Below are 57671 nucleotides of genomic sequence, written 5' to 3' on the forward strand. Positions count from 1 at the left end.
GAATGCGACCGTGTTCCAACCTTCGATCGGACGACATTTTTCCTGACCTACGTAATGCGCCCAACCGCCACCGTTAACGCCTTGGCAACCGCACAACATCACGAGATTTAAGATTGAACGGTAAATCGTGTCTGAGTTAAACCAGTGATTAATACCAGCCCCCATGATGATCATGGAACGCCCTTCTGTATCGATCGCATTTTGCGCGAACTCTCTCGCAATTTGAATGACTGTCGCTTGTTTCACGCCAGTGATCTTTTGTTGCCAAGCCGGTGTATATTTCGAATCTGCGTCGTCATAAGATTGTGCTTCTAGTTCATGGTTAAAACGCTTGATACCATATTGACTCGCCATCAAATCATAGACCGTTGTCACTTTAACGCTTGAGCCATCTGCGAGTTGGATCGTTTGTGTCGGAATCGGACGTTCGAAGATGCCATCACCGTCACTGTCAAAATACGGAAACTGCATTGTTTCAAGTGCATAGGTTGAATCCACCATCGTCATAGCTGGATCAATCGGTGTGCCATCATCCGTTTCCAATTTCAAGTTCCATTGTTTGCCTTCTTCCCAACGTTGCCCCATCGTGCCGTTCGGTACTACATAACTTTGGCTGAGTTGATCTAAAATGACAGGTTTCCATTCATTATTTTCACTGTCCATACCTAAATCGCTCGCACGTAAAAAACGACCTGCTTTATAGCCATTGTCATCTTCATCTAACATGATGATAAATGGCATGTCGGTATATTGTTTGGCATATTTAATGAAGGTTTCGTTCGGTTCGTCTTGATAATATTCTTGTAAAATGACATGCGTCATCGCTTGAGCAACCGCTGCATCAGTACCAGGATGTGGTGCAATCCAGTTGTCTGCGAATTTCACATTTTCCGCATAGTCCGGCGCAACAGAAACGACTTTCGTTCCTTTATAACGGACCTCAGTCATAAAGTGGGCATCTGGTGTACGTGTGAGCGGTACGTTCGAACCCCACATAATAATGTAAGAGGCGTTATACCAGTCACTGGATTCAGGTACGTCGGTTTGTTCACCCCAAATCTGCGGTGATGCAGGTGGTAAATCGGCATACCAGTCGTAGAAACTCAACATTTCCCCACCGAGTAAGTTGATGAATCGTGCACCTGCTGCATAACTGATCATTGACATTGCTGGGATTGGTGTAAATCCAGCGATACGGTCTGGACCTTCTTTTTTAATCGTATATAAAATTTGTGCTGCGATAATGTCTGTGACATCGCGCCAATTCGATCTGACGTGGCCCCCCATGCCGCGTGCTTCTTTGTATTTTTTCGCTTTCGTTTCATCTTCAACAATAGACGCCCAGGCTGCGATACGGTTACCGTTATTTTCTACGAGTGCTTCGCGCCATAAATCGAGTAAAACCCCTCTGATATAAGGATATTTCACACGTAACGGACTATATTCATACCATGAGAATGACGCCCCACGCGGACATCCTCTAGGTTCAAACTCTGGCATATCTGGGCCACAGCTCGGATAATCGGTCTGTTGGTTTTCCCAGGTAATAACCCCATTTTTCACAAATACTTTCCAAGAACATGAGCCAGTACAGTTCACGCCATGTGTCGTACGGACCACTTTGTCATGGCTCCAGCGTTCACGATACATTTTCTCCCATTCTCGACTCTTACTATCTAATACTGACCAGTTTCCATTAAATTTTTCAGTCGGTTTGAAAAAGTTCAATCCAAATTTTCCCATCTATATGTCCTCCCATTAAAAGGCTAAACGGCGATTGACGTTTGTAATTGCGTACTCCGTGTTGTCTTAATTTCATTGTATGTTTTTTCACAAGTAAGAGGTATTAGGGAATTACCTAATTGGATAGGGAGAACCCCTGATTTTTATAATAAAAACCTAGAAATCATGTTTTAGTGGGTAAAATGAGGACTTTGATCGCAAAGCTGCGGAGGCTAAAAATATCAAATTGGTATATTTTGAGGAATAAAAAACACTCTTCTAAGTGTAAAACACGTAAAAGAGTGATAAAGGGATGACACTATGCTGTTTTTTTCATTTTATGTACAATAAGGAGCACTGCAATGACTATGATATAACTGATGATAGCAAAAATGGATGTATCTACACCGTAGCCACCGCCTGTAAACAAAGGATGATTTGTATCCATAATATATTGAACAAAACCGTAGTTCTCTTTTTCAGTAGTGATATGGATAAGGTCACTCATATTCCAAAACATATGTATGATGCAGCTGGCCCAAATGGAATGATACAAATAAGCAGTGACACCAAACATGATGCCTACCGTTGTTCCAGCTATAATTAATAAGAAAAATTCTGTAGCCGAAGAGATGCCATTTAAGATATGTACGAGTCCAAATAAAAAGGATGGTACAACAATGGCTACAACAATGTTGGCCTTGTCTTCGATGTATTTAAGTAGAACCCCTCTGAACATCGTTTCTTCAACAATCGGCGCGATGATACCACCTATAAATACAATTTCAATAAACATTTTGAAATATTCAACACCATTGTCTAAATCAGTCATCACAAATTCACCTGGCACGAATAGGACCGTGCTACCAATCACAATGATAGGTGCTAAGATAGCTAAGCCGAGTGGTAATAGATAAATTCGGAAATGATTAACTCGAAAATAGGCTAAATCCTTTTTCAAACCTTTATTCACAAATAGCTTAATGAGTAGTAAAGCAACAACTCCATAGGTTAAGCCATGTAGAATGTACTCTAAACCACCCATATGAATGAAGTTCCATAACTGTCCTAACACCTGAGATAAAATGACAAGTACTAATAATACAAAAAATACACCAATTATTTTTAATACATTGATTAAAGCTTTCATTTTTTGACTCCTCCAAAATGATTTAAGGAGACTTATGTATTAGTTAAAAATAGAAGAAAGTGTGCCAGCTAGAATTAACGCTAAGATGATTACGACCCACCATTTTTGTGAAGTAAATTCCCAGAAGTTCATTTCATGAGATACTTTTACCGTTTCATCATTTTTAGATTTTAGTTCTTTGCCAGTAATTAATTGGTCTAAACTGACATGAAACAATTCACTTAATTTCACCAGCGTTTGTACATCTGGTTCAAGCGTTCCTTGTTCCCATTTAGAGATAGTCTGTCTCGTAGTATTGAGTTGTTCTGCTAATCCTTCTTGAGTGAAGTCCATCTCTTTTTTATACTTTCTAATATTCTCTGATAGTTTCATAGATAAGTCCACCTCCCTTTCAACGTATCAAATCGTCATGTCACTTGCTGCATGTATTTCGGTGCACGGTGTCACTAAATACGTGCATGCTTGTTTAACGATGTCGCTCAAAAGCTGTCATTTCGATTTGCATCATGTTATTTATGTCATATGTTATGTGAGCTAGTAGGTACGCACGATGCCTTCAGACAAACCGAAGTCTACCCCGTACAATATATCGAATTACGATTGCATACTAGTATATTGGTGAATTTTAGAAAGTGTATATTCAATGTTTACCTCACTTTCATAAGCAAATGACAGACGAATTGTGTTCGATTCACCCCCGTATATATAGGACCCCTCAAAAAAAGCCGTTACTTTATCGTAGCGGCTTGTTCCTTATCATTATCCATCTTTTGAATGTTCTTCAATAAGTTGATTTGTAATTAATTTTGAAAGTGCTTTGGAGCCTTCGTATTCAAGGTGAATACCATCGTATGCAAAGTATTTCGGATGGCCTTCTGACGCTTTGTACCAATCTACCACATGAACGTTTTGATGTTGTTTTGCTGCGGCGTGCATGAGTTGGTTCACGTGTTGCTCGTAATCTCGTGGCACTCGTACCGTCACGAGATAAATATTTGCCTGATCTACATGTTGCAATAATTCTTCTAATTGATCTTTGGTAAAGTCACCATTTGTACCGAGTTCTAATACGATATCATCATCTGAAGTATTATAGTCTTGGTATTGTCCTTCAATTAGGTCGCTTGCCTCAATCAATTGTCGTCCTACCTTACCATCAATCGTCGCATTAGACACCTTATCTTGGAATACAGCGCCGATATCAACCATGACAGAGTCACCGATTAACAGCGGACTTAAATCATCTGGTTGTACTTTATCCTCTTCATCCTCATCTTTTGTTGAAGCAGTTTCTTCTTCATTCTCTTTATGATCTTTCGTCGCATGTTTCGTTTCATTATTTGTAAAAGTGGACTGATGTTGAACCTGGTGTGCAGCTCCTTTTTCATCAAAATATCCACTAAACAGCATAATCGTTGGTGCTAATAAGAGTAATGCAAGTAATAATCGCAATGTTTTCTTATACTTAAGTGGATTTAACGAGAATGATTTCAAGCCATTTTTTCTAATTGGTTTTTCAATAAAGCGATATGAAAACTCAGTCATCACTATCATTAACGCTATATCTATGAAATAAGCATAGAACGGGATTTGTCCATTAACGAAATGACTATGTGTGAAGACTATAACTGGATAATGCCATAGATATAAACTGTATGACCGTTTACCTATGTATACAAACAAACGATTCCCGAGTAGTTTCGCAAAATAACCCGATGGATGGACAGCACTGGCAATTATAAATAATGTTAAGAATGAAATAACATAAAATCCGCCTTTATAAAGCCAACCATCTTCGTTACTGATTGTGAAAAAGAGTACGACAAGCGCTACTAATCCTGCGAGACATAGCACATCAATGAAGCCTTTTAACGATGGTGCAACATTTTTCCGCAAACGAAACGGAGGCCAAATCAACGATAAGAGCGCCCCTAATAACAACGTTTGTAATCTCGTATCAGTGCCGAAATAGACACGTGAATTATCCCCTTGAAAATCAGAGAGTAAGATCATGAGTTCAAGAGATAATAGTGATACCCCAAGCAAAGTTATAAATGTGATTTTTTTATCAGTAAATTTTAAGAAAATCAGTAAAATAATAGGATAAAATAAATAGAATTGTTCTTCTATCGCAAGTGACCATAAGTGTTTGAGAGGGGCGATATCGAATTGGTTAAAGTAATCTACATCTTGAAAAATATACCACCAGTTCGATACATAGACAACTGCCGCAAGCACATCCTTTTTGATGTCTAAGATAATACTAGGTTCAAACACGATGGTGTAAGTGAGCACGATAGCCAATAAAAAGAAGATAGCCAGAATCAGTCGCTTAATTCTGCCGCCCCAAAATGAAAGTAAATCAATCGTCCCTTCCCTATCAAATTCAGAAATTAATAGTGAAGTAATCAAGTAACCCGAAATAACAAAAAATGTATCTACACCTAAAAAGCCACCCGGCAACCATTGTGCGTTTAAATGGAAAATGATAATCGCTAATACCGCGACTGCCCTAAAACCATCCAACCCTGGTAAATACCGATGGCTATACAATCGTTTAGATCTACTCAAGTTTTCATGAGTCATAGAGAAACCATCTTTCTTTTTTATTTTTCTACTGTACGCAAAAACCAAGAGCCAAATCATTCTATTGTTTAAAAAATGAGTTCAACTTATTAACTATCCATCCAAGTAGGATCAAACTTTTACAAAATATTACTCTCAAGTTAAAAATATAACAATTGTGTTACATAAACAATACTATCAAATTATAAATGTTACGCCAACATTACTAGACGTTTTTCTCAAAAATATTTTGTTTTTACAAAGATTTACAGAATTGTAAATAAGAATATATATTTAATTTATAGAAAAACTATTTTAAACATGTAATACTATAAACGTAATATTAATTAATATAGAAAGGGAGTAACATATGAAAGCATTTTTTAATAAAGCAAATCGGTTTTCCATCAAAAAATTAACAATTGGTACAGCCTCAGTGGTAATCGGCAGTGTGTTATTTTTAGGATTTTCAGGAGAGGTTCAAGCCTCAGAACAATCAGATGAGGTCACAAGTGAACATTCAGATCAAGGGACAGATGATCTCAATGAAGACACTGACTCAACTGATGCAGTAGACGAAACATCTCGTGAAAATGGAGAAACACAACCAAACGAAGCAGAAAACGAAGCCATTCCCCAATCCGAAGCAAACACAGATACACCACAAGCTGAGGACACTGAAGCACATGAAGAAGTAGAAGAAGTTCCTTCAGAAGGCGAAGATGCGGACAACGTAACGACTGGACAAGAAGACACACAAGACGATAGTGAGACTGACGCACCTCAAGATAATCAAAACGAAGCAGATGAAAGTGATGAGGCAGCCGCTTCAGCTTCAAATGAATCTAAACAAGACGATACAGAAGAAGCACCAGCAGCTGAGAAAAAAGACGCAAGCTCAAACGAGGACGACCCTCAACTCAATGAAACTACCGCTACCGATGTCCACGAACAACAAATAGACCCACTACGTCAAAAGGAAATCGAAGAGCTTGAGCACGAAGAATCCGAAGTCACTGTTGATGACGAAGATGCAGATAACGAAGAAGCTCAACTTCAAAAAGAAATTGAAGAGCTCGAACACGAAGAATCCGAAGTTACTGTTGATGACGACGACGAAGATGATGAAGAAGCCCAACGTCAAAAAGAAATCGAAGAACTTGAACACGAAGAGTCTGAAGTTACTGTCGATGACGATGATGATGACGACGAAGAGACGCAACGTCAAAAAGAAATCGAAGAGCTCAAACATGAAGAATCTGAAGTTAATGTCGATGACGACGATGCAGATAACGAAGAAGATGATGCAGACGACGAAGAGGCCCAACGTCAAAAAGAAATTGAAGAGCTCGAACATGAAGAGTCTGAAGTCACTGTCGATGACGATGATGCAGAAACAGGCGAAAACAATGATTTTGAAACTGATACGAAAGATGCTATCCTTAGTGCTAATCATACCAATTTAAAAGCACATCAAGATGAATTAAATACTTACTTAGCAGAAAATCACATCAGTGAAAAGACGATCCAATATATTAATGAAAACTGGGATAATATGAACGATAAAGCAATCTATCAAGCCATTCTTAAAGATTTCAATGATAAAACGAACAAATATAAAACATTTGCAACGACTCCTACTACCAGTCGCTCACGTGCAACGGATGCGATATCTAGAGAGGCAGCCCCTGAGAAAACCATGGACTATACAGTCGAAGAAGGCGACTTTTTAGGTGGCATTGCGGATAAATTTGAAACGTCGACTGAACATTTACAAGAACTCAATGACATCCCGAATCCTGACGTCATTCATACTGGGCAAGTGTTGAAAGTGCCAGATCACTCAAACGCTGAACCCCCCTGAGCCTCCAGCACCTGAAGCACCTCAAGTCAAAGATTATACCGTAGAGTCAGGAGATACTTTGAGCGGTATTGCTGGAAAATTTGATACTTCTACAGAGCACTTACAAGAGTTGAACCATTTACCTAATCCGGATCAGCTCGATGTAGGTCAAGTACTCAAAGTCCCTGATACTGGCGCAGCTGAGCCTGTAACGCAACCGCCTCAACCTGAACCTGGTAACGATGCGCAACTCGTTACGATGGACCAATTACAACGATTTGGTTGGAATGCTGAAGATCTCAACGAACATTTCTTAAATGACTTAAATCATGCACTTCATCGATATCAAATCAATACACCTCCGCGCATCCAACACTTTATGGCTCAAGTGGGAGAAGAATCCTCGTTAGGTCAATTCAGAACAGAGCTTGTTGATGGCACAGGCTATGAAGGGGTGGAAGAAATTGGTAATACACAACCTGGTGATGGACCGAAATATAAAGGTGGCGGCTACATTCAACTTACTGGAAGAAGTAACTATACTGCTTTTTCTCAATCTATGGGTGATCCAGAAATTCTAAATCAAGGTACCAATTATGTAGCGGAAAACTATCCATGGTCTAGTGCAGCATGGTTTTGGGACAGTCGAAACATCAATAGCACTGTAGATAATGGTGGCAGTGTCGCTGATGTAACGCAAATTGTAAACGGTGGGCAAAATGGTTATGATGAACGTTTACGACTATACGAAAAAGCAAAAACGATTTTTGTATAACAGCTCTACGTTTTAAAAAAACACAAAAGTACCCCATTTACATCCCCCGAAAGAGAGGTTGGAACTTGATTAAGTTCCAACCTCTTTTTTTATATTCTGCTCTATTTGCCGCATGATTTTTTACATATTTAATTTTTTATATTGCATAGCAATCTTTTTATGATATAATTGAAAATAATTATCAATTACGATACAACTGAATAGGAGGATTTTTTATACATGAAGAAAGTATTGGGCTTTATTTTGTGTCTCGTGTTAATTTTAGCAGCATGTAGTAACAACAGTAACGACAAGGAAAAATCTGAGGATACGAAAGAAAGTAAATCAGAAATGAAAACTTTCAAACAAGCGGATGGTAGTGAAATCGAAATTCCTAAAGATCCAAAACGTATCGTCGTATTACACCCAACTTACATTGGTGCACTCGTGAAGTTTGGTCATAAACCTGTTGCTATCGTCGATTTCGTTAAACAAAATAAAACGTTAGATGAAGCAACTAAAGATATTAAACGTATCGGCCAAGGGGATATCGAACAAGTCACAGAAGCAAAACCGGATCTCATCATTACAACAAAAGAAGATAAAAATGCGAACAAACTTAAAAAAATTGCACCTACTGTTCTCATGGATGCGATGAAATCGGATTATAAACAATCAACAAAAACACTCGGTGAAATCGTTAACGAAAAAGATAAAGCTGAGCAATGGATTCACGATTGGGAGAATAAACTAGCGAAAGATAAAGACGAACTCGGCGATAAAGTTAAAGGCAAAACGATTTCTGTCATCCAAGAAACACCAAAAGGTATCACAGCATTCGGCACAAACCATGGTCGTGGTACGGAAATCGTCTACGATGGTTATGGTATGAAACAACCCGATCGTCTAGCTGAAGAAACGAAAAATGCGTATATGGTCACACCTTCTGAAGAACAATTAGCTGAATATACAGGAGATTACATTATTCTCGGTACTACAGGTCCAAAACCTGAATTCACACAAAAAGAAAACTGGAACAATCTAGAGGCAGTGAAAAATAACCATGTCATCGATATGGACTTATCAAATACACAATATAATGACCCACTTTCTTTAGAAAAACAAAGAGACATTGTCTTCAAACAATTAAAAGAAATGAATTAAATCCATTAAAAAACAGGCTGGGGGTGACTTCCCAGCCTGTTTCGTTTGTCCTATCGTATGAGGTGCCTTATTTATTAGCGTCATGTACGTAATCGATCGCATTCATCCATAGCACATGACCGAGTAATTCTGATAAACGTTCTTCTGGTGGCATTTGTTCAACTGGAGGTGTCAATTTAAGTTTAGGAAGTACAAATTCGTGGAAAATCACGTGAATCGCAATTCCGAATAAAGAACCTCTCAATTTAGTCACTGCAGAAGATTTTTCAGCTAGTAATGCATAAGCGAAAGCATTCGCAATTGAAAAGCCATAGTGCACACCCATAGTTGTGACAGGAATTTCATTATTGTTATACGTAACTGTTAAATTTTGAATGTCTTCTGGCACTCCAAATTTTTTCAACATTGTTAATGGTGGTGGTTCTTCGTTTCTTTCAGGTGTTCTTGGTGGTACAAGGCTTTCCCAACCCATTTTTACTGCACCGCCTAAAAAACCACCGAATAGACCAGTAACAATAATACGTTTAGTTGTTTTATTCATACTTTCCACCTCTTTTTCTTATAATATTGTTATACCCGGAATTAGGCATTTCAATACTTAAATTTTAATTTTTATCATTTTTGCAAAGTTAAAATAACTCCGCTTCTCAGTCACGTTTATGGAGCCCCCTTTTATATCTATCAGTGCCCGCAATCCACGTCATATTAAAACAAAATCCCACAATACGAATAAAAATTTAAAATAATGTTCAATATTATCTTAAAAAATATATTGATAATTCTTCTCAATAAGTATATATTTAAGAAAATATCACGCATCATCATACAGAAAAGAGGAATTTTCATGATTGAAAGTACATTTGTTTTAGGGATGACTGGACCAACCGGCCTCATCATTATCAGTATCATCGCACTCATTCTCTTCGGCCCGAAAAAGTTACCTCAATTTGGACGCGCGATTGGCTCAACGTTACGTGAATTCAAATCAGCGACCGAACACATCACTGACGACGATGAAGAATCACTAGACACACCCAGTACAAAATCATCCAAACAACGACGCGACAAGTAATTTAACCCTGCTTAATCATTTCTGTGAGTTACGCTCACGTCTCATTAAGATCGGTGTAGCGTTCGTCATTGCGCTGCTCGCCGTCTATATTTCATCGCATTGGTGGATGGATACGTTTATACACGCCATTACACAACACGACATCGACTTACACGCCTTCAGTTTTACAGAAATGATCCAAATTTATCTCATGATCATTTTATTCTGCACGTTATGTGTGGTCTCACCCGTACTCTTTTACCAACTGTGGGCATTTATCGAACCTGGATTGAAAGCAGTCGAACGTCAATTTGTTTATAAGTATAGTTTTTTATCTGTGTTATTATTTCTGACTGGCATCGTCCTCGCTTACGTCGTGATTTTTCCACTCATCATTCGATTTTCACTGAATCTTTCACAACTCATGTCAATTCAGCCTGTCATTGGATTCAAACAATATTTGACCGAGCTGTTGCGTTGGCTCTTATTTTTTGGCATCATCTTCCAATTGCCTATTCTATTTATAGGTCTCACCAAGATCGATTTGATCGATGCGCAAATGTTAAAGCCTTACCGAAAATATGTCTACTTCATTTGTTTTGTCGTCGCAAGTCTCATCGCACCGCCCGATCTTTTTCTCAATATATTATTGTCACTCCCGCTCATCTTATTATTTGAACTCAGCATGTTCGTCATTCGTTTTACCAAACCTAACACGTGAAAAAGAAATCCTTACATATCGGATACAAAAAGAGGTAGGATACACCCTTGGATGTGTACTACACCCCAATAGTTAGAATTTTAGTCCAACTTTTGGGGTGCACATCAATGTCCTACCTCTTTATATTTTTATGAATTAAATCATGTCAATCCATCACTGTTTGTCATTTTTTACGTCTAAACAGGTAAACCCCACCTACTAAAATAAGGAAGAGTGCCTGTGCAGCGATGGTTTCTACCGTTGGATAAAATCCAATCCAGCTGAGTGTCGGCACGTGTTCTAGACCATGGCGTGGCACAATATTAAGTAATTGTAGTTTTTGGACACTCATGCCCAACATTTTGAAGGCCATGACGAAGAGAATCACTGTCAACACTCTGAAGATATAATAAATCGGTATTAATTTAACGATAAAGCGATACAATAATGCAAAAATAGCAAGTATCACGAGCGCATAAGCAATCCCTAACGCAAACTGTGTCCCTTTAATCTCACCGATCATACCCATGTAAAAGACGATGACTTCAACGCCTTCTCTGAGTACAGTAATTAAGCCAATCGTACCTAGTAAGAGTAAATTACGATTTTTAATCGCATTATCATACATTTGTTGAATCATGTCATTCCAGCATTGTGCTGAAGAATGACGGTGCATCCATAAACCGACGACAAACATTAAGAACACTGCGACAAGGCCTAACGCTGCTTCCATCCCTTCACGGAGCACGCCACTATCGCCTAATAAGCGTATAAAGAGAAATGCGAGCGCTAAACTAATCACTAAACCAGTGACAGCACCACCAAGGACACTCGCTGTACCTTTACGATAGTCCATTTGTCGCGTCATCGTTGTTAACGTCATCACAATGAGTAGCACTTCTAATCCTTCACGAAGGAAAATGAGCGCCACATCCCATGACGTATAACCTTGTTTACCAACTGTTTCAGCGATTTCTTTATTAATTGTAGTTAAACCGTTTTTCACTTTAGCTTTGTTGTCTTCATTCAAGATACTTTGATAATACGGAATTCGGTTTTCAATTTTATTATACAGTCCAATGTTTTTCGTTTGGATTTGACCTTCGACATACGGCCAAATACTGATAAACTGACCGAGCGCTTCGTCAGCATCATCTGGCTTATTGTTATCGATGCCACGTAGTGCTTTATCGAGTTGCGTATTTAAATCTGAGGCATGATACTTGCCGTTATTGGATTGTGACGGAGATTGATCGGCTTGATCGATCGCACCTTTAAAGTTCGTCCAAGCTGACTCGACTTTCTTCGTATTTAACGGTTCCTTTTCAACCGCAACTCTTAACTGCATTAACGCTACTTCGATTTGTCCATATTGGCCCATATCTTTATTTCTGATGACCGTTTCATGACGCGTCCAAGTAGATTTTAACTTACTGTTGATTTGTTTCAACTGAGCTTGATCTTTATCTTCAATCGCTTGTTGAATCGGTCCACTCTGTTGATCGATTAAATGCTGTAACGTTTTAATTTCTTCCGTGTGATCTGATTGATTCAAACTATCCTCATACGCAATCAATGCTTTCGTGAGTTCTGAAAGTTGCGCTGTTTGGTCTGCGGGTTTCGCTTGATCATCTAATTTATCCAGTGCGGATGTCACGCGTTTTCCTTCTTTAGAATCTTTGACCTGCAGAGCATCAACCTGTGATTTAATCTTATCGATGTCTTGTTTCGTCTCTTTAGAAGCTTGGTCAGCATCTTGTAAGGTAGATTTTGCGTCAGTGATTGAGACATACACCTCACTAAAGTCAGCTTCTGCAGCTTGAAGTTGCGGTGCTCGAACCATAAACAATACGAGTGCGACCATGACGATTTTAATCAAATAATGTTTCACCTAGATAACCTCCCTTCTTAACCCCGGGAAGCATCAGGAATAATCCAGAACCACGATGAGTGATGTATTCATTCAACTTATCTTTCGAGCCTAAACTATTTTGAATATCGATAAATTGTTGCGGACTTTTCTGGAAAGAAATGAATAACAGCCCGGTATCATAGTTCCCCGTCGCATCATCTGTGCCTCGCATATAGTTATACGCACGGCGAAGAATTTCCGTCTTCGCTTCTCTCGCTAAACGGGCATGTGCATCTGTAGGTATGACATATTCTCCACTCGCATCTTTCGCAGATAAATCTAGTGTGTCATATTCGTCTTTTTTACCTAGAGGCGCGCCTGAAGCACGATGTCGTCCAAACGTCGCTTCTTGTTCTTCCAAGGCTGTACGATCCCACGTTTCAATATGGATCTGAATCTTTCTCAAGACACAATATGTACCATATGTCGCCCATCCGTCATCTAAAAATACATAGTCTTTATAGCCTTCAGTATCTCTTGGATTCTGTGTCCCATCTTTAAACGCCATCAAATTTCGAGGTGTCTCGTTCCCTTTTCCTGAGATAAATCCAGTTTCCGACCATTTAATTTGCACGAGATCTAAATACGGTCGTATGAGGTTATGAATGGCGTGGAATGCGACTTGTGGATCGTTGGCACACGCCTGAATAAAAATGTCTCCGCCTGTAATTGCTTTGTCCAATTGGTCGTTAGGAAAATGAGGTAGATCTTTAAATGAGTGCGGTATTTTAGATTTTAACCCCACCTTTTTTAAAAATGTCTTACTCACCCCGAACGTAATCGTTAACTTGCTGGCATCTAGACCAATCGATTCCCCAGTATCAACAGGTGGCAATAAGGTATTGCTTGAAGTTTTCCCTATCGTGTCACCTTGCATCATTTTAATCGTGCTTTGCGTCCACGCTTTGAACATGTCTTTAATCTTCGCTTTGTCATGTTGCTTTAATTCTAGTACCGCTAAGTTGATATTTTTCTGATGCGGTGTCGTGATACCCGGTTGTACTTTGCCATAGAATTGATAAGCCTCATTCGCTTCATCTTCAGGTGTTTCAAACATCGATTTGAACGTAAAGAGGCTCCCAACACCTGTCGCGCCGATCGCAACACCAGCGCCACCGATGCCTAACATTTTCAAAAATGAACGTCTTGAATAAGTCGTATCATGTTTGTTGTTATCTTGGGTCATTCTGTAACCACAGCCATCTGACTTAATGGTTCACCAAGTTCGTTGACTGCGTTTGCAAGTTCTTTCTTCTGGTCGTCATTTAATTCTGTATAGTCGATGTAACCACCGTCTTTTTTATATTGATCTAACAGTTCATTCACTTTATCAAATTTTTCTTTGATATTTTGGCTTAAATCTTTATCTTTTTTATCTAACGTTGGTTTAAATAGCTCGTAAATTTTTTCTGCACCTTCGATGTTAGCTTTAAAGTCATATAAGTCCGTATGAGAATAAATTTCTTCTTCACCTGTGATTTTAGATGTAGAAACTTCATTTAATAAGTCCACTGAACCTTGAACCATTAATTTAGGTGTAATGTCTAACGTATCTGTCTTCGCACGTAGTTCTTTGACATCTTTAAGAAGTTGGTCAGCGTCTTGTTTTGTCGTGTCTGTAATCTTTTGATCTTCATAGAGATCTTTCTCTATCTTATGATAACCGCTCCATTCGTCTTCTTTATTTTCCTCTTTCATATCGGCAAGACGTGCATCAATCTTAGGATCTAAATCGCCAAATGCTTCAGCAACAGGCTCTGAACGTTCATAGTACATACGCACATTTGGATATAGTTTTTTTGCTTCTTCCATGTCATCATTTTTAATGGCTGTGACAAATTGCTCAGTTCCCGTTAAGAATTTGTCTAATTCATTATCCGTAAATGCTTTGTATTCTTTCGTCGCTTTTTCTAATTCGGCTTTATTTTCACTATTACTTTTCGTCGCAGTTTCTTCTTTATTTTCTTCTTTCGGATTCTCTTCTTTGTTGGTGTTCCCACAAGCTGCTACTAAAAGTGACGATGATAATAAAAGCGTTGCTAATTTCTTCATAATGTTCACTCCATAAGTAAGATTTATAACTATCGAATAAGGCCCTGTTCACTATTAATGACGTGTTAACTTATGTGAAATCAGCAATTTCATGTTTTAATGTTGCTCAATATCATCTTATTATGTGCCAATACGTTCATAATATTAAACAGTATTGCTCTACTGATAATCATTTTCAATCATTATATGCCTATGGTTGAAGCCTGTCAATATGCTTTTAAGTGGCAAAGTGGTGGGAAACGAGCGAATTTGAGATATGTCATTCAATTGTTAAAAATGGGGTACTATTTGCACACATTTAATGCTATATTTTTATTAATTAACATCAACGATATGGATTTAAAAAGAGGAAAATGGCATTCGACGGAGAGGAAGAAACGAGATGAAAAAATGTATATTTTGTAATGAGATTCATGCAGAACACATATTAATGGAGACCTTTCATTTTCAAGTCGTTCTTGATATCGATCCCATCCAACAAGGTCATTTACTCATTATGACAAAAAATCACCTACGTCATATCGCCGAACTCTCTGAAGAACAGCTGTTAGAGCTCGGTCAATTAGAACAGCGCTTAATTGGCATTATTGAGCATAACTTTGATGTGCTCGGCGTAACTATCGCTCAGAATAACGGAAATGCGATGGATCCGGCTGCGCATTTTCATGTTCATGTCATCCCGCGTTATACAGAAGATGGTTTCTGGAATGAAGTGACACCTCAGCCCCACCCCTTAGACATAGAGAAACTGAAAAACTTGATGGAGTTGTTTTGAAGTTTAGCTATGAGTTTAATGATTACAATAATAATAGGAAGAAACTGAGATTTTATTTAATTACATTCACAAACTAAACCAGGACCTTACAGTGTGTAAAATATGAATTTCAGATGTTAATATGTCACATAAAATTTTATTTTGTTATTTTATAATTTAAATATATGATTATGTACATCTAGGTGGTATAATGATGAAAGTCGCCTATATTTCTCTACGGCGAAAATTAGCGGTAGAGAGGAGGTGCAGACATGATAGATATACTTAGTAATATCGCAATCACTGCTATTAGTGGTTGTATTGTCACATGGTTCGCATATTGGCTTAGCAACCGTGACAAGAAACAATAGGCGAATAAGCCACACTAAAAAACCCCTCACTACTGGAGATAGTGAGGGGTTTGGTGCAAAAATGTAGATATACTTATGTTTCATATTATAACGCATTGTAGACTACAATGCAAACTAATTTTGCCAATAGTAGCACAATTTAAATATAAAGTAGTCATAAGTGGTTTAGGTATGTGTAAGCTTATAGATATTATAATGATCCAGTTTGGAAGTTCTTTTGTAATTATATTTTTCACCTTGTCTATATTTTAGATTACAAGAGGCGGGAAAGCATCACTAGAATCAATCGGAAAAATATTTCTATAAATATTATTTTAATTTTGATAGAACTACGTACTAAATCTATTAAATCATGTTATATTTTAAATAGAAATCAAATCATTTAAACACCTTGTGTGAACGAATTATTTTTCCAAATACGAAATGAAGCCAACCTAACAATGAAGAACGGACATATTCATAAAAATCGATTTAAAGGAGTTTATATGAAAAAATCATTTAAAATCATGGGTTCCGTACTTATCATTTTGATTATCATAATTGTTTTAGTGGGGATCAACTTGTATATGTATCAAAAACATGAAGAAGAAAAAATACGACATGCAGTCCATCACGTCTTCAAACAAAAAGGTTGGGAAGATAAGGTGAAAAGTGAAAAGAATATCTTCACGTATATTACTGACTATAATGACTTAGAAGTTACTTTTAAAGATGAACCTTATAACGCCTACACGTATTACTTTGATGAAAATGGGAAAGTGACAGGCGCTGGTATTTTAAAAGACGAATACAATAAAAAACCGAAACATTATAAAAAATCATATGACATCGATTAAAAAACAATTTGAGACGTTAAGCATGCATCACTTAACGTCTCGCCTTTTTAAAATTCTATTTTTTGGTATAGTCGTGCACATAACCGTGTTTAATCGTTTGATGCACCTGTACCTCATCATCAACAATCACAAGATCAGCATCTTTGCCTATCGCGATACTCCCTTTTCGATCATCCATTTTGAGTACTTTAGCTTGGTTAAGACTTGTTACAGGCCATAGTTCAGCTAAAGATTTCCCGGTAAATCTCATTAAATTCTGAAGTCCTTCATTCATTTTCAATATACTTCCAGCAAGGGAACCTGTTTCTAGATGGGCTTCGTGATCTTTGACAATCACTTTTTGTCCCCCGAGTTCATATTCACCTTCTGGCATACCTTTTGCGCGCATGGCATCTGTAATCAAATAGAAGTGATCTGGTCCTTTGTGTTGATAGGCTATGTTAATTGAAGTGGGGTGAGAATGCACTCCGTCTACAATCAGTTCCGTGTTTAATCGTTCATTTTCCCAAGCTGCGCCAAATAGACCCGGATTTCTATGATGGAAGCCGACGCCTGCATTATATAGATGCGTGACATGTTGTACACCTGCACGCGCTGCTTCATTCGCTTTATCAAAGTCTACTTCTGTATGTCCCATTGAAAAAATAACTTCATCTTTCAAGGACTTAATCACTTCTAAAGCCCCTTCCACTTCGGGAGCAATTGTCACAATTTTAATCAAACCGTCAGCTGCCTGTTGATACTGATTCAATAAGGCTACCGTTGGGCGTTGAATATAGGCTGGATTTTGCGCGCCGATTTTATTTTCTGAAATAAATGGTCCTTCTAAATGGACGCCTACGATCTCTGTAGCCTGTCCTGCTTCCTGATGTTGATCATAGTGACTAATATTTTGCAGGGCACGTTCTATCGCATCTTGTGACTGAGTCATCGTTGTAGCCAAAAATGATGTTGTTCCTTCTGACAATAATTGTTCAGCCAGATGTTTCAAACCATCATAAGATGCATCCATCGCATCTTCTCCATAGCCCCCGTGAATGTGGATATCGATAAATCCCGGGAGTATATGTCGTCCCTTTGCATCTAACGTCGGAAGATCACCTGTATAGGGTCCAGGTTCTATCGCACGAATCTGCCCATCATCGACAATGATGTAACCCGCTTCTATATGCGTTTCTTCTGTATATATGACACCATTATTAATTACATAAGTCATAGGATACCTTCTTTACTTATTATTGTATCGCTTATTCATCGTCTTCATCTGTGGAACTGAGTAATGCATTAATATGCACGACTCCTTCTTGTGCTTTTGCGACATAATCGGGTTGTTCTCCTAACATTTGACCATTGATGTAACTCACAATCATCGGTAAATTCATACCTGCATATACATCATACGTAGCGCCTGTCATGAGTTGTTTTGAAATGACGTTTGCTGGTGTGCCTCCTAAGAGATCAGCAAAGATCGTCACGTCATCATCTGGTTCAATGTGTGCCTTCAGTTGACGTTCAAAATCTTCTGGCCCTTCTTCAGGTAATAAAGAAACGGTGTAGATTTGGTCTTGAGGTCCAAGTATCATTTCTATACTGTTTTTCATACCTTCACATAATGTGCCGTGACTTACGAGAATTAATTTTTCCATTTGGTGTGACACCTCTCCTATTCTATATTTGTAATGACACCAAGTGCGGATAATATCACTGATACAATAATTACGATGAAGATCGCTCGAGTAGAGTTCATACTTTTACGTCCTAGTAACCAATAAATACCGAAAACGATTGCTAATGGGAGTATTCTAGGTAAAATCAAATCAGCACTGTCTTGAATCTTAACTGATAAGTCCCCAATTTGCGGTTCCCATGCAAATTTTACACGTATCATCGTGGCAACAAGGGCTCCTACCATGAAGACCCCGAGCAGTGTAGCTGCATTCGTTAATGATTCTAATCGATGTTGCATCGTCGTAACGAGGGAGACCCCTTCTTTATATGCAAACTTCAATTGTTTCCAACGAAAGACGAGTATGGCTAAGATGGCTACAAACCATAGGATTGCTCCGAAAGGATTACCGTCTTGAGCCATGTTCGCAGCAATCGCACCAAAGATCGTAGGTACGAGAGAAGCAAAGATCGCATCCCCTACTGCAGCAAATGGTCCCATTAAACCAACTTTCAACCCTTTCACGGATTCTTTCGCTACAATTTGTTCTTTTTCTTCCATTGCGATATCGATACCGGTGATAATCGTGTTGAAAAAGTTACTTGTATTAAAGAACTGTGCGTGTGTTTTCATCATCGCATAAAGTTCAGGCGTATCATCGCCATAAATTTTTCTCAATTGCGATAAGATCGTATAAAGATAACCGCTTCCTTGCATACGTTCATAGTTCCAGCCAAATTGGAAGAAGAGAATACTTCTAAGGTTAATTTGTCGAAAATCCTTGTCAGTTAATTTATAAGGCGTTGTCGGCGGTTGACCAGTGAATTGTCTCGGTTCGTTAGCTGGTGCTTGTGTTTCTTTTTCCTTATCTGAAGCTTTAGATTTTTTATAATTCGTCATCTTCAATCTCCCCTTCCTCATCTGACTTAGTCTCTCCGTCTCCCATCAGACTACGAGAAGTGACTTTCGCTTGTGATGTCCGTTGATATTCCATCGCTGCTAATGCAAAACCAATGGCTGCAATGGCTAACATCGGTAACGCTGAAAATGACATATCAAATTTTTTATCTAAACTTGCTACGGCTGTACCGACACTAGATAACCCATCAAATAACGTAACGGAGATGGCTGTAATGATAAAACCGAGAATGAAATACGGATAATGTTTTTTCAATGGTAGATAATGTAGTAATATCGCAAAACCTACTGCAGGTAATACAGCCCCTGCGACAGTTAAACCATCACCTAACCATTTCAAGTCTCCATTTAAATAATGCACGATACGGCGTACGACACTACCTCCGAAAGCAAGCGCTAAGCCTACTGGGATCATACGAGAAAGCATCCATGGAATGGCACCATATAAGTAGTTACGTTCAATGCCTTTGTAATCCATTTGTTCGATTTTTGTATCTATACGATGTGCGAAGAATGTATTTGTAAAACGTGCTAAAATATCTGTTTGAATCATTAAGCTCGCTACTGGCACGGCAAGTGTTGCGAATGCTTGTTGAGGATTCATACCAAGTGCGACTGAGAAAGCTACAGCGAGTACAGTCCCTGAGTTTGCGTCAATTCTTGAAGCGCCCCCAAATGTACCTACGCCTAAAATCGTTAACTGCATACCACCACCAATGATTAATCCAGTGGTGATATCTCCCATAATCAATCCAGAAATAATTCCTGCAAAGACAGGGTGACCAAACATATTAAACTGGATATCGTCTAATATTTGGTAACCTGAATACAACGTTAATAGTAAAATCTGCCACCATAATATTTCCAAATCAAACACCTCTTAATTTTTGTCTTTGATTAATGACATAAAGTCCTCTGCCTTATCATTTGGCACCATTTGCGCCACAATTTTCACTCCTTGTTGATGTAATGTTTCAAAATCTTGTATATCTTCATCGGTAATATTAATCGAATTGGTAATTTGACGGGTCTCATCAGTTTGAGACATATTACCGACATTTAATTCATCAATTTGAACGCCGTGTTCCGCAAGTGCTACAAAACGGTCCGGACGTTTAGCAATGACCATGAGACGTTGTGTACCATATTTACCGTTATTAATATTTTGAGCTGCCTTCTCTATGGGAATGACACTAAGTTTGATGCCTGCAGGTGTCGCTAGTTTTAATGCTTGTTTATCAATGTCACTTTGCGCCACTTCATCATCAATCACGACAAAGCGATCAATATTTAGTTTCGTTGCCCATAGATTCGCAACTTGTCCATGTATTAATCTACCGTCAATTCGATTTCCTATAATTGCCATCATAAATGCTCCTTACTTATTAAATTTGGGAGTTTCTATGAAGTTGATTGTGTCTGCATAACTCCCCTCAGTATCAAAAATAATCACTTCGTTTTCGCCTTGTTTTAACAATGCTTTAGAAATATATAACGATTGAGAAGGTCCGACCTCCCAATAACGGCCGATATTAAAGCCATTAACTAGAACAATCCCTTTAGAGAAAGCGCTTACATCAATGTGTGTACTTTCCACTTCGTCTAAATCAAAGATATACCTGTAAAAGGCGGGTTGTTTCTCGCTCCAAGCACGTTCAAAGTGTGCTGTTGTTAAACGATCAAAGTCAATATCGAACTGTTCCCAGCCCTGTACAAAATGAAGATCTTGCATCAGCCCTTGTCCTAATCCTTTACGCTGGGTCGGTGCCAATAATTTATAACCATAGTTTACACGGCCCATATGTTCTACTAGCACATCGATTTGTGGTCTTTCCGTCTCTAGGGTGACTTCGAAGGCTTCACCGATTGCTTCTTGATAAGCTGTGTAAACCCATTGCTGGTCCACAAAACATTGCACGCGATCTCTCGCTTCTACAATTCTGAGCTTTTCTTGTGTCGTCGCTTTGTTTAAACATGTACGATACACCATATAGCCATAACCTGAACCTGCTTCTTCCATCGTTTGTGGATAATCACTCGTTGTTTTCGTCGAGATCTCTTCTAGGATTTCAAACAAGTTGACCTTACCTGCTAAAGGAATATCATCTAAAGTCATCAAAGGTTTCACTTTCGGTTCCATTTGTTGAATATCTGGAAGTTCTTCTTTCAACATGCGTTGTAATGCAAAATATTTTTCTGTTGGATTGCCAACTTCATCTAAGGGGGCATGATAATCATAAGAGGTCACTTGTGGTAAATCTTTTGTTCCTCTTGCTGAACACCCATTCCAAAATCCAAAGTTGGTCCCACCATGAAACATATACAAATTAACGGAACCACGTTGAATAGCTTCACGAACTTCTTGAGCCAAATCAGCACTATCTCGTTTGATGACGGGTTCATTCCATCGATTAAACCAACCGTCCCAAAACTCCATACACATCAATGGCCAAGACTTACCATGGCTTTCATTGAATTGTTTGAGATTTGTGAAATTTTGTTGCGTACGTGAACCGAAATTCCCTGTTGCTAAAATACCATCTTCAATCAGACTACCTGCTTGTAAACATTGCGCCCAAGCACCATCTGAAGTAAAACAAGGCACCGTCACGCCTTGTTGGCGCATCAATGCGTATATCTTACGTAAATACGCTTTGTCTTCCCCAAATGAACCGTATTCATTTTCAACTTGAAACATGAGTATAGGGCCTTCTCGATCAATTTGGAGTGGCGCTAATATTTCGAATAACACTTTAAAGTAACGCTCAACATGTGCTAAAAATTTAGGATCACTGGAACGAATGCGCATAGAACGGTCATTGAGTAGCCAGGCAGGCAAACCTCCAAAGTCCCACTCAGCACAAATATATGGAGAAGGCCGAACGATGACGTACAACCCTTGTGCTTCTGCAAGTTTAATAAAGTGTTGAATATCTTTATCTCCTTCAAAGTCAAACTGACCCTGTATGGTTTCATGAAAGTTCCAAGGTACATATGTTTCTACTGTGTTGAATCCGAGTGCTTTAAGATTATATAAACTATGTTGCCAATCTGCTTTCGGTATTCTAAAGTAGTGAATCGCGCCTGATAAGAGTTGGATCGGCTCGTCATCTAATAAAAAGGATGTTTCGATTTTAAAACGACTCACTTCATCACCTCATTTAATTTTGAATTGGTGTTGCAGTTTGTTGATTCACTTGATTCAATGCGTTTAAATTATTTAGACCTTCTTTTGCTAACCATGCTTTGGCCGCTGCTTCACCTTGTGTGATGAGTGCTTCTGTTGCGCCCTTCCACGTAGCACGTCCACAAAGAATACCGTTGAACTGCGAACCATGTGCTGCAGCAAATTGTAGTGAGTCCATAAACAGCTGTGCAGAAACGCCTCCGCTTAGATATATATAAGGTAAATCTGTGGCCTCAGCTTGTTGTTGAAATGCTTCAGCTGCCTCGGCTTGGGTCATGACCGCTTCAGAGCCGAAACCTTCAACAAAATTCATATTCACAGGAATTTCAACCTTTAACGTATCGACTTGAAATCTAGGTTCACTGAAGATACGCATCGCTTCATTCACTTTATGTGAGCGAACTTTCCCATAGTCAGCTCCTTTTTCATCACCAATCGTATCGTCATAAGTTAATATTTCTAGTAAAAACGGCATCTCTTCTGCCTGACATTCAGTGCCTACACGTTCAATCACAGCTTGCTTCTTATCATTAATTTCATCCGATTCGTCTACATCATAGTAAAGTAGAAATTTAACTGCATCTGCGCCTGCTTCTCGCAATCGACGCACGCTTTGATTTTCAATTAATCTGGGTAGACGACCTGGTTGCGCTTTATCATAACCTGTTTGTTCATATGACAAGATGAGACCTGAATCCTCAGCATTTTTGTTCGCTGCCGCTAAGCCAAATTCTGGATCAACTAAGAAACTGGATCCATAAGGCGTTAACACTTCAGCTACTAATCTTTTAAATAGAGACAAGTTTTCCTCAGAATCTTGTGTGCCTAATAACTTTCTTAACGCGCCTCGTTGATCTACCGCAATCGCAGCATAAATCCCGTTTTTATCCACTAACCGACTCAAATCTTTTGTTCTCATATATATCTCTCCACTTCTATTTCAGACTTAATTCGATTGACTTGTGTGACATCAATCTGTCCTGTTGCCTGTTGTAAAGCATTGGAAGTCCCACATGCTAACGTGAGCTGAATGAGTGATTGTGGTTCGAGTTGCTGCTCTACGCCGTATGCAATGCCTGCCACCGTTGCATCCCCTGATCCCACAGGATTAATGACATCTCGGTGTGGTACTGTAGCACGATAAACCTCCTGACCCCACTTGACGATTGCGCCTTCGCTACCCAGCGTAAGAAAGACATCTCTTGCTTTGAAATAAGGATGTGTTTGTAATAAACGGATTTGTTCCGCTACTGATAAATCCGTTTGTCCTACTAAGCGCTCAAATTCTTCGCGATTCGGTTTAATACATTGAATTGACAAATCAGCATCAAGTAAGGCTTTAAGTTCCTTTGCGTTCGTGTCGACGATGTGATAGCTATGTTGATATTTAGTTAAAATGTGTGCCATGTGTTCAAATTGCGTTCGGCCTTCAAATTGAGGAGAACTCCCACTGATTGTGACGACTGTCGCTTCGTCTAGTTTTGCTTTTAACGTTTGAAAATATTGTTGCTGCTCCTGTTCTTTGATGTAAGGACCTGCTTCGAGAATTTCAGTTTGTGTTGCTTCATCATTGATCGCAAGGCTTTGACGTGTCTCATTTTCAATCGTTGTAAATGCAGTGGTCATCCCGCGTTGTTGTAGTGTTCGTGCTAGCCATTGGCCATTCGGTCCTCCCAAGTAACCATAAGCACAATACGTTGCCCCAAGCTGATGTAAGACCTTAGTGACATTAATGCCTTTACCACCAGGATTTTTAATTTTCTCGTGGACGCGATTGACTGTGTCTATTTGAATAGGGTCAATCATGTAAGTTATATCTACAGAAGGATTAAATGTATGTGTCGCTATCATACGAATCAACCCTTAAATGGATAGATGGTTACACCTTTAACCACACGATTGATGAAGCCATCTGGGCTTGGATTATCTGGATTTAACCCCATATCTACAGAGCGTTTCGCTGCAAGCAATTGCCCAAAAATCAAATATTGTAATGCGAGTTCCATATCTGATAATTTTTCGCTCTGAGGTAACTGTGCTGTTTCAGTATTTGCTTCACTTTGACCATCTAAAATAAAAATTTGATAACGGCCTTCTACCTCACTGACTTCACGAATTAAATCATCTTCGTATTGGCGACGGTACGCGTCATTACTGCGCAACATAATGAAAATCGAGTCAGCACTCAACCCTGCTTTTGGACCATGTCTGAAGCCGAGTGTCGTTTCTCGAGCAATTTCAGTTTGTCCAGCGGTGAGTTCGTTGAGTTTCAAACTTGTTTCTTTCGTTAACTCACCAATTAGACCGGTACCCACATAGAACACCTTAGAAAAATCAAGTTGGCTGACCGCTTCTGCTTGTTCTTCTAACCAATCGAAATTAGATGCGGCAATATCAAAGAATTCAGGACTCACTTCGCCGCCAAACAAGAGGTAGCTGGCAAATACCATCGATGAAAAACTAGACGTCATCGCAAGTGATTGGTCATTCGTTTTTTCAGGTAACACAACCTTGAATACGTTGTTAGCGCTTTCATCATAGGCTCCTAAAAATCCATCTTTATTGTTAGTGACAAACAAATGATAAAGATGGTCTGAACATTGATTTGCAATTTCTACAGTAGCTTTCGTTTCCGGACTATTGCCAGAGCGCGCAAAGGAAACGACGAGATATGCTGTTTGGTCGTCGATATAAGCTTGTGGATCCGTCACAAAATGGGTCGTAGGTACAGATTCAAAATCAAACTGTTGAAATTGACCTGTACGACATGCGATACGTGCAATATCTCCGACATATGCACTTGATCCCGCTCCAGTAAAAAGAACTTTCAACTTTTTATCTGATTGTTGTTGCACAATATTTTTCATAAATTGATTGAATGCGTCTTTTTTCGATTGTACGATATCATACGTTTCTTTCAACGTTTGAGGTTGTTGCTTAATTTCCCGATACGTGTGTGTATTTTCTAACACTGTAAGACCTCCTCTATTTTTAACGCTTACATTAACTTAACCGTGTACTTATATTCGTGACCGCTCGCAATACTTTGGGTAAATTCAATCACATCATCATTCATATAAGCCGTACGTTCAATAAACATGCAGCTATCATCTTCAACACCATTGAGTAATTCTGCTTCATCTTTTCTAAGCTTACTGGCAGTTAAATTTTCATAAGCATTCGTAATTTGAATACCGTAATAATGGTTCAATGTTTCATAGAGTGATACACGGTTAAAATCAAATTGTTCTAATCCTTCACAATGACGCATAGGTAGGTAGCTCACTTCGTAAATTAGCGGTTTATCATTAGCTAAGCGAAGCCGCTTTAATTCATATACATACTGATAAGGTTTCAACTTCATTTTTTGTTGTAAAAAAGGCGTAGAGGGGATGAGTTGGATACTCAACATACGAGTACTTGCCTTATCTCCATTCTTCTCGATTTCATCTTTGAAACTGTACAGCTCGTTAAGAAATTGGTTATATCGACTTCCTAGTACAAAAGAACCTTTCCCATGCTCACGCTTAATAATGTGATCTTGCTCTAAACGGTCCAATGCTTCTCGCACTGTGATACGACTCACTGAAAATTGATCACATAGCTTACGTTCTGAAGGTAGTTTATCCCCCTCCTTATATTCTCCTGATTTTATTCGCTCGTGGATCCCTTGATAAACTTGATCATACAAGGGTAGTTTTTCTGACATTCTATTCACCTCTACTGGTTATAACCACTTAAAGCATAATTGTTAATTTACAATTTGTCAATGTAAACATTACTTTTATTTTATTTTTGCCATTTTTAAGGCTCTGTTGTGCATGATTTAAGCAGTATAACACTCAAATTGTTTACGACTGGTAGGTCTGTTTAAGAATAAATGAGACTGAATTTAATTGTGGTTATGACCACTTTATTCTTAAATTAATAAGCACGCTTAAGCCGTTTGACCTATTAAATACCACTTTTATACTCCTGTAATTATGGTATGATGATTAAAATCAAATTTTGATGGCAGTATCTAAACATTTCACTGTAATGAAGCTGTGAATTTTTAAAAATATAGATACTGGTTTGTGGAAGTTCTTATAAATCAAACTTATTTACATAAACATCACTACTTCAAAATACATTAAGGGAATTAAGACAACTATGAACAGTAAGCACATTAACCTCATATATTTATTCACAATTTTATCTTCGAGTTTATTTTATGCTTTCGCGACGACTCAGTTAATTTCACAGACGACTTTATCTCCGTTTACGATCATTTTGATCAGTACTTCACTTGAACTCATCATTTACTTTGATCTCAATTACGTTAAAGGTGCCACAAGATTAAGTACAAGATCGCTCAGTATCATAGGCGTCATTTTATTGATTGCTGCTCAAATCTTGTTAATGCCTCTTGTGAATCATAGTCTTGTGTTGATCGTATTATATTTAATCTGTACTTATTTATTTAATGTATATCTCCTCAACGTAGAAAATCATATTGTCGATTCAAGTACTGATACACGGACGGGATTAATAAGTATCACTACTTTACGCACATTATCTAAATTAATTGGTTTTGGTTTAGGTCCATTATTCCAATATTTATCTCTATGGTATTTTTCACTTTTCCTAATTTTTACGTTTATTATTCTGGCATCATTAAATATTAAAAATCAACACTCATTGGTAAAAGCAAAACTCTCAATTAAATCATTAAATGAAAAGTATATTATTTTTGTACTACTTTCATTAGCGAGTGTATCAGTGTTTATCATCCCGAAATTGGTTCAAACGTTGCACGATAAGGACCTTCTTGCCTATAGCAGTCTGCCGTTTGTCTTGCCGGTAGTCTGCGCGCTCATTTATTTAAAGTACCTAAAACATACAAGATTCAATAACAACTTATTATTAAAATGTGTGACTTCTTTAATATTGATCATAGCGTTTTTGACTTTAGATTTTTTAAATATGTTCTTTTTTATCAATATCTTTATTATTTCAATAATCATTACGTTAAATATTGCGATCACAATAGATATCCGAGCTTATTTTATCTCGCGTAATAAACACATCAATCTTAAAAACTTGCTACAGTTTTTAAATTTAATTAGCGCAATATCTCTGTTAGTTTTTTCAATTTTAGGATTATGGTTTATTCATATACCAGTGATTACGTTACTCTTGAATGCGATGACTTTAATAATACTCATTATTATCATTCCATTTAAACGAGCTTTAAATCAAAGTTCAGAATCATAACTGAATATATAAACAAATAAATGTCAGATAACAGAGCTATGCTCCCCGTTACCTGACATTTTTTAGTTATGTGTTTGGTTCGCTTGTACATGTCTCAATCCTGAGCTAATCGCTGTCGGAATAATCGATGCATGGTTCTCGTTTTCAAATATCTGTACGCGCACATTTTTATAGTGGCTGAGTTCAGATTTTAATTTTTGAACGCCTGTTACGAGCTTTGTTTCTAATTCTCCCGCAGCAATATAAATTTTGGACTGCGTCTGTTCAATTTTTGAAAAATCGTAATCTAATGCTTCCTGTTGATTCCACCATATTGAAGGACTCAACAAAATATAATCTGTGAATAATTCAGGTTTCGATTCCAGTAGATGTAAACCATAATAAGCGCTTAAACTATGGCCAAATAAGACTTCCTTTTGAGGAAAATCATTGATTACGTGATAGACCAATTGTTTCACATCGTTTTGCAGAAATTCATTAAATTGGTATGCACCACCTACTGGATATGGGATTTGGTTCACTTCTGCAGCGTTTCCCTCTTTATTTTCTCTTGTGAAATCATAATAACGTCGCTTTGTGATCTCTTCTGTTAATTCGATAGAAACGATGATATACGGACCCACACCAGTTTTCGATGTGCGATGTGACTGTAATTTCACAATTTCTCTTAATAATACACCATACTTATCTCCGTCTAATACATATAGCACTGGATAAGATTCGTGCTCAGGCTTTTTATTTCCCGGAAAATAAATATTAATTCGATATGTATAACCGTTAAATGTAAGATACTTTGTGATTGATTTCATGGCTGACCTATCCCTTCATGTGATGTAATCTATATTTCAAGAGTGTACAGTGTTGATTTTGGCTTTATTATAGCACGCATGAGAAGCAAGTTTGCGAAAGTAGTGATCTTGATTGTAAATAATGAAAAGACAATGTCAGCGGTCAATGGATAAAATTGCGAAAAAGTTCATAAATTCTGTAAATATTGCATTGTATTGTAACCGTTTTAGTGATTCAATGAAAGTAAAGATAAATATGGCTCGTGTTTGACGTGAAACACGCCAATCATGATTTACTATCAAATCTAACGTGAAAAGGGAGTCTTGAATCATGAAAATCAATCAAAGATACGTTAAAGTGCTTGTACTCTTCTTAATAAGCAACTTAATTTCAAATACTTTAGTAAAAAACGACAACTTCTTCAAATTTATCGTACAAACATTATTAGGTTACACAGTCTTTGCATTCGGACTAAAATACTTAAAAAAATTACAATCTAAATAAACAATAAAGAAGGTTGAGCTCAAAACCTGAGCTTAACTTTTTTTTACTTTAGACTTTCTCTTATCACTAATTCTGTAGCAATGTACAATGTTTTAGTTATCGTTCTTCCATTAAGCTGTTCCAGTAGTAAATCAACGGCAGACTCACCCATCAACTCTGTATAGACTTTTACAGTGGTTAAAGTCGGGTAAACGAAAGCAGCAATACTAATATCATTAAATCCCACTACAGCTATATCATTGGGTATCGTATAATTTGTTTCATTTATCGCTTTGAGGGCTCCAATTGCAATAGGGTCAGAAGCAGCTATAATAACATCAGGTAGACTATCTTCGCTTCTCTTTAATAATGTCTTCGTATTATGATATCCCGACTCTGCAGAAAAATCTCCAATACTAATATTCTTCTCATCATAAATCCCAAGTTTTTTCATATACCGACAATATTCTTTGGTTCTAACATCTTCTTCAATAAGCGTTTTTTTATCGCTTAAAGTTTCTTGACCACCTAAAAAGTAGATATTGTTATAATTTGTGCTCAAACAGTAATCAATTACTTTTTGAATTGCTTTTTTAAAGTCTACCATTACTGCATCAAAATCTTCTTCAGCCGGACTAAAATCTACAAATACCACATGATTTGTCAGAGATTTTAACTCTGCCACGTGTTGATTACTAAATTTACCCACTGCAATGACGCCATCAAAATTTTCATTTTTCATACTTTCTATGTCATTGTAAAATCGAAGCGCCTGTATACCCAGTTGATTACATTTATTTTCTATTCCAACACGGATAGATATATAATATAATTTATCCAACTCTTCTTCTTCGGCTAGACTCAATAAACATATAATTTTTGTCTTAGAATAATTTTTTCTTTCATTTCTATTTTTAGAATATGCCAATGCTTCTGCTGCTTCGAGTATAGTGCGCTTTGTTTCATTACTAACAGCTAGTGAGCTATCATAATTCAACACTCTTGAGACCGTCGCTAATGAATATCCTGTTTTATCTGATATATCTTTAAGTGTCGCCATCTATTCATAACCTCTCAACTTTTAAAAGTCTATTTCTCTATCCAGGATAGATGAAGTAATATTTAATGCTCTTTCTTTTTCCCCAATTGGTGAGTTTTCAGGTTGTCTGCCCCAAATACTCACTCTGTTTGCTATCCATTCTATTGTCGCATACAACGCTACAGGGTATCTAATGATATAAGGTAAAAGTGGATAATCATGTATCTTTTCACGTCTATAGTCTTTAGCAGAATCTTGTTTTTCTCCTAGCCAATGGTATGAAGCACTATTCACTTCTAGAAAGACAATATTTTCTACTTTTTCACATTTATCAATATGCTTATGACCAGACAAACATAGAAGTTTCTTATTTGTTAGATTGAGTATATTTTGAACATGCTTTGCATTTTGAATTCCTCTTTTTTCATCTTTTAATGGATTATGAGATAACAATATAATCTTTCGTTCTGTTATTAATGCTTCTTCTTTCAACCATTCCACTTGCTCTTGACTTAATAAAGCTTGTCTTTTTTCATTAAAATAGTTCCCTGTATCGTAATCTACTTCTTCCCCTTTATTGTTTAAATAAAAATTCGTATCTAATACAATAAAACGAAACTCATCAATATCTTCATAATAATAATTATTTGGTATATCATAGTAACGTATTGCTTCAGCTTTAGAATTAAAATCCATATCATGGTTTCCCAACACATGGAGTGTCGGTATATGCAAATATGAGATTAAATCTAATAATTTTTCAGTTTTCTTAAGATATTTATTTGTCTGCTCCTCATAAAATAAGTGATAATTAATAGGTTGATTGTTTGATATACATTTAGTTTCGACAGTAGGCGCAAAATACCCAAAATCACCTAAATTAATAAGTACTTGAGCTTGTTGCTTGGTAGCTTCTTGTAATATTTCATGAATACGTTTTTCACTATTATCAATGATTTCTGAATGTAAATCCGTAAAGATAGTAAATTTAGTCATCTACTGCCCTTCTCCCAATTGTTCTGACATAAAATCCGTAATTGTTCCTGTATGAGAATCGTAATTCATTTCTTCAACTATCTTACCAAAAGCTGATTTTTGAATGATTGTTAAACGGCCGTCTTCAGTTTCATCTGTAGCGTTTAAATGAAATAATACATTATCGTTAAAGTATACGTAAACGCCTGGTCTTTGATAAGCCGTAACCTAAAACTGATTTAGATGTTGATCACGAATTGTAAACCCTCCTTCTTGATCAATGCTAATACTCAATAACTGCTCTCCATAAGGGCTCACAAAATCAAACCATTCTCCTTGATTAAAAGTTCCAGACACACCTGAAATACCATCAATCGAAACTTTATTCACAATGTTTTTTCCATCTTCATCTACATAAATATGAGGTGCTTGTGAACCAATTCTATAGGGCCATCTATAAATCAGATGCCAATGTGGTGGATAATCTTCGTGTAAAAAATTCCCCGTTTCAAATCCCAAAATTAATAAATGACCTAATTGCTTATTGTTTAAAACTCGTCCCACTCCGCTAAAATTTATAATCGCTCTGGTTGCCATCATATAATTTAATACTGCTTTTACTTGATTTTCTGGAAAGGAGGTGTATTTACCTTGTTCGTTACCTTCTTTATTGTGCTCTACTCTCACAGTCAAACCATCTTCTCTAAAAGTGGAATGTACTTCTAAAGTATGTGTTTTCTCTGTAAGTATACTGACTTCTACATTAAATGTGACATGCGAATCGTTTTGTGAAAATATTAAATACTGTTTTTCTGATAATATACTGTTTAATTCTACGTTATCTGGTAACTCGACATAGAAAGTAACGATATTCGCATCATCTAATGGCGGATGTTCAATAAAACAAATATACGCATCTTCTAATTCATAAAAATGTTTGTCATCGTCAATGATATGACATGGAAAATCAGCGTGAATCTCAATTTTAGGCAAGCCATACAGACCAGGTATTTGTTTAATTAATTTAATACAACTCTTTACATTTTCATGATATGACAACCTAAGTACCTCATTTCATCTTTATTGTTATATTTTCGCCTGTTCGTGTTTCAAAAAAATATAAGTCATTAATATCAAATGTGTAATTGATTGCTGCATTATTATCATATATATGATCGCCCTTTGTTTTAGCAGCAAACATAAAGTCACTGATATTCGAAAATACGATAGTTTCTGAACCATGAAACTCACTTACTTCTACGCTTGAGTGAATGATAGGCCTTTTATTATCATGTTCTTCTGCTATTTCTACTTTTTCTGGTCTAATCCCCAGTGTGATTTGATTTGTATCTATCTTTGTTAAAAGTTCTTTCTGTGATTCATTTAAATTAATGACATCATCTGTATCATTTACAAACAATTTACCATTTTCATATTGGCACTTAAGTAAATTCATCGAAGGTGACCCTATAAAGGAAGCTACAAATGTATTGTTAGGCGAATTATACACTTCTTTTGGTGTACCAATTTGTTGGATTTCTCCTTTATTCATCACTACTATTTTAGTCGCCATCGTCATCGCTTCAATCTGATCATGGGTTACATAAATCGTTGTTGTATTTAAACGTTTATGTAATTGAATAATTTCTGATCTCATTACCACTCTGAGTTTAGCATCTAGATTGGATAAAGGTTCATCCATTAAGAAAAAGTCAGCATCCCTTACTATTGCTCTTCCAAGTGCTACTCTTTGGCGTTGTCCACCAGATAACTCTCCAGGCTTTTTATTTAAATAATCAACTAAATCTAATAACTCAGTTGCTTGATGTACTTTATTTTTTATTTCGCTTTTCTTTTCTTTTTTTACTTTCAATCCATATCCGATATTATCTTCAACAGTCATGTGTGGATATAATGCATAATTTTGAAATACCATTGCGATATTTCTATTTTTGGGTTCTGTTTGGTTCGCTACTTTACCATCAATCAGTAATTCACCTTCAGATATACTTTCTAACCCTGCAATCATGCGTAATGTAGTTGATTTCCCACACCCAGAAGGCCCAACTAATACAATAAAATCTCTTTCCATAATATCTAGATTAAAATCTTTAACAGAGTATGTTTTGCCATCAAAAGTCTTCTTCACATGATTTAACTGTAATTTTGCCATTAGATAATTCCTCTCTTTTCATTTTTTATGCTAAATATCCGCCCTGTTTTGCCCCATCTAACAATTTATTTGTTAAAAAGAAATACAATATCATTGTCGGTGCTGCTGCTAATATTACTGCTGCAAACATTCCTGCATAATTGCCTGTCGCTTCCATTGCTGTTACTGATTGTTGTAACCAAACACCAACTGGTCTCATTTCAGAGGTGTTCGCAAAAATAAGCGGTAAGAAATATGCATTCCATTTTCCTATTAAATTAAAGATCGTTAATGTAATCACAGCTGGTTTAGCCATTGGAAAAATGATAAACCAGAAAGTTCGAAACGGTCCTGCGCCATCAATGGCTGCCGCTTCTTCATAACTTCGAGATATATTTTTAAAATATGCAGTTAGAAAATAAACATCAAAAGGTATCGAATTGGCAGTAAATAGAAGTATAATAACTAATCTAGAATTAGCTACACCGAGCTCACTCAAGTGGTAGTATAGAGGCATTGTAATCATAATCGCCGGAACCGATAACGCAACCACAAATAATTGTTGTGTTAATCTATTACCTTTAAACTCAAATCTAGATAGAATATATGCTGCTGGTGAACAAATTAATATAAGTAAAATGGTACTCGGTATGGTATAGACTAATGTATTAAAAATAGTCAATGCTCCATTACTATTTGCAATCAGATGTTTATAATTTTCAATATTGAGTCCTTCTTTAAAAAGGTCTCCTGTAAAAATACCGCGAGTCGTTGAGAAAGAAGCTAAAAATATCCATCCAAACAAATATGCCACGAATACTACAAATATAAGCATGACGATATATGCTGGTGTTAACTTCATTTGATTTTTTAAATTAAATCTTTTCATTGAATTTTTAATATTCATCATTATTAACCTCTCTTAATACTCATAATTTCTTTGAAAACATAATTAGAAATTATAAATAAAATTAATCCTACAATCGTCATCATTACACCGGAAGCTGCACCAATACCCACATTTGTATCTGCATTGATCTCTGTTCCAAAAATTTGCTGGTACGTAAATAACATTGGAGTGACTGTCGACACATCACTGAATACACGTGCAAAGGCAAAGAACCCTATCGTTGCAGTTGTAAATAAAACCACCGAAGTTCTAATAACATTTGTAATGAGGGGTAACGTAATCGTGAAAAATTGTTGAATCGCATTTTGCCCGGCGATTCTAGCAACATTATAGTAATCTTGAGGAATGTTAGACATTGCGGAAAGAAACATTAATGTAAAACCACCAATGCCTCCAAACGTGGCTGCAATAATCATCGAGGTTAATATCATTTCTGAACTTGTCCACTCTATGTTAGCGAGTTTTTCTAAACCTAGCGCATCAAAGAATGTCGTCAACATCCCATATTGTCTATTAAAAACATAGAGTAACCATGCGTAACCAATCGCTATGACTGATATCACTTGTGGCAAATACACAATTGAAGTAAAAAATCTTTTCCCTATAATATTACTATTGAGAATAGCAGCAAATACTAATGCTATACCTATTGTAAAAATACCGGAAAAGAACCAAATTTTGAGTAAATTCATTGCTGAAGCTTTAAATAACGGGTTAGCTAATAAATCTGTGTAATTGGTTAATCCTACAAATTCCCATTCTTTAATAGGTGATGTAATTGTATTAACTTTAAAAAAGCTCATCACAATCGTTCTTAGAATTGGATACAAAATAAATATGAGAAATAAACCTAAAGCTGGACCAAGAAATAAAGCAATTGTAGACTTCTTCATTTTCAAAACAAAATCCCACCTTTTTATTAAGCATTTTTAATTTCTTCTATAAATTCTTCTGCGGTCGATTTACCAGATATCAATTTAATAACAGCTGATTGTATGATAGGCCCTAAATCCGCATTATCTTTGATAGCTGTTTGAGAAATGTAACCGTCTTCCATTCCTTTAAAAATAGGTTCCATATCTTTTAAATCTTTAGGATATTCCGTTTTAGGATCCACGGGTAAAGCTTTTGCTTTATCGGCCATCTGTTTATCGAATGATTTTGTATTCACAAATACCGCAAATTCAAATACAGCTTTTCTTTCTTCTTCTGTTGTATCTTTATTGATTCCGATACCATATGAACTAAATGCAAGATGGTCTATGTTATCTTTACCGCCTTTAACTTCTGGGAATCGAAATTGTCCCCATTCAAAGTCTTTATTCGCCGTTCTTTGTACTTCATTAGGCATCCAAGTACCATTTAAATACATAGCCACTTTGTTATTGAGTACAAAATTTTGTTGTGCTTCTGGGAACTGCATACTGGAGATGTTTTCATCATAAAACCCTCGTTTAGCCAAATCTTCTATCGCTTTAGCAGCTTCTAACACTGCAGGATCATCCCACATTTTCATTGTTTTATCATTCGTTAATTTTTTGACCCATTCTTCTCCTTTAAGTCTAGATAAATAATATCCAAGTATACCTGTTGAATATTCAGGGTCTGTCGTTAATACGGTGTATCCTTTATCCTTAATCTTTTCGCCAACTTCAATAAACTCATCCCAAGTTTTAGGTACTTTATCTACACCCGCGTCTTTGAAAATCGTTTTATTATACATAAACACAAATGCTTGAGGATTCATTGGAACATAATACAAGTTGCCTTCTCCTAAATCTTTAGCTAAATCATAAGTTGTTTTCGATGTATATTCTTTAAACGGCTTACCATTTGTATTAGGGTAAGATTTCTCTGCATATTTATCTAATTTAGCATTATATTGTGAAAATTTATCAATGATATTGACTCCGTTTGCGTCATACATCGTGACATCTCTGTTGCCTTGAATAGCTGTAGGAAGAATATCTGAATTTTCCCTGCCATTAAAAGACATTTTTATATCTATATCATCATTCTCTTTTGAAAATGCTTCTGCAGCGTCCCTTAATACTTCCGCTTGTGGCTCAGTGTCATTGTAACTAGACCAATAATGTAAGGTAATATTTTTCTCCTCATTATTGTCACTTGAACATCCCGTTAAAATAAAAGAGAAAACAACAGCTAAAATCAAAAATTTCTTAAATCTATTTCTCATCCCTCAATTCTCCTTTAAGTAATATCGACATCTCTCAATGTCTACAAATTCCATTTTAAAGACTTATTATTTAAGGAGTGTAAAATTAAAGTGTTTATTGAGTAAAGTTTTACTAAAAGTTTTACTGACTACTGTAATATAATTAAAAAAAGAGGTTCAATCCGCTTATAATAATCAGCGAAAACCTCTCTCTCCTCAAGATTTAATACAACAAATTTAAATACCAATTAATTTAGTATAGAAAAACATTGGGCTTTATTATATTATATAAATGTAGTTTGAAATAAATAAATCGGTTAAAAGTTGCAAAATTCTATATGTATGACTCAGCTTTTACTATTTTATTAGGATTATTTTACCCATTTTACATACTACTAAGGAAATAAATGATAAAATTAAAAATATGAATATAAATTCTGAAGATTACATTAAATAACCTCAAAGTTTTAAACATCTAGTTTAATTTAAGTATTACAAAATTGCAGAATTAAAATTTCCCATAAAGGTAGTACTTAAAAATGTGTGAAAAATTATGAAATAAGAAGGAGTAAAAAAATGAATTCGGTCGGAATGTTGAGAACTAATAAAAGACCTCTTATATTAGCTAGAACGGTCTCCTATGTGTGTCAGCACTTTGGAATTGATTTCTTTTATTTTAGACCAGACGACGTTGATATAGAGAATAAAAAAATCAATGCTCAATTTCTTGAAAAAGGAAAATGGATTAGAAAAACTGTAGACTACCCTGATGTTGTCGATAACGAGCCTATGAGTTCTAAAAACAAAGCCATATACGCTTCTTTAAAAGAAGACGCTATTCTTACTACAAATCCTCTCGGAGGAAAAAGTAAAGTCTTTAGAATGTTAGAAAAAAGTCAATTATTTGAAGATGTATTAATCCCTTACGTCGTAGTTCAAAATGCAGATGATGTCATACTATTTTTAAAAAAATATAATAAAGTCTTATTGAAACCTGTATTTAGTAACCAAGGGAGAAATATCGTTGCGATTGAACAAGATGGAGATAGCTACAAATTAATGGACGATTGATTAACTACTGAATATACATATGCAGAATTAATCGATATCATCAATTCAAATTATTTAAAACCTGCTTATATATGCCAACCATTTTTAGAATCAAAAACAAAAGAAGGCAGTCCATTCGATATTCGATTGCATGTCAGAAAAAATCAAAATGGACAATGGCAAAAGGTTAAAATATATCCTAGAGTGGGTATGGGTAAAAACATTACATCAAATGTCAGCCAAGGTGGCGGTATATCACCTATCGTTCCGTTTTTACAAAGTAATTTCGGGGATAAATGGAAAAAATTAAAAGATCAACTTGAACTTTTATGTAAAACTTTCCCGAAAAGATTTGAAAGTTTATATAGCTACAAACTAGATGCATTAGGCATTGATTTAGGTGTAGACCCAAACGGTAATATTGGCTTGTTTGAAGTAAACACTTATCCAGGACAACAATTCTTTTATGCAGAAGATGCCGAAGTACGTGTCGGATATTACAGATATCTGTTGAATTTAAAATAAACAAAAAGAAAAACTGCCGATAGTGTTATTTCACACTACCGACAGTTTCTTTTTTTATCTCATTTTATCTTATTTTAAGAAATCATCTTTGAAGTAAGGTTTGCCGTCTGAGTAGTCATAGAAACCTTTACCTGTAGCTAAACCAAGTTCATTGTTATTCACTTTATCTTCAAGTAATTGGATTACTTTTTGATCTTCTTCATCATCTGAAGCTTCAGCAACTGGTTTTAAGATTTCTAATGCGTTGTCTAAACCGATCATATCCATGATTGCGAATGGACCTTGGTTGGCGTGGAAACCAATCATCCAAGTTTTATCGATTGTTTCTTTGTCTGCAACTTCTTTAACAAGTAATTTCGCACCTGCTTGAATGAGTGGAGTCATGATTCTGTTTACGATGTAACCTGGTTGTTCTTTATGAAGTGGTGCAACAACTAAGTTAATGTCACGTGCGAATGCAAGTACTTTATTAAATGTATCTTCAGTTGTTTGACCTGCAACCATGACTTGGCCTACATTACTGTTCCAAATGCTGTTTACAATGCGTAATGCGGCGAATTTTTCTGGACGACCTGTCGCATCTTCAAAGTCACTTGGTCTTAATGTTGCAGTGCTTGTAACGATATATGCATCGTCATTTAATACTTCTGAAAGTTTGTTGTAGAAGTGTTCTTTTGTTTCTTTATCGTCAGCCACCGCTTCGATAACTAAGTCAACATCTTGTGTCGCATCTGCAATGTTTGTGTGATAGTTGATGCGTTCAGCGATTGCGTTCACTTTGTCGTCATCTACATCGAAGTAATCTTTGTAAGCTTTTTTCGCAGTTTCAATATGATCTTTAACTGTTTGAATGTCATCTTCACTTTCGCTATAAAGTGTCACGTTGAAATCACCAGAAGCAACTTGTAAAGCTACTTGTGCAGCTGTTAAACCACTACCGGCAACTGCGATATTTTTGAAATCATGAGATAAATCTTCAACATCTTTTGTATTATCAAAGAATGCGTCTTCAGTGTATTCTGGGTCAGGATAATTGTAGAAGCCTTTGCCTCCAACTTTACCTAATTTATCGCTATCTACCATATCTTGTAAGATTTTAGTATAGTTTTTAGCCCATTCTGGATCTTGATCTGTTTCACGTGATTTTCTGATGTTTAATTGAGTGTTTGTACCCACGATATCATTCATACCGAATGGACCGTGTTCGTCGTGAGTGGCACGCATCCATGTTTTATCGATGGTTTTAACATCTGATGTTTCACTTGCGAGTAAGTAAGCTGCGCCACCTGAGAATGGTACGAGTAATGAGTTTAAGATGTAACCAGGTTGTTCTCTGTAAATTGGAAGAGGTACCATACCGATTGCTTTCGCGAAATCAAGTACTTCGTCGAAAATTTCATCTGAAGTATCTGGCGTACGCATCACTTCACCTGTATTACGTAACCAAATTTCGTTCGCAAAGTGTAAGGCTAAGAATTTTTCAGGACGGCCTGAGATATCTTTATAATCACTTGGTTTAAATGTTGATGAGTTTGTCGCAAAGATTGTTTTATCTGGTGCGCTTTCACCTAAATTTTTGTAAAAGTCTTTTTTAATATCTACGACTTCTGGAATCGCTTCGATGACGATATCTGCATCTGCTGCCGCTTCAGCAATATCTGATTTATATTGAATAGTATTGAAAGCTTCATCCACTTTCTCTTGTGTTGTATCTAAATCTTCAACGTAGCGTTTTCTTAAGTCACTTAAACGGTCTTTCGCTTTTCCAAGTGCATCATCGTTAATATCATATACAGTTACATTGAAATCATGGAATGAAGATTGAAAAGCGATTTGGCTATCTAGTACACCACCGCCAGCAACGACTACATTTTTAATATCCATATACTTTACACCCCTTGTTATTAAAATATTCATTAAAATAATGACTACGCTTCATTATACTATGCGATTTAAAATCAACTAAATGTTTTGAGCTTAAGGCGCCCATTATACTTAAAAATATATATGATATATCATTATTTGATTACAGTTATTAATTAGCCTAATTTGATTCCTACAAAACATTATCTTTAGTGAGGAGGTGGAGTAATCTTGGTTTGATTAAAACTAGGAAGACGAGACTAAATTTAATTCATCACCTTGATTAGGTTTTGATTATGTGGACACTGGAGATTTAGAAAATTCATGGCGCCAACAACCAGGCACACCGGCTTACTGTACAGAATTAACGCAGGATGAACTTGATGTAGCAGTAAAACAAGCAGATGCCACAAAAGCACCTCATAACCGCGATAAAGTGTTAGCATTACTCAATCAAGATAAGTCAGAATAATACAGCCATGATGAACGCGTGAAATTGAATAGAGAGATTTATCATAATTGAAATTAATTATAAAAAAGAGTCAGGACTAGCAAAGTCCTGACTCTTTATCTTTAAAACACTAACAATTTTCTTGCGTCTCATTGAATATAATCCAAGTGTATATACTCTATGGTTATACAAAGCCTATATTCTCAGCCAAAATCATATCGTTTCTCGACGTTTTGAAATTAAAGCGTACAAACCGCCTACAAAAATTAAGACAATACCAAAAGTAAAAATCATCTGAGGTGTAGGTGAAAATTGCGTGTGAATGGCTTCAGCTGTAATATGAGATTTAATTTCCAGTCCCATCATTGTTGTGACAATACTTGTTTTGTCGATTTGAAATAGCGTATACAAATAATCTATTAATGATAACACGAGCCAAACTGCAATACTGAGTTTTACTATTTTAAGTATTTTCATTAAGTACCACTCCATTTTTATATTTCATTCTTTTTTGTTATTCATTTGCGTTTTATCTTTTAATTAATTATATATAACAAACAATAATTTTTAAAGAATTTATCGAAATATAAGATAAGTATACTTACATAGTCTCAGTCATTTAATTAGGTGGGTTAGCTCGATACATAATAAGATCGTCCGAGGTTTAACCTTTAGTCTGAGTATCCTTATGACTGCTCAGCCACTGGCACGTCTTGATTACCAAAGTCAATTTCAAATCCTAAGTCTTCAATCATTTTGTAATCTAATTTGTTGGGTTGTCCACCAGTAATTAAATAATCCCCAACAAAGATAGAGTTTGCTGCTTTTAATGCAAGGGGTTGTAATGAACGTAAATTGACTTCGCGCCCGCCTGCGATACGTATTTCTTTTGTGGGGTTCACAAGTCTAAATAATGAGACGAGACGTAAACATTTCATCGGTGTAAGCTCATCCATATCACCAAATTTAGTTCCTTTAATAGGATGTAAGAAATTAATCGGGATACTATCTGCGTCGATTTCTTTCAGCGCAAATGCCATATCGACAATATCTTGATTAGACTCACCCATACCACAAATGACGCCTGAACATGGTGAAATATTGTTCTCTTTCATGATTTCGATTGTGTCAGTACGATCTTTGTATGTGTGCGTTGTAACAACTTCTTCGTGGTAATTTTCGCTCGTATTAATATTGTGATTGTATCTATCGACACCCGCTGCTTTCAGTTTCTTCGCTTGTTCGTCGTTCGTTAACCCGAGGCAAGCACAAATTTTAAGTTGTGGATGGATCGCTTTGATTTCTTCTACTGTTCTGCTGATGTGATCAACTTCTTTATCACTTGGGCCACGACCACTCATAACAATACAATACGTGCCAATATTGTTGTCATGGGCGACGTTTGCGCCGTCGATAATTTGTTCTTCTGGCACTAATGCGTAACGCTGTTTTTGTTTCATATCTCTAGATTGACCGCAATAACCGCAGTTTTCAGGACAAATCCCACTTTTTGCATTTAAAATCATGTTGAGTTTTACTTTTTTTCCGTAAAAATGCTTTCTTAATATGTATGCTTCATTGAGTAGGTCAAATGTATCGATCTCTTCGTCTTCATAAATGTCTAACGCTTCTCTTTTTGTTAATGTTTCTCCTTTTAAAATGTTTTCAGCTAAATTCATATTAATCCTTCCCATTCATAACAAGTTATATTTCTCTTTTAAAGTGCCAAACCATTTCTATTTTGCTTATTCTACATGTTGAAAATGAATTTTTGAGTCAATATTTGGCAATATAGATTTAAATGTAAACCTATTTATAATAAAAGTTTACATTTTATAGGGTAGATTTTCAAGTTACATAAAAAAACGCTTGATTTAAGAAAGTAAATCAAGCACTTTTTTGTAGAAACGAAATTAAATTTGTTCATTATGTTGAGTTAACGAATGTTGGTATTTCAAACCAACAATAAAGACGACGAGATAAGCGAGACCCGCGATGATAAACGCCCAAAAGACACCACTATAATCCACGATAACAGTGATTAAATAAGTGCTTATCGCAAAGCTAAAGCTATAAACCATATTATTAAGAACATACGTATCTGTAATTTGTGTATCATTCAATTCGCTTTGAAGTTTAGAATGGAGGACCGTCGTACGCATCTCGTCTAAAATACCGTAAATGCATGAGCAAAGTAATACGAATATTAAAATATGATTGATTGCAAAACTCATATTCAGTACAGCAAGTACGATTGGTAAATAAAAAATGAAAAAGCTAAAACGTTTTTGGAAAAATTGATCTTGAAAATTTACCACAAGACCCGCAATAATCATACCAGTGAAGAATGTGGCATTAATCATCCCAAACCAAAATGTATCTACCTGTAAAAAGGTCTCAACATAAATCAATATCACTGCCGCAATCCACACACTATGTGCGAAAGATTCGATGAATGTCGATATATTTAAAAATCGACTCCATGGTGTTTTGAGATTCGTTTTTATCATATTGTGAAAAGATCCCATCATTGTTTCCGCTTCAGTTTCGACTTGTTTATCATCTTTAATAAATAACGTGAAGATGACGGCGAAAATATATAATACGATAGTCAGTATGATGAGATTTGAATAACCTAGCGCGGCCAGTAAAATACCGCCCAGTGCCCATGACCCGACTTGTACAACATTGTTCATCGTATTCATTTTCGCATTAGCAGAAAGAATATGTTCTTCCTTTTCGATGTACGGAATAAATGAATTTTTGATTGGATTTGTAAAACCGTCAAATAATGAATTAATGAAAATAAGTAAATACAGATAAATGAGTTCAGTTATTGAAACAGAGATAAATGCGAGAATGCCTATGAGAATAACGATTTTAAGCATCTGAAAAATAAGCAATACACGTTGCTTTGAAAGGCGTTGATATATGTATGGCGACAGGATACCACTGAGAAAATGCCTGCTGTGATGACAATGGGAATCGTTCCCGCACTCGTAGCCTTCCCTGTTAATTGATAAACGAACGAAATAAGCCCCACAATATAAATAATATCGCCCGTATTCGCAAATAATTGGCTGAAAAATAAATGATAAAAATTCCGACTATGTTTCATCGTTGTGTGCCCCTGTTTGGTTTTATATTTTGTAGATTTAGAAGATGGTTTTCAGTGATTTTGTAGTAATTGCACAATATGTCGGTTTAAAGATGGATATTGTGCTAAATCATTGGTTGTCACCCATGTATAATCATCAAATTCGGTTGGGTCTACTTTTAAATTTGAAATATCGCTTACTGTTGAATAGTAAGTATAGACTAACCGTTGATGTTTTTTATTGAAAAATTGGTAGCCTATGCATTCACATTCTTCTAAATCTAAATTTGTTTCTTCTTTGGTTTCTCGAAGAACCGCTTCTTCCATACTTTCGTTAAACTTAACCTTGCCACCCGGAACGTTCCATATTCCAGGCGCCACCTTTACATCAGACCGACGTTTACAGATGAGATATTTCCCTTTATGTTCAAGAATGATTTCAACAGCGAATCTAAAATCTGTGTGATTAAGCCCTTTCGTAGTGGCATTGTAAAAACCTATGAGAATGTCTCTCGCATCTTGAGAAGGTAGGTGCTGCGTGTCTGCCTTTTGATTAAAAAAGAAGTGATTCAATATTTGAAATTTAGCTTGTTTGCTATAGCCTATGAAGAAGTCGCTTTTGTGATGGCTTTGTGGACTTACAATTTGAAATAAATCTACAGGACTTTCGTACCATTTTTGAAGATATGGAAGGGAATTTTGACTTACATCTTCTGTGTGATTCTCAGAGTCCAATGTTATAGGACGGTCACAAAGGATATGAAGGTTATGTTTCATACAGAATTCGAGATACTTCAGATGATTGTGTGAAGAGGCGGAGATTAATGCATGCCTGATATCTTGTCGATCCACCAAATTTTTTACTCTCTCTTCTTCATAAGGCATGTTTAATAAACCATCACTACTATCATCGAAATAAATCGTTTCGCAGATTGAATGGTGGTCAAAGATAAACTGTGCAATTTCATCTTTTTTAGACGCTACATCTACAATAAAGACTTTTTCTATTTGCGGATGAGCTACCACATGCTCCCAATAACTATTTTCAGATGTCACTTCAAACCCCAATATTAAACATTTCATACCCTATACCCCTTCGCATTTTCCTCATTTTACAAACTTTAAAAATAAATGTCAAAATAATGCTAATTTTGTGATATATATGCGAGAAATAAACACCATATAAGGATTCCTTCAACAATTTATAGAAGATATTTACACCTATAATTTCCATTTTAAAAAGCACCCTAACTTTAAGTTGAATCACAACCTCAAAATTAGAATGCTTTTCGTAAAAGACTTGATTTATACTTTTCTGTAACGTTTCAATCCAACAATATTCAATATAGTAAATGTAATGATGAAGATAAATAAGATACCAATATCGAACCAAATATATTCAAAACCTTGTCCTTTAATCATTATCTCGGTCAATGCATCGCCCGCATATCGTAATGGGAAGAGATAACCTATGACGCTAATCCAATCTGCGATATTTTCTAAAGGAATAATCCCGGAAAAGAATACTTGAGGAATCGCGACGATTGGAATAAACTGAATCATTTGAAACTCAGAATTTGCGAAAGTGGAAACGAAAATACCCATCGCTAACGCAGCTAATGCGACTAAGATATTAATTAACAATACCCACCAGATACTGCCTGCAACTTCAATATTTAAAATGATAATCGCAAAAAATACGATGAGTAACGTTTGTAATATCGCAAACAAACCATAACCAGCTAAATAACCAAACACAATCTCACTTCTTTTGACCGGCGTAGCTAACAAGCGCTCTAATGTGCCACTTGTGCGTTCTCTAAGTAAACCAATTCCTGAAATTAAAAATACAAAAAGGAACACAAAGAAACCAATTAAAATTGGAAACATTTTATCAAAATATGTGCTATCTTCGTCACCGTAAAGATAATGATTTGATAACTCAAGATTTTCTGATTGTTGCGCACTGTTTTGTTTCAAATTAGCAGGAATTTTTTCTACAATTTCTTTCATATCTTGCATTTTATTTTTCTGAATTGCGCTTGATAAAAGTTGCTTCGCTGATCCTGTTTTACTAGGATCCTCATTCGCATAAGTGACTTCTAATTTTGAACCATTTTTAGTTACGTAACCGTCTAACTCTTTATCAACAATTTCATCTTTAATGGACTCTGGTGAATCAAATTTTTGAATGTCGACTTTATCAGACGGCAATGCATCAACAATTTGATCAGGGACGTTGTTATCGATCCCCATGCTCAAATTTGTTTCATCATTTGTATCAAAAACGAAGTACAATAGCGTTAAAACAAGTAAAGGTGCGAAGAACATCAACAAGAGGGTTCTCTTATCTCTCAACAGTTCTTTAATTACACGTATCAGTACAGCTTTAAATCTCATGATTGCACCTCCGCTTCCGCTTTAATGAATACTTCCTCTATCGAATCGACGCCGAATTTTTCTTTTAATTCGTTCGGAGTACCAATCGTGAATAGATGACCTTCTACAATCAAGCCTACATAGTCACACCGCTCAGCTTCACTCATTACATGGGTTGTCACAATGACCGATTTATTTTCTTCAGTTAGCTGATTCAATTGTTCCCATATATCTCTACGCAAACTTGGATCTATACCAACAGTCGGTTCATCGAGAATGATTAAATCAGGTTTTGACAACAACGTGATTGCCAATGATAATCTCCGTTTCATACCGCCAGAAAATGTATTGACTATTTGATGTAACGATTGATCTAAATTCACCAGCTTCATATTCGTTTCAATAGCTTGGTTAAGTGCCTTCCCTTTTAATCCCATTAAATTACCGAAGAATACAAGATTTTCGCGAGCTGTTAATGAGCTATATAGTGCATCACTTTGTCCCATATAACCAATATCATTTAAAATTTTACGATTTGGCATCTTCTTATTGAAAATTTGAGCTTCTCCAGAATCTAATTTTTCCATGCCCATTAAGCATTTAATTGTCGTCGTTTTCCCCGAACCACTTGGACCAATTAATCCTAAGATTTGTCCGCTTCGTAAGCTGATATCAATGTCATCTAATACTTTCTTTTTTCCGTAATACTTTGTCCCGTTCGTCAATTGAGCTACGAGTTCCGACATAGTTACCCTCCTTATTAGACAGCGTGTCAATTATTATTCATAATAAGAGTATAAATCTTGCAGTTTTAAAAGCAATTGTGAATCTGTGGATAATGAACACATCGATAAATATGTCAAATAAAATTGAGGTGGAACCCTATTGGAAGAAGAATTAATGACAGATATGAGGATCGTTAAAACAAAACGAAAAGCTAGAAAGGCCATGATTACATTATTAAAAGAGAAAAAATATGACGATATTTCGGTAAAGGATATTTGTGAAACAGCAGGCATTAGCCGAGGCACATTTTATTTACACTACAAGGATAAATATGACTTAGTACAACAATATCAAGTCGAATTTGTTAAAGAAGGCACAAAGAAAGCGTTGAATTTGTTAAATGAAGAAAGATATTCATTCTTTTATCAAATGGTTAAATTGTGGAATGAAGAAGCAGAACTTTTATTATTACTGATTTCCGATAACGGTTCCGTAGAAGTACAAAATCAATTAAAAGCCATGTTACAAGCGAATGCGGAAAAACACATTTTTCCACATATGAACTTTAAAAAATACAGTAAAACAGAACAACGCTATTTCACTGTATTTTTCAGCAATGCCGTCTTCGGTATAATTCAAGAATGGGTGAATACCGGACGACAAGAAACCCCCGAAGAATTATCAGCAATTCTTAATAAACTCGCACCTACAGATTTATTGGAATAGATGATAATTGAGATTCATTTTGAAAATTACTTATTGCGGTGTATGGCGTAAAGTGAAATTCCGATTATGGCGAATAAACCTACCATTCCAAAGATTATAGTATGAAACATGAAATACCTTATATATAATATATAAAATAACTGACATCATACGAGATATCAGTTGTTTTATACTTTTTGGCTTTCTTCGACATTCATGCTAAATATTCAAATCTTTTATATACGAATAAAAATCTTTTTGAAAATGATGCTTATCTTCGCATTCCTGATCAGTCATTTCGAGTTGATTTCTTACAATATTTACAACGGGTATGTCTCCAATTGAAGGCAATGCAGCTGCACCCTTTTTAGAAAACAGCTTGGGCTGTACTACTAAATAAATATCATTTTCGATATTTTTGTTTTCTCCCAGATTATTCGCATTAGGTGAATATAGAGACATCGAATAATTTAATTGATCGTATATTAAATGTTCTTCTCTTAACTTTTTAGAGTTCAAAAACTTTAATTCACTTTTATAATCTAACTCATGTAACTGGTTGATAAATGCTTTTAAGATGTTCTTTGTACAATCACTTAATTCGTCTAAATCATCTATAAGTGCGTCAGCGTCCTTTTTCTTTTTTAACCTTACTGAATAATAAAAATGCATCCTCATCATAAAAAGCTTTTGTTTTTTGGTAATTTGAAAATAATGTATCTTTATAATTTTGAATTTGTTGTTCTTCCAGATAGTCATAAATACAACTAGCTAATGCACACGTAATTCGACTATGATCGTATAACGATATATCTATAAGTTGATTCTTATTAGTGGAACTAGGCACATATTGCCACAAGCTTTCTGTCCACTGTAATAAAGAAGAAAATTGATGGTCATTCACCTTCAAAATATGATTTAAATCGTAATTCATATCTTCAACTAAAGCTGAATAATAACCACTCGAATATTGAATCTGTGCACTTTCTGGATAAGCAATATTACTTTCCTTACTAAACTTAAATTTCCCTTCAGTTACAGCTGTTGATTTTGAGTTTACAATATTAAAAACACTATATAACGGTGTAAACTTATCGAATTTTAGTGTTTGATTTTCATATTCTTGATCGCCTTCTTCAACCACATCTCTTCTATCAATACCACTAGCGATATTATCTGCTATATAAGTTATGTAAGCTGTATTATCTTCACTTAGCTTAGCACTAGATAGTTCTTTATAGTGATGGTATCCTACACTATCTAAAAGTTCTTTAACATTGAATTCTGAAAACTGTGATAAAAACTGGCGTCCTAATTTAGAATGTGTGCCTTTTGCGAAAGGATGATTGTTACTACGATAAATAATTTTACCGATATCATGTAACAAAGAACCATACATCAATATTGATTTCTTTTCCATTTTGCCCTCCATATCATAGAAAAATGAACTTTGGTTTTTTTATTGTAACTTTTTTAACCTCTTTCCCTAATATAATTACTTGGTTGTCATTAACTTCATCTGGTAATACATATAAAGCGATTTTCCCAGTAGCAGGAATTTCGTTTTTTAAGATACTAATGATCTTATCTTTTTTCTGCGTGTCACTAATATAGCGTTCATACAAACTAAACTGTTTCATCGTAAATACCAATTCAAGTAACCGAGTTCGATATTTATTAGCCATTTTGCGTTCATCTTTAGTATCCCTTGGTAAGTCAAAGCCGATCAGTAAGTACATTATGTCCCAACCTCAATCATCTTTGGCAATAATAACGGTGAAGGTGAATTTTCCTCATGACACTTAATGAGTAATTGTGTCATTAATTTAATAGCATCTAAAAGCCATACTATTTTTTTATCTAAAATACATTTTTCATGTAAAACTCTTAATACTATTTTCTTTTCTTCAATGCCAAATTCAGTATAATGATCGTTTAATAGCATTTGAAATGCGATATGATCCACAAATGGTCGAAAAACTTCAATAATGTCATCTGCTAAGTTAAAAGGATTCTCCGTAGACTTATGATGTATACCTAAACTCATTTCAAAACCATGAATTGCCAACTCATGTTTGATAAAAGATCTTATAATAGCATAACCATAATTCAAAGATGAATTAATCATGTCATCAAATCTACCGCGTTTGAACTGAGAACCAAATAAAGTTTGAAAATATATTCTGGCGGCAACAGCTTCTCTTTTATTTCTATCTCCAGCTTTAACCTCCTTTGCTAAATCTTTCAGAACTCTAATGTTAGGATGATAATTTAAATTATTCTCCGCACACTGAGCTTGATTTAATATTTTACATGTTACAACTTTCTTCCAAATTCTTTCTTTTGTTCGCGTAAATAATTGAAATTGTGTCTGGATTCGTTGCAGTCTATTAACAGCTCCATAATCAGATAGCAATTGAGTTATAGGAGAATGTTTTCTATCACAAAATATGACGCCAATATTATTTTCTATACATTTAACTACAAATTGATGTGAAAAATAGTTTTTATAATGATCAAAAATAATAGCCTCAACATCATCAAAAAAAGAATTTTTCACTCTTATCTACTACGTTTTTAAACTTAATACTATTTTCTTTCACAGTTACAAAGTGATGATTCTCAACATAGATAATATCCTTCATTTTTTAATTTTACTCAATTTTATTGTGATTGTATAGCTAGATTGAACAGTTTACAAAAGCTTTAACAATTTTTGTATTTATATTTATTTTGTGATTATGTTGTTACAAAATATAAATTATCTATAAATAGCTAAACAAAAGTTACATCTTATAGTTGAATTTAAAGTACAAATAGTAAAATAGATTGTTGTTATGAAAATTTTATAGAAATTAATTCTAATTAATGTGGATTAGAGAAAAGAGGTTGATTATTAAGGGGATTTACGTTTTCATTAATTGATGTAGAAGTCCTTTTAATTACTAAATTCTATTACTACAAAGCACTATTTTAAATAATATAGGTGATATAGATGAATATAGAAAAAGTAATGAATGGTTATGTGCTTATAGCCTTGGTAATTATTATTGTATTAGGCCGGCTACTATCCTATGCCTTAACTGGTAATCTATGGGATTCAATAAATTCATTTAGTTTTTATTGCCATATCCTCTGTTTAGTTGTTTATATATGTGTCTTAATTTCACTAAAAAAACAGGGTAAAATTGACGGCTTACGGTAAATCATTTGTTGAAGCTGGCACGTTTTTTTCATACCAGCTTCCGTTTTTATTACTATATCTCGGGACCTCAAAATGTTCAATGCCATAAAAAAAGCTCATATTATCACTACCTTGATTTTCATTTGCTTTGTTATTAGTTTCTAATGTATAACTAATGTAATACACCGTTAGGGATCGAGATATCCTCGCTCTCTTTATAAGAAAGCGAGTGATTAGAACCATGAAGCCATTCATAAAAAATATAGATTTTTACCTAATTTTGTCATCATTAGCTTTAACAAGAATAAGTGAATCTTTTTTAGGGATAGCTGTGTTATGGAGTTTGTATCTATATACAGATAACGTGTATCTGGTGGGATTATTAACACTTTTCCAAGTTTTACCCATCATCATTTTTTCTTTTTACTCTGGTTCCTTAGCTGATTCTTATAACAATAAAAAGATATTAGTTACAACAAATTTATCACGATTTTTATTGTTACTAGCATGCGGTGTTTTCTTTTATAATATTCAAAATCACGTTTTTAATATTATACTATTATATATTTTAGTGTTCTTATTAGCAGTACTCACTGCTTTCTATCTCCCAAGTTTCCAAGCGACAATTAAAAAAACAGTAAGTGATAAGCGGCTTGTGAATGCTAATAGTTCTATTGAATTTGTAAAACATATATGCAACATCATCGGATTACTATTAGGTGGTGTTTTAGTTGAGTCAATCGGCTTAGTTAACACGCTATTTTTAGGAAGTGCTTTATTTTTAGGTGGAGCACTTATCATGAAATTTGCTTATATTCCTTCTTTTTCTCAAAAAATGATAGCTAAAAAAATTAAAGGTAGTATCGTTGAATCATTCAAGTATTTAAAATCTAGTTCAAATCTATTACAACAATCAATTTACTATTTGATTATTATCAATATATCAGTAGCCCCGATTAGTTTAATATTTGTACTACTTTCAGATCATTTGAAATTAGGGTCAATCGGCTTATCTTTATTAATGATTAGTTTTTCGATTGGATCTATAATTGGAACTTTTAGTGCGCCATATATATTAAAAATAATTCAAGAAAATACCGTCAATTTCTTACTCATCATTTTATATTCAATATTCGTTATATTAACCGTGATAATTCCTAATATTTACTTAGTACTCACTTTAATATTTTTAACAGGTATAACATCGAGTCTAAGTGTGATTTTTATCAATACTTTTATTCAAAAAGAAACAAGCAATGAATTTATTGGAAGAGTGAGCAGTTTTAGATCTCTTGCCCTTAGAATACCACCACCTATTGTCGTCATGTTATTCAGTTATTTAGTAGATACATTCAATTTGATTTTTGCTGCAATTTTAATAAATCTTGCTACTATATTATTCGCTACACTTGTGTTTAGTAAAAGAAAAAGTTCTAGGGGTTAGAATGTGTATTTGAATGATTGAAGAGACGTTAAAATAAATCTTTTTTAGATTACGCTTACGAACCTATTTTCAATTTAATAAAAAAATTGTATTTGGCTGAGAAATTGTTTCTCGGATTGTTTCATTTTTTCGGTAAAATCTTGGTAATCCTCCACGTTTTGAGGGATCTTAAGTCCTAATTTTATCACTTTAATATTTTCACGTTTTTGTTCATTTTTTTCATAAGTTAATCCTTGATTTAAATATAAAACCTCATTATCAGCAGTACTGTGATTGGGATAGAAATAACAACCTATTTTCGCATCAAATCTAAACATGTAAGCTAAAATCTGCAAATAATCTTTATTTCTGATGTTTTGAACTGGCTTATATTTAGCATCGCCTATGATTGGATGTTCTTGATTCCGGCTAATAAAATCTGGATAAATCAGCCCAACTTTTTGACCCTCATCTCTACTAAATAATTTTTGTGCTCCAGTCCCACCTTTATTCTTAGGATGATAAAATGCATCATTCACTAATGTATCGATATATTCTTCCCATAACCACGCACCATCAAATAAAATACCGTTAATTTTTTCAGGGCCCGTCCCCATATAATGCTTATGTCGCTGTAAAATAGTTAAACAAAGTTTCTGTAACTCCCTATACTCCTTGTAATATGCATGTCGAATAGGTCGCTGCTGATTTAACATAATGACTTTGTTTCTATCCATATGATTGTAACTTTGAGTCACTTCATAAACTTTTTTCACTTCATTTCTGACAGTACTAAGTACTCTGGTACCTTCTTTTCGCTTTTTAATAAATTCTATCGTATGTCTAATTAACTGTAACATGTCGTTATCATATGAGAATTCTCTTAGTGAATAAGCAATATTGCCTACAAATGGCGTATTTTTCTTAATATGTCTTGGAATATCGATCGTGCCCTTTACACTCTGGTTGTTATATTCGTTTCTTACATATTGTTTAAATAACCCTTTACGCATCGCTTTTCTTAAATAATAAGGGAAAATGAATATAAATAAACTAATTATTTTGTTTTCCTTATCAATAATCGTGTTTAAATCAATGACATAAGGTATTTTGAGCACATTTTCTATCAAGTATTGAAAAAAATAATCATGTGGACCCTCTGAGAATCGAGATTCGATGATTAAATGTTCTTCACCAAAACCTAAAAAACCCATAATATTACCAGAATGGTATGATTGATTAACTATATTAAGAATCATTTGGTCCTTAGTCATACCTTCCATCTCTTTTAAACTATTAGGAAACACAAATACATCTGTATCCTTAAGTTCTGACACCGTTTTATTTAATATAGAAGAAATGATTTTTGGAATTTCGTTAAATTCATGAGATGCACGAAACGAATTGTCTTTAATTTTAATCAATTTCATCTTCTGAGCCTAATTCTAGAGCTGAATGATTATAAGCCAATTTAAACGATTCCATCATCTCTTCTTCATTAAACATACCTTTGACATAATCAGCTAAGAGTGGTTCTAAATAATCTTCCCAAAGCGCTTCATAGTTGATGTCTTTTAATTTTAAGAAATAAGAAGCTCCTATATGATAATGACTATTTAAATCTTCGACTTGCGAGATAGCATTATTAAGTTGGGTCATTCTTTGAATTGCTTCATCCTTGTTATTGCCTAAAGCATCCAACATATCTGTATTTTCATTTGCCTTAATTTCTATGAATCTAAATCGTCTTCTCATCGCAAAATCGAAAGTATCTACAGAGCGATCAATATCATTCATCGTACCTATAATATAAACGTTATCAGGTATATAAAATTTTCCATTTCCAGGTTTCATATTGGCATATTGCGTTTTGACTGCTCCTGTTATTCCTCTATAACTAGGATCTATGGAAAAGAATAATTCTCCAAATATCTTTGAAATCTCTCCTCTATTTATCTCATCGATAACAAATACAAATTTTTGATCGGCATTTCTACCTGACTCAGCACCGTTATCATTTTGTGCGTTTTTAGCTTTCTCACAAAATACTTTAAATATACCTGGTTCTAGTTTAAAACCCATCGTATCGTTGGCACCTATGACGGGTCTGATCCCTTCGACGAAATCTGTGTAGTCATAATTGGGATGAAACTGTACAAACTCAAACCGCTCGGATGATTCTAAATTTTTTTTAGATACACCAATGATATTAGAAGCTATCGCTTTAGCTAGATAACTTTTACCCGTTCCAGGTGCACCTCTAAGTATGATATTTTTCGAGTTGATGAGCTTTTCGGTTAACGTTCTAACAATTTCACTTTCTAAAAATGGATCTATTTCATTTTCTCCACCCATGTCATTATCATAAATATAGCCTGCATTTTCCGTTCCTTCTTCAACATTCATATTATTATTAAATTGAGCTGAATTTTCTTCTGTTAAATCGTCACCTATACAATATTCATAAAATTGGTCTAGGTTATTCCCTAATTGTTTATATTTAGCAGTTAGCTGTTCATAATCGTCCACAAGATTGCTAATGTCATTTTCGATAGTTGAGGTATCTGGCATTTGATCAATGTGATATTCATAACCACTAATTACTGTTATTTCGTAATTTTTAGGTAGTTTCTTATTCGAATTCAAATTAATATTAATTGGTTTACTCTTTGGAGAATCTAGTGTTCCATAAATGGATTGTGATATTTTTACTTTTTCCTCATCTTTTAGTCGTTTTCCTTTAAAGTTGTCAGCACCTTGATTTAAAGTTAAATATACTCTTTTTTCATCACTGCTAAATAAAAAAATGATAAAAATACCTTTAGAAGTAGAGGTTGTGATCTCTTCATTCATAATAGCTACCCATGGTATTGTGGCAAAGCTTATATTTCCGATACTGCCTTTAATTTTATAGTCTTTAATTTCTTCTATACTTTGTAATTCTTCTACTATTTTATGTCTTACTAATTCACCAACTGGAGTGCCTTTAAATAGACCTGTCTCTTTTTCTTTAAAATATGTATTTTCTATTTCTTTAATGGTAGTTGACAATGACACTATAAATTCCTCCTGTTTTAAGTCATTAATCTTGTCACAACGATTTAACTATAATTTCATAACGTATAATTCACTTATGATACGCCTCTGCTTATCGGTACGTGATGCGGTTTTATATTTATTGCTATCACAAATCAAAGAATTCTCTGTAAAATCTCCTCAAAATATAACTTGTATACTCTCTTAAATTGTAAATTGAAGCAGGGAAATTTTCTTTACAACCACTTTTCGTACTATTATCTAATAATGGTATAGATTGAATAGTTGGTGATGTGTTTCTAATTAATACGCCTTCATGTAAATATTTCGATCTTAAACTGTAAGATTTTACAACTTCTTTTGCAACATTATCATTAAGATACTTATTAGTAATGTCTTTTACTCTTTTTGAAATACTATACTTTAATTGATTACATTCACTACATCTATCTGATTGAAATCCTATTGAAGAAACAACTTCTAAAGCTGATAAATACAGTGTATTTGCAATTTCTAAATTAGAATCTAATCTTGTGTTAGTTTTTTTATGTAATGAATTAACTTCAAAAGTGTCTGAGTCTAGTTTCCTAGCTGAGTGAAAATGGTGACAAGCTCTCATAAAAGCTCTTATATCTTCATTATCATTTTTTTGAATATATTTTAAAAATTGTATTGCCTCTTTTGATATCACTATTTGCTTATTATTGGTAGAATATCCCTCAATAAAATCGCTATTGTCTTGATAACTTTCTTTTTTATTATATGTCATTTCGTCCTTTTCTTTAAACTTCGCATTTTCAATAACATTTATTTCCTCTAAATAAAACATTAGATTAGTCTCTATCGATAAAAAGTCTAATGCCTCATTTATAAATTCTATTGCTTTCCCACTTGCTTGATTATGGTCATATGCTGATACTGAAAAAACCAAATTAGAACTTTTGTTTTTTAAACCAAATATTTGCATACTTTGACATTGAGTTTCATAATTACTGAATACATAATTTGAAATTATACTGCCTTTAAAAAAGAAAGCTTCTTTTTCATCATAATTTTCTTTTGCGTATTTCACTAACTTTTTTAGTGTCTCTCTCATTTTTTCATCTAACTTATCTCCATCAGAACTTTCAAAAATTATTTTAGTTATTGATCCCTTATTTTTATATAATATGCTAATTTCCAAATTATAATCTTTTATATCAGCCATCCCAAAGTATATTTGTTGATATTTCCCTATTTTAAATGGAGAATATTGCCAACTACATTTTCCAAATTCTTCATTGAATAATGACCACAATTTTCTTAAAAACTTATTCGACTGTTCTATATTATCTATACCAACTTCAATTTCCAATTTCATCATCCTTTATTAAACCTGACTGCTTCAACAGTACAAATAAAGATTATTATTCCTAAAGTGAATTTTACTTATGCTTTTTATGTGAAGCTAAAAGAAACTCAGTTATCGTACGTGCTGCGTTGATTGCTAGAAAAGCATGTCTAGTTTCCGGCTTATAATTTTTCTTTGATTTACCATGTGCGTCACCATATTCATTCCTTACTTCGTCCAAACCATTAATTACATTTATCATTCCACTCAAAATTGTTTTAAAAGTTCTTTCTTTATGTCCCCCTGGAGAAAGTTTCATAATTTCACTTACTTTTTTATATAATCCCCTTAAATTTTCATTATTACTGAACTGTTCTCCTTCTGAATCTAGGATATACTTCAAAGTACTCTCGACCATTGATTTTGCAGATGTAATTGCGTCTTCAGAATCCGTTTGTGCTTCTTTTTCAATTCTATTACACTCTTTTAATACATACTCAACATCAAATTTTTCTGCCAAAGATTTTACAGTACTTAGGTTAACTTCACTTCCATTTTTAGTTATTCTTCCTGTATCTTGGTTATATGCATAACCCAATGCATTAATTATTTTTATTAATCTATTGATTTCTTCGTCTTCATCTATTTCATGAGTATACAGGTTCCATTGAAATAAATACGTTTCTATAACATTAAGTAATTTAGAAAATTCAGCTTCATCTTCTAAATTTAAAGTGCTAATATATTCCCACGCTAACGATTTACGTTGTCCGCTATATTTTTGTTTTATAGAACCATCTCTCATAATATCTGCATCAATAAAGTTATTTTCAATTTCTCTGAGCGAACTCCTTGAAGAGAGTAGGTCTAAAAATTTATCAATGACTGTTGATTTTTTCATAATATTCTCCTATTAACCAATATTTTTTCTAAAGTTCTCAAGCTCATCTTTTAAAACTTTAACTGATTTTACTTTTTTAGTGATATCTTCTTTTGCAAGTTGCGACAAATGTTCAGTTCCAAATACGTGTGCATTATTTTCATTAATTGATTGATTAACTTTATCCCAATTATCTAATATATAATTTTCAAAAAGTTCCTTTTCTACATCACTTTTATAAACCAAAACACATTCTACAAATTTATCCATTGCAAATTTCTCTTCCATCGAATCACCCTTATACATAAAAAGATGAATATTATAAAGCATCGTCTCTTCAATGAAATAACGATAATAAATAGTATCATCTCTATGCATATTAAAATTTATCGCACCTGGTTCAGGTACTGGAGTTGTGTAGATACCTGAATCTAAAGAGATGCACTGGCAACCATATAAAACTGTACTATGATATTTAAATTCGTAATATGAGTATAAAGTATTACTATTGATTTGATTATACGCATAGAATGGACTTACTAAATTAAAATAATTTTCTTTTTCTTCAATGTCCTCATTTTTGTATACTATATACTC

Annotated in this window: 53 protein-coding genes and 2 pseudogenes (1 of these 55 running past the window's edge); 13 read left to right on the forward strand and 42 right to left on the reverse strand. The window is 35.0% G+C overall.

Annotation, left to right across the window (positions count from 1 at the left end):
- The 4 genes from APS80_RS03795 to APS80_RS03810 form a co-directional block, all read right to left on the reverse strand.
- Positions 1–1743: molybdopterin-dependent oxidoreductase (locus tag APS80_RS03795; protein WP_157064346.1), on the reverse strand; the 1743-nt coding region annotated here is incomplete at its 3' end.
- A gap of 298 nt (positions 1744–2041) precedes the next feature.
- On the reverse strand, positions 2042–2872 hold the full coding sequence (locus tag APS80_RS03800; protein WP_059106960.1) for a CPBP family intramembrane glutamic endopeptidase: 831 nt from the start codon (positions 2870–2872) through the stop codon (positions 2042–2044).
- Positions 2873–2911: 39 nt separating this feature from the next.
- The gene (locus tag APS80_RS03805) at positions 2912–3244 is read right to left on the reverse strand and encodes a helix-turn-helix domain-containing protein (RefSeq protein ID WP_059106961.1); all 333 of its coding nucleotides are present in this window, start codon (positions 3242–3244) and stop codon (positions 2912–2914) included.
- Positions 3245–3631: 387 nt separating this feature from the next.
- Positions 3632–5458, reverse strand: coding sequence for an acyltransferase family protein (locus APS80_RS03810; protein ID WP_059106962.1), 1827 nt, complete (start codon positions 5456–5458; stop codon positions 3632–3634).
- A gap of 349 nt (positions 5459–5807) precedes the next feature.
- On the opposite strand from APS80_RS03810, the gene APS80_RS03815 reads away from it, so the two are divergent.
- The 3 genes from APS80_RS03815 (at position 5808) to APS80_RS03825 (ending at position 9198) form a co-directional block, all read left to right on the forward strand.
- Entirely contained in the window at positions 5808–7301 is a 1494-nt protein-coding gene (locus APS80_RS03815; RefSeq protein ID WP_059106963.1) for a YSIRK-type signal peptide-containing protein, read from the forward strand.
- A gap of 58 nt (positions 7302–7359) precedes the next feature.
- Positions 7360–8055: a LysM peptidoglycan-binding domain-containing protein gene (locus APS80_RS03820; RefSeq protein WP_059106964.1), complete on the forward strand. Its 696-nt coding sequence runs from the start codon at positions 7360–7362 to the stop codon at positions 8053–8055.
- 219 nt (positions 8056–8274) lie between these two features.
- Entirely contained in the window at positions 8275–9198 is a 924-nt protein-coding gene (locus APS80_RS03825; RefSeq protein WP_059106965.1) for an ABC transporter substrate-binding protein, read from the forward strand.
- 67 nt (positions 9199–9265) lie between these two features.
- Here the strand turns inward: APS80_RS03825 and APS80_RS03830 are convergent, their stop codons facing one another.
- The gene (locus APS80_RS03830; protein ID WP_059106966.1) at positions 9266–9739 is read right to left on the reverse strand and encodes a DUF1440 domain-containing protein; all 474 of its coding nucleotides are present in this window, start codon (positions 9737–9739) and stop codon (positions 9266–9268) included.
- 303 nt (positions 9740–10042) lie between these two features.
- On the opposite strand from APS80_RS03830, the gene tatA reads away from it, so the two are divergent.
- Both tatA and tatC read left to right on the forward strand, forming a co-directional pair.
- Positions 10043–10270 carry a twin-arginine translocase TatA/TatE family subunit gene (gene tatA / locus APS80_RS03835; protein WP_059106967.1) on the forward strand — a complete coding sequence of 76 codons (228 nt, stop codon included), beginning with the start codon at positions 10043–10045 and terminating at the stop codon, positions 10268–10270.
- A 7-nt stretch (positions 10271–10277) separates the two neighbouring features.
- The gene (tatC, locus tag APS80_RS03840; protein WP_083498158.1) at positions 10278–10970 is read left to right on the forward strand and encodes a twin-arginine translocase subunit TatC; all 693 of its coding nucleotides are present in this window, start codon (positions 10278–10280) and stop codon (positions 10968–10970) included.
- A 163-nt stretch (positions 10971–11133) separates the two neighbouring features.
- On the opposite strand, the gene APS80_RS03845 is transcribed toward tatC, so the two are convergent.
- Genes APS80_RS03845 through efeO form a run of 3 tightly spaced genes read right to left on the reverse strand, consistent with a single transcriptional unit; the run spans position 11134 to position 14913 of the window.
- Complete coding sequence (locus tag APS80_RS03845) at positions 11134–12840, reverse strand: FTR1 family protein (protein WP_059106969.1); 1707 nt, start codon at positions 12838–12840, stop codon at positions 11134–11136.
- Positions 12821–14047, reverse strand: a complete 1227-nt coding sequence (efeB, locus tag APS80_RS03850) for an iron uptake transporter deferrochelatase/peroxidase subunit (protein ID WP_059106970.1) — start codon at positions 14045–14047, stop codon at positions 12821–12823. Before efeB ends, APS80_RS03845 begins: the two co-directional genes overlap by 20 nt.
- Positions 14044–14913, reverse strand: a complete 870-nt coding sequence (efeO, locus tag APS80_RS03855) for an iron uptake system protein EfeO (RefSeq protein WP_059106971.1) — start codon at positions 14911–14913, stop codon at positions 14044–14046. Before efeO ends, efeB begins: the two co-directional genes overlap by 4 nt.
- A 382-nt stretch (positions 14914–15295) precedes the next feature.
- Between efeO and APS80_RS03865 the strand changes: the two genes are divergently transcribed.
- The 3 genes from APS80_RS03865 to APS80_RS03870 all read left to right on the forward strand — a co-directional run bounded on the left by APS80_RS03865 (position 15296) and on the right by APS80_RS03870 (position 16874).
- The gene (locus tag APS80_RS03865) at positions 15296–15688 is read left to right on the forward strand and encodes an HIT family protein (protein WP_059106973.1); all 393 of its coding nucleotides are present in this window, start codon (positions 15296–15298) and stop codon (positions 15686–15688) included.
- Positions 15689–15939: 251 nt separating this feature from the next.
- A complete protein-coding gene (locus APS80_RS10715; RefSeq protein WP_111724826.1) occupies positions 15940–16038 on the forward strand; it encodes a type I toxin-antitoxin system Fst family toxin in 99 nt (32 codons plus the stop codon).
- A 485-nt stretch (positions 16039–16523) separates the two neighbouring features.
- Positions 16524–16874: a DUF3139 domain-containing protein gene (locus tag APS80_RS03870; RefSeq protein WP_059106974.1), complete on the forward strand. Its 351-nt coding sequence runs from the start codon at positions 16524–16526 to the stop codon at positions 16872–16874.
- Positions 16875–16929: 55 nt separating this feature from the next.
- Here APS80_RS03870 and nagA read toward each other — a convergent pair whose 3' ends face one another.
- The 11 genes from nagA to APS80_RS03930 all read right to left on the reverse strand — a co-directional run bounded on the left by nagA (position 16930) and on the right by APS80_RS03930 (position 28710).
- Positions 16930–18090 carry an N-acetylglucosamine-6-phosphate deacetylase gene (nagA, locus tag APS80_RS03875; protein ID WP_059106975.1) on the reverse strand — a complete coding sequence of 387 codons (1161 nt, stop codon included), beginning with the start codon at positions 18088–18090 and terminating at the stop codon, positions 16930–16932.
- A gap of 31 nt (positions 18091–18121) precedes the next feature.
- Positions 18122–18520, reverse strand: coding sequence for a PTS sugar transporter subunit IIA (locus APS80_RS03880; RefSeq protein WP_059106976.1), 399 nt, complete (start codon positions 18518–18520; stop codon positions 18122–18124).
- 17 nt (positions 18521–18537) lie between these two features.
- Positions 18538–19440: a PTS system mannose/fructose/sorbose family transporter subunit IID gene (locus APS80_RS03885; RefSeq protein WP_083498159.1), complete on the reverse strand. Its 903-nt coding sequence runs from the start codon at positions 19438–19440 to the stop codon at positions 18538–18540.
- Positions 19427–20326, reverse strand: coding sequence for a PTS mannose/fructose/sorbose/N-acetylgalactosamine transporter subunit IIC (locus tag APS80_RS03890; RefSeq protein WP_059106977.1), 900 nt, complete (start codon positions 20324–20326; stop codon positions 19427–19429). The genes APS80_RS03885 and APS80_RS03890 overlap by 14 nt, the downstream gene beginning before the upstream one ends.
- Positions 20327–20338: 12 nt before the next feature.
- On the reverse strand, positions 20339–20824 hold the full coding sequence (locus tag APS80_RS03895) for a PTS sugar transporter subunit IIB (RefSeq protein WP_059106978.1): 486 nt from the start codon (positions 20822–20824) through the stop codon (positions 20339–20341).
- A 12-nt stretch (positions 20825–20836) separates the two neighbouring features.
- The gene (locus tag APS80_RS03900) at positions 20837–22606 is read right to left on the reverse strand and encodes a glycoside hydrolase family 35 protein (RefSeq protein WP_059106979.1); all 1770 of its coding nucleotides are present in this window, start codon (positions 22604–22606) and stop codon (positions 20837–20839) included.
- A 13-nt stretch (positions 22607–22619) separates the two neighbouring features.
- A complete protein-coding gene (locus tag APS80_RS03905; RefSeq protein ID WP_059106980.1) occupies positions 22620–23564 on the reverse strand; it encodes a tagatose 1,6-diphosphate aldolase in 945 nt (314 codons plus the stop codon).
- A complete protein-coding gene (locus tag APS80_RS03910) occupies positions 23561–24496 on the reverse strand; it encodes a 1-phosphofructokinase family hexose kinase (protein WP_059106981.1) in 936 nt (311 codons plus the stop codon). Before APS80_RS03910 ends, APS80_RS03905 begins: the two co-directional genes overlap by 4 nt.
- A gap of 5 nt (positions 24497–24501) precedes the next feature.
- Complete coding sequence (locus APS80_RS03915) at positions 24502–25617, reverse strand: SIS domain-containing protein (RefSeq protein ID WP_059106982.1); 1116 nt, start codon at positions 25615–25617, stop codon at positions 24502–24504.
- A 26-nt stretch (positions 25618–25643) separates the two neighbouring features.
- Positions 25644–26354, reverse strand: a complete 711-nt coding sequence (locus APS80_RS03920) for a GntR family transcriptional regulator (protein WP_059106983.1) — start codon at positions 26352–26354, stop codon at positions 25644–25646.
- Between the two features lie 1609 nt (positions 26355–27963).
- Positions 27964–28710, reverse strand: a complete 747-nt coding sequence (locus tag APS80_RS03930; protein ID WP_059106985.1) for an alpha/beta hydrolase — start codon at positions 28708–28710, stop codon at positions 27964–27966.
- Positions 28711–29020: 310 nt separating this feature from the next.
- Between APS80_RS03930 and APS80_RS10810 the strand changes: the two genes are divergently transcribed.
- Positions 29021–29194 (forward strand): hypothetical protein, encoded by a 174-nt coding sequence (locus APS80_RS10810; RefSeq protein WP_169791245.1) that lies wholly within the window; start codon positions 29021–29023, stop codon positions 29192–29194.
- Between the two features lie 43 nt (positions 29195–29237).
- Here APS80_RS10810 and APS80_RS03935 read toward each other — a convergent pair whose 3' ends face one another.
- The 7 genes from APS80_RS03935 to APS80_RS03965 all read right to left on the reverse strand — a co-directional run bounded on the left by APS80_RS03935 (position 29238) and on the right by APS80_RS03965 (position 36446).
- Entirely contained in the window at positions 29238–30233 is a 996-nt protein-coding gene (locus APS80_RS03935; protein WP_059106986.1) for a LacI family DNA-binding transcriptional regulator, read from the reverse strand.
- 21 nt (positions 30234–30254) lie between these two features.
- Positions 30255–31208 (reverse strand): metallophosphoesterase family protein, encoded by a 954-nt coding sequence (locus APS80_RS03940; RefSeq protein ID WP_059106987.1) that lies wholly within the window; start codon positions 31206–31208, stop codon positions 30255–30257.
- A gap of 207 nt (positions 31209–31415) precedes the next feature.
- Positions 31416–32246 carry a hypothetical protein gene (locus APS80_RS03945; protein WP_059106988.1) on the reverse strand — a complete coding sequence of 277 codons (831 nt, stop codon included), beginning with the start codon at positions 32244–32246 and terminating at the stop codon, positions 31416–31418.
- Between the two features lie 10 nt (positions 32247–32256).
- Positions 32257–33360 (reverse strand): ABC transporter ATP-binding protein, encoded by a 1104-nt coding sequence (locus APS80_RS03950; RefSeq protein WP_059106989.1) that lies wholly within the window; start codon positions 33358–33360, stop codon positions 32257–32259.
- Between the two features lie 25 nt (positions 33361–33385).
- The gene (locus tag APS80_RS03955; protein ID WP_197708586.1) at positions 33386–34249 is read right to left on the reverse strand and encodes a carbohydrate ABC transporter permease; all 864 of its coding nucleotides are present in this window, start codon (positions 34247–34249) and stop codon (positions 33386–33388) included.
- A 2-nt stretch (positions 34250–34251) separates the two neighbouring features.
- Positions 34252–35142 carry a carbohydrate ABC transporter permease gene (locus APS80_RS03960; RefSeq protein WP_232234397.1) on the reverse strand — a complete coding sequence of 297 codons (891 nt, stop codon included), beginning with the start codon at positions 35140–35142 and terminating at the stop codon, positions 34252–34254.
- Between the two features lie 26 nt (positions 35143–35168).
- A complete protein-coding gene (locus APS80_RS03965) occupies positions 35169–36446 on the reverse strand; it encodes an ABC transporter substrate-binding protein (RefSeq protein WP_059106991.1) in 1278 nt (425 codons plus the stop codon).
- A gap of 768 nt (positions 36447–37214) precedes the next feature.
- Here APS80_RS03965 and APS80_RS11130 point away from each other — a divergent pair.
- Positions 37215–38000, forward strand: a pseudogene (locus APS80_RS11130) (YheC/YheD family protein).
- A 69-nt stretch (positions 38001–38069) separates the two neighbouring features.
- On the opposite strand, the gene APS80_RS03975 reads toward APS80_RS11130, so the two are convergent.
- Complete coding sequence (locus APS80_RS03975; protein ID WP_059106992.1) at positions 38070–39884, reverse strand: 3-hydroxyacyl-CoA dehydrogenase; 1815 nt, start codon at positions 39882–39884, stop codon at positions 38070–38072.
- A gap of 277 nt (positions 39885–40161) precedes the next feature.
- Here APS80_RS03975 and APS80_RS10720 point away from each other — a divergent pair, with 277 nt between their 5' ends.
- On the forward strand, positions 40162–40335 hold the full coding sequence (locus tag APS80_RS10720) for a hypothetical protein (protein ID WP_157064347.1): 174 nt from the start codon (positions 40162–40164) through the stop codon (positions 40333–40335).
- Between the two features lie 192 nt (positions 40336–40527).
- On the opposite strand, the gene APS80_RS03980 is transcribed toward APS80_RS10720, so the two are convergent.
- The 6 genes from APS80_RS03980 to APS80_RS04005 form a co-directional block, all read right to left on the reverse strand.
- On the reverse strand, positions 40528–40791 hold the full coding sequence (locus tag APS80_RS03980; RefSeq protein ID WP_059106993.1) for a hypothetical protein: 264 nt from the start codon (positions 40789–40791) through the stop codon (positions 40528–40530).
- Between the two features lie 209 nt (positions 40792–41000).
- A complete protein-coding gene (gene bioB / locus APS80_RS03985) occupies positions 41001–41993 on the reverse strand; it encodes a biotin synthase BioB (protein ID WP_059106994.1) in 993 nt (330 codons plus the stop codon).
- 234 nt (positions 41994–42227) lie between these two features.
- Positions 42228–43217, reverse strand: a complete 990-nt coding sequence (locus APS80_RS03990; RefSeq protein ID WP_232234379.1) for an MFS transporter — start codon at positions 43215–43217, stop codon at positions 42228–42230.
- A 266-nt stretch (positions 43218–43483) separates the two neighbouring features.
- Positions 43484–44494, reverse strand: a complete 1011-nt coding sequence (locus tag APS80_RS03995; protein WP_059106995.1) for an NUDIX hydrolase — start codon at positions 44492–44494, stop codon at positions 43484–43486.
- 222 nt (positions 44495–44716) lie between these two features.
- The gene (locus APS80_RS04000; protein WP_059106996.1) at positions 44717–45811 is read right to left on the reverse strand and encodes an ABC transporter permease; all 1095 of its coding nucleotides are present in this window, start codon (positions 45809–45811) and stop codon (positions 44717–44719) included.
- Positions 45808–46536, reverse strand: coding sequence for an ABC transporter ATP-binding protein (locus APS80_RS04005; RefSeq protein ID WP_059106997.1), 729 nt, complete (start codon positions 46534–46536; stop codon positions 45808–45810). The genes APS80_RS04000 and APS80_RS04005 overlap by 4 nt, the downstream gene beginning before the upstream one ends.
- A 139-nt stretch (positions 46537–46675) precedes the next feature.
- Between APS80_RS04005 and APS80_RS04010 the strand changes: the two genes are divergently transcribed.
- Positions 46676–47242, forward strand: a complete 567-nt coding sequence (locus tag APS80_RS04010) for a TetR/AcrR family transcriptional regulator (RefSeq protein WP_059106998.1) — start codon at positions 46676–46678, stop codon at positions 47240–47242.
- Between the two features lie 198 nt (positions 47243–47440).
- On the opposite strand, the gene APS80_RS04015 is transcribed toward APS80_RS04010, so the two are convergent.
- The 4 genes and pseudogenes from APS80_RS04015 to cas1 all read right to left on the reverse strand — a co-directional run bounded on the left by APS80_RS04015 (position 47441) and on the right by cas1 (position 49781).
- The gene (locus APS80_RS04015) at positions 47441–47893 is read right to left on the reverse strand and encodes a hypothetical protein (RefSeq protein ID WP_059106999.1); all 453 of its coding nucleotides are present in this window, start codon (positions 47891–47893) and stop codon (positions 47441–47443) included.
- A pseudogene (cas10, locus tag APS80_RS04020) lies at positions 47874–48641 on the reverse strand (type III-A CRISPR-associated protein Cas10/Csm1); the annotation flags it as partial. The gene APS80_RS04015 and the pseudogene cas10, both read right to left, overlap by 20 nt.
- Before the next feature lie 13 nt (positions 48642–48654).
- Entirely contained in the window at positions 48655–48960 is a 306-nt protein-coding gene (gene cas2, locus APS80_RS04025; RefSeq protein ID WP_059107001.1) for a CRISPR-associated endonuclease Cas2, read from the reverse strand.
- The gene (cas1, locus tag APS80_RS04030) at positions 48960–49781 is read right to left on the reverse strand and encodes a type II CRISPR-associated endonuclease Cas1 (RefSeq protein WP_232234380.1); all 822 of its coding nucleotides are present in this window, start codon (positions 49779–49781) and stop codon (positions 48960–48962) included. The genes cas2 and cas1 overlap by 1 nt, the downstream gene beginning before the upstream one ends.
- A gap of 865 nt (positions 49782–50646) precedes the next feature.
- Here cas1 and APS80_RS04040 point away from each other — a divergent pair.
- Positions 50647–51849, forward strand: coding sequence for an MFS transporter (locus APS80_RS04040; protein WP_059107003.1), 1203 nt, complete (start codon positions 50647–50649; stop codon positions 51847–51849).
- Positions 51850–51923: 74 nt separating this feature from the next.
- Here APS80_RS04040 and APS80_RS04045 read toward each other — a convergent pair whose 3' ends face one another.
- From APS80_RS04045 to APS80_RS04065, 5 genes are all read right to left on the reverse strand, one after another.
- Positions 51924–53258, reverse strand: coding sequence for a 5-methylcytosine restriction system specificity protein McrC (locus APS80_RS04045; protein ID WP_059107004.1), 1335 nt, complete (start codon positions 53256–53258; stop codon positions 51924–51926).
- Positions 53245–54879: an MrcB family domain-containing protein gene (locus tag APS80_RS04050; protein ID WP_238908241.1), complete on the reverse strand. Its 1635-nt coding sequence runs from the start codon at positions 54877–54879 to the stop codon at positions 53245–53247. Before APS80_RS04050 ends, APS80_RS04045 begins: the two co-directional genes overlap by 14 nt.
- Positions 54880–55012: 133 nt before the next feature.
- Positions 55013–56218 carry a hypothetical protein gene (locus APS80_RS04055; protein ID WP_059107006.1) on the reverse strand — a complete coding sequence of 402 codons (1206 nt, stop codon included), beginning with the start codon at positions 56216–56218 and terminating at the stop codon, positions 55013–55015.
- A 70-nt stretch (positions 56219–56288) separates the two neighbouring features.
- Positions 56289–57095: an abortive infection family protein gene (locus APS80_RS04060; protein WP_059107007.1), complete on the reverse strand. Its 807-nt coding sequence runs from the start codon at positions 57093–57095 to the stop codon at positions 56289–56291.
- Between the two features lie 12 nt (positions 57096–57107).
- Positions 57108–57671, reverse strand: partial view of an AlbA family DNA-binding domain-containing protein gene (locus APS80_RS04065; RefSeq protein ID WP_059107008.1) — the 3' portion only. The gene runs 600 nt beyond the window's last position; the window shows 564 of its 1164 coding nt (coding positions 601–1164); its start codon lies beyond the right edge, outside the window; its stop codon occupies positions 57108–57110.

This window comes from Staphylococcus auricularis (assembly GCF_001500315.1).
Taxonomy (GTDB): Bacteria; Bacillota; Bacilli; order Staphylococcales; family Staphylococcaceae; genus Staphylococcus; species Staphylococcus auricularis.

Coding starts and splice junctions, on each gene's coding strand:
- APS80_RS03815 (WP_059106963.1), top strand. CDS start 5,808: ATGAAAGCATTTTTTAATAAAGCAAATCGGTTTTCCATCAAAAAATTA.
- bioB (WP_059106994.1), bottom strand. CDS start 41,993: ATGAATTTAGCTGAAAACATTTTAAAAGGAGAAACATTAACAAAAAGA.
- APS80_RS03825 (WP_059106965.1), top strand. CDS start 8,275: ATGAAGAAAGTATTGGGCTTTATTTTGTGTCTCGTGTTAATTTTAGCA.
- cas2 (WP_059107001.1), bottom strand. CDS start 48,960: ATGTACTTACTGATCGGCTTTGACTTACCAAGGGATACTAAAGATGAA.
- APS80_RS03895 (WP_059106978.1), bottom strand. CDS start 20,824: ATGGCAATTATAGGAAATCGAATTGACGGTAGATTAATACATGGACAA.
- APS80_RS03865 (WP_059106973.1), top strand. CDS start 15,296: ATGAAAAAATGTATATTTTGTAATGAGATTCATGCAGAACACATATTA.
- APS80_RS04045 (WP_059107004.1), bottom strand. CDS start 53,258: ATGAAATTGATTAAAATTAAAGACAATTCGTTTCGTGCATCTCATGAA.
- APS80_RS03885 (WP_083498159.1), bottom strand. CDS start 19,440: ATGACGAATTATAAAAAATCTAAAGCTTCAGATAAGGAAAAAGAAACA.
- APS80_RS04015 (WP_059106999.1), bottom strand. CDS start 47,893: ATGCATTTTTATTATTCAGTAAGGTTAAAAAAGAAAAAGGACGCTGAC.
- APS80_RS03930 (WP_059106985.1), bottom strand. CDS start 28,710: ATGAAATCAATCACAAAGTATCTTACATTTAACGGTTATACATATCGA.
- APS80_RS03830 (WP_059106966.1), bottom strand. CDS start 9,739: ATGAATAAAACAACTAAACGTATTATTGTTACTGGTCTATTCGGTGGT.
- APS80_RS03905 (WP_059106980.1), bottom strand. CDS start 23,564: ATGAGAACAAAAGATTTGAGTCGGTTAGTGGATAAAAACGGGATTTAT.
- APS80_RS03935 (WP_059106986.1), bottom strand. CDS start 30,233: ATGGCGACACTTAAAGATATATCAGATAAAACAGGATATTCATTAGCG.
- APS80_RS03980 (WP_059106993.1), bottom strand. CDS start 40,791: ATGAAAATACTTAAAATAGTAAAACTCAGTATTGCAGTTTGGCTCGTG.
- efeO (WP_059106971.1), bottom strand. CDS start 14,913: ATGAAGAAATTAGCAACGCTTTTATTATCATCGTCACTTTTAGTAGCA.
- APS80_RS03870 (WP_059106974.1), top strand. CDS start 16,524: ATGAAAAAATCATTTAAAATCATGGGTTCCGTACTTATCATTTTGATT.
- APS80_RS03960 (WP_232234397.1), bottom strand. CDS start 35,142: ATGAAGAAGTCTACAATTGCTTTATTTCTTGGTCCAGCTTTAGGTTTA.
- APS80_RS04000 (WP_059106996.1), bottom strand. CDS start 45,811: ATGAGATTTAAAGCTGTACTGATACGTGTAATTAAAGAACTGTTGAGA.
- APS80_RS03995 (WP_059106995.1), bottom strand. CDS start 44,494: ATGAAATGTTTAATATTGGGGTTTGAAGTGACATCTGAAAATAGTTAT.
- APS80_RS03940 (WP_059106987.1), bottom strand. CDS start 31,208: ATGACTAAATTTACTATCTTTACGGATTTACATTCAGAAATCATTGAT.
- APS80_RS03965 (WP_059106991.1), bottom strand. CDS start 36,446: ATGAGAAATAGATTTAAGAAATTTTTGATTTTAGCTGTTGTTTTCTCT.
- APS80_RS03810 (WP_059106962.1), bottom strand. CDS start 5,458: ATGACTCATGAAAACTTGAGTAGATCTAAACGATTGTATAGCCATCGG.
- APS80_RS10810 (WP_169791245.1), top strand. CDS start 29,021: ATGAAAATCAATCAAAGATACGTTAAAGTGCTTGTACTCTTCTTAATA.
- APS80_RS03955 (WP_197708586.1), bottom strand. CDS start 34,249: ATGATGAATATTAAAAATTCAATGAAAAGATTTAATTTAAAAAATCAA.
- APS80_RS03880 (WP_059106976.1), bottom strand. CDS start 18,520: ATGGAAAAATTAATTCTCGTAAGTCACGGCACATTATGTGAAGGTATG.
- APS80_RS03800 (WP_059106960.1), bottom strand. CDS start 2,872: ATGAAAGCTTTAATCAATGTATTAAAAATAATTGGTGTATTTTTTGTA.
- APS80_RS04060 (WP_059107007.1), bottom strand. CDS start 57,095: ATGAAAAAATCAACAGTCATTGATAAATTTTTAGACCTACTCTCTTCA.
- nagA (WP_059106975.1), bottom strand. CDS start 18,090: ATGACTTATGTAATTAATAATGGTGTCATATATACAGAAGAAACGCAT.
- APS80_RS03975 (WP_059106992.1), bottom strand. CDS start 39,884: ATGGATATTAAAAATGTAGTCGTTGCTGGCGGTGGTGTACTAGATAGC.
- APS80_RS10715 (WP_111724826.1), top strand. CDS start 15,940: ATGATAGATATACTTAGTAATATCGCAATCACTGCTATTAGTGGTTGT.
- APS80_RS03950 (WP_059106989.1), bottom strand. CDS start 33,360: ATGGCAAAATTACAGTTAAATCATGTGAAGAAGACTTTTGATGGCAAA.
- tatA (WP_059106967.1), top strand. CDS start 10,043: ATGATTGAAAGTACATTTGTTTTAGGGATGACTGGACCAACCGGCCTC.
- APS80_RS03910 (WP_059106981.1), bottom strand. CDS start 24,496: ATGATAGCGACACATACATTTAATCCTTCTGTAGATATAACTTACATG.
- efeB (WP_059106970.1), bottom strand. CDS start 14,047: ATGACCCAAGATAACAACAAACATGATACGACTTATTCAAGACGTTCA.
- APS80_RS04040 (WP_059107003.1), top strand. CDS start 50,647: ATGAAGCCATTCATAAAAAATATAGATTTTTACCTAATTTTGTCATCA.
- APS80_RS04005 (WP_059106997.1), bottom strand. CDS start 46,536: ATGTCGGAACTCGTAGCTCAATTGACGAACGGGACAAAGTATTACGGA.
- APS80_RS03805 (WP_059106961.1), bottom strand. CDS start 3,244: ATGAAACTATCAGAGAATATTAGAAAGTATAAAAAAGAGATGGACTTC.
- APS80_RS03920 (WP_059106983.1), bottom strand. CDS start 26,354: ATGTCAGAAAAACTACCCTTGTATGATCAAGTTTATCAAGGGATCCAC.